Below are 57036 nucleotides of genomic sequence, written 5' to 3'. Positions count from 1 at the left end.
ATCAGGATGCGGACCGATCAGGTGAAAAGCGCCCTCCTTCGACATCCCGTAGGGCCAATACGACTTGTCCCGACCGGTCTCTTCCTGCTTGGTTGGAAACACCACCTGCAGGCCGATAATCTCGTCACGCACGTTGCACATAGGCACCAGAAACGCACCCGTGCGCGGCGCATACCGAACACCGAAACCGACGATCTGCTTACGATCCAGATAGTCGCTTCGGCCCTTCTCCGGCATACGCTTGAAAATGCCCGCCGCTCGCTTCGCCGCACGACGTGCAGCACTCGCCGATATCTCGGCGGCGCGGCGTTTGGCTTCCTCCTGCCGAGCGCGCATGACCTCACGCTCTTCCGGCGACGTCCGCCCGGCCTTGACCTTGATCTTCTGCGACTCACCCGAACGCCAGTCACCGAACGCGCCGAAAATAAGCGTCTCGCCCTTCTCGGTGTGATGCTCATGGGCGATGTACCAGCCATTTTTTTCCTTGCCCTTGTCCTGTGCCGTCTTGCACCGGGTCAGCTTACCAAACACCAGTGGCAGCGCAGGCTCAAGGCCGTAATCCGCGAATTGCCCCAACACTTCATCGAGCATGGTGTGCCCCCTTCAGCTCGGCGAGAGACAGACAACCCACGCACTGCGTGCAGCCGGGCTGCGCCAAACGACGTGCCTCAGGGATCGGGTCATCGCACGTTTCGCAGAACAGAAACGAATGCGCCACCAAGCCAGGCTTGGTGGCGTTGCGTGCAGCGAGCGCTTGATCGATGCGTTCTTGCACCAGGTCATTAGCAAAGTCAGCGATATCAGCCACGATCAACACCCCGCGTCGTCTGGTTGACATACGTGGCGCGGTTGAACAACCCCAACAGCCCCTGAATCCCACGAAACACCTGCAGGCGAATCGCGGCCAGTTCCTCATCAGTAACGACACCGTCACCGATGCTCTTGGCCCAGATGTCTGCCAGATCCGCCACCTTGCGGAAGTATTCCGCGATGCCGGTAGTCAACGTCTCGGGCATGTCATTGGTATACGCCTCGGCCAGCTCCTGCCAGATCGTGTCACCGACCAACGCATGTACTGCATCCAGAATGCGGCGATCCTTGGTCAGCTCCAGAATCTCGCCGAACTCTTGAATGTTCACCGTGTGGCTGGGGTGGGTTGGGGAAAGCTTATGCTGCAGCGTGGTCGCATTCCGGCCGGTGGTGGCGGCGATGGCGGCGGCACCACCGGGGTAGTCCCGTGCGGCATGGTAAAGCGCAAGATCAAGCGGCAGGACTTCCCGCTGCGCCCGGTCTAGAGAGCTCAGAATGATACGGCTCATGGCATTAATCCTTGAATGTTGCCAGTGCCGCACGACAGGGAGTGGTGATACATTTGTCGTGTGGCTTGATAGGCCCAAACGCCGGCGAGGTTGCTAAGACCAACACCGGCACCGTGCCGAGGCGAACAATCCGTTGTTCACCCCCGGCGCAACAGCTGCCAGCTCTGTGGTGGAAATGGCAGCAACACCAAGGCTTCCGAGCCTTGGAAAACGCGAAAGGTGTGGGCGGTTTTGCATTTGGTTTGCCCGCCAACCCCAATCGCGGCCCGACAGCGCTGTGGTGGTGCGTGTCGGGAGGAACTGGGCGACCCTTGGGTCGCCTTTTTTCTAAGCTACTTTCTTGAAATCCATCTCTGGCGGAAAAACATCATCAAGCGAGCATTTAATTCCGAGTTGATTCAAAGCAGCCGTAATTGCACGAGACTCTGCAAGTCCGGCTACACGGCGTCCGGACTCATAATTACTAACCCGTGTCTGCGTCCAGCCCAGAATCGAAACCAAATCACGCTGCTTGATACCCGCCTTCTCTCGATGGTCAGCAATCCTGTTCATAAAGATCTCCTGTAACTGAAGCGCAGAATAAACACGTATCGTGATTTTTACAACACGCAAAGTGCGATAAATTTATTTCAATGCGTGGTAAAAAAGACAAATGAACACACTCGGCTCACGCATCAAATCACTCAGAAAAGCCCAAGGTCTGAGCCAGAAGGATCTGGCACTTGCCTGTGGCTGGGAATCACAGTCTCGTATCGGTAACTATGAGAAGGATCAACGCCAGCCCAACCTTCAGGATCTAGGGAAAATTGCTGCTGCCCTGAAAACGCCACTGGCAGAACTGGTCAAAGATGTCGAGGGACCATTACCTCATTTATCTGGTGATGCGCATGGAAACATTTTCGACATCAGATACCCCCCTCGGCTCAAGAGCAGCCTGAGCGAAGGATTAACATCAGCAGGACGAGCGAAAACAGGGAGTGTTCCGGTGATTGGAACCGCACAGCTAGGCAATGAAGGATATTTTGAGGCGCTTGATTTTCCTCCAGGCCACGGTGATGGTTACTTGAGCATCCACAGCGATGACCCTGATGCCTATGGACTAAAGGTTACCGGCGACAGCATGCTTCCCAGGATAAAAAATGGTGAGTACGTGCTGATCGAACCCAACAAGAGCTACTTCAGCGGCGATGAGGTAGTGGTCAGAACCGCAGAAGGCCGAACGATGATCAAGGAATTCATTTACCTGAGAGATGGGATGTACCGCTTGGACAGCGTAAATGCTGAACATCCGCCAATCCATATCGCCGCGAGCGACGTGATTGAGATTCACTTAGTCGGCGGCATCCTAAAGTCATCACGTTTTTTGCACGCAACGTGACAAAATAATCACATATCGTGTTGACTTAAAAAACACACTGCGTGATATTTGTCTCACTCTTTCACCACAGAGCGAGGCAAACCATGCAAACCTGCGCAACCCTCCACGTCCATCCGGCGTGCGTCAGCAATAAAAAGATGATCGAGCAGCTGCAGTCAGCCACCGGCTACCTGGTCATCATTCATAAAAGCAAACCCAGGCTGATTGCCAAATCCCAGCCCCTCCCTTTCGATCCGAATGACGGAGGGCACGCGGCATGACCAAGTACAAGATCGACAACCGCACCCTGCAGTTGCTCAACGCCCAGGTCAACCTGACCGAGACCTTCAACCATGTCCTGCGAACAGCACCTAAGCGTGAATGCCTGGCATTCCGACTCAAGGCTGAACGCGGCACAGTGAAAAGCACTTTTGTCGTCGAGCTGGGCTGCGAACGCCACACGCTGACCTTGCAGAATGACAAGAAGATGCACCTCAAGCTGGCCGACTTCATTGAGGAGGTCGCCAACGGACCGCTTGACCCGAGCAGTACCAGCGACCTAACTCATCTCCCGCACGCCAGCCGGGAGTACGGTCGGTTTGAGGTGCAAGACAAGCAGCGAGTGTTTGAACTTGTGCGTAACGGCGGAGTGTTGAGCCTCGACATGGGGCTCGATCTCCCCCTGCACGTTGCCATTCATCGCACCAATACGCGACGAGGTGTGACCGTCATCCTAAGTGTTGGCAACAAAAGGCCGAATACCCGCTGCTTCACCGTGGGCGGCACCGATATCGAAATCTACGGCAATGTCACTGAGTCCATTATCCATCTGGCGGCAGCCGCGACACCTGCCGCACATGCGGCATGAGGTGGATAACATGGAACGCACACTCGCCCAAACTGCCGCTCATCTCGGCCTGACCCGACCAAAGCTCATCGCCCTCATGCGGGAGAGAGACCTGCTTAAGGGAAACCTGCCGGCCTACCCCAACCGCGACAAAGAGTATCTGCGGGTCAAGGACAGTACCTGGTACGACGAGAAGTACGGACTGCAATACAGCCAGTCGACCCGTGTCCAGCAGGCCGGCATCCACTGGCTGGCTGAACAACTCGACATCGACCTACCCTCCATCCCGGCAGACCGCCGTGACGTGGCCTAGGGAATACGCCCGACAGATTATCGCCATGCGGACTCGAGAGGAGCGCAATGCCGCGCTCCTTGAAGTGCCCGAGCATCTGCGGGAGCTGACGAAACGGCACTGCCTGAACGCCTGGAACCATCCGGCAAGAAAACAACGCAAGGAGGCCACACAAAGCAATGAGTAACGCAGCCCAAGCCCTACTACGGCTACGTCCTGCCCCTGAGTCCACCACCATCGAGCTGCTTTACCGCACCTTCGGTGACGTGTTGATTCCGCTGGAGACGGTGCGCGAGAAATATTTCCGCAACCTCAACGAGCAAAAGTTCGTGTCGGAAATCAACAGCGGCCGGATCCAGCTTCCGATCACCACGCTGGATTCAAGCCGGAAAGCGCCCAAATACGCACACATTCGGCATGTCGCATCACTCATCGACATTCGAGCCTACCAAGCCGACGAAGACATGCATTCTCAGCAGGATGAGCCAACCGAGTAACCCACCACCAAATGGACTGCCACCACCAGTCCGCAACTGAACCAGGAGCAAACCAAATGACTGCAATTCAGATCTGCGCACTCATAGTCCTGATCACCCTGGCCGGGCTACTGGTCTGGGCCGGCTACTTCATGGGCCACAGCGACGGAGTGTCCGCCGGCATGGAAGAAAGCGACGACATCCAGCGCGCCGAAAGCGCCAAGACCATTCGCGAGTTAAGGGCTTCGCTCGACTTCATCAGGGCCGACCACGCCCACCTAGCCCAATTCAGCAAACACCTTCAGCAAGCGCTTGCACTCGGCGAACCTGAACGCCAAACGCTGCTCGACATCGCAGACAAGCTCCGGATCGCCGCCGAGACATTCGCCGCCTTCCGCACGAGCAAAAAACTCGAACGCGAGACCAGATTCCTGCGCGACCAAGCGCTGGCCATGACAGACCTTCTTCAGGTTGCAAAGGAGGGAGAGGCGGCATGAACGGCACACTCTCCTACTTCGGACCGACTCATTATCGGATCTCAGAGCAAGGCGGCGAGCAATCTCGCGTACGAGCACGATTATCGACCGCGTTGCTCTGCGACAGCACGCGCGTCGACACCCAAGAAATAAAAAGTCTCTGCTGCGCAGCAGCAGGCATTAGTGCTTTTCCTCAAGCCGTTACCGAGGCACTTCCCCCCCAAGAAAAGCTGCGCCGGGCAGCGACACCTAATGCAACGCTGACCGCTCAGCAACTCTCGCCCGCGCAGCTTGTTGAGGGGTATACGCCCGCTGATGACGATGCCGACTCATCGCTTCCGACCTATCACTTGGACAAGATTCCAGAAGACAAGATGGCCGAATTGGTTGGTACCACCCGCCGGGCGTTACAAGGTAAGCGCGCCAGAGGCGTTATCCCAAAAGGTGTTTGGAACACCATCGACAGCCGCATTTACTACAGCATCAGGAGATACGAGGCATGGCTAGAAAGCCAATGGGATTGCCCACCGGAGTTGAATTTGCTGGACAGTCCGTCCGCATTCGCTTCACCTGGAACGGGCAACGCCGTTGCGAAACCCTCCCCTATCCCCAAACGCCGAAGGGGATTAAGGCTGCCGCCGACTTACGCGCTAACGTAACCAGCCTGATCAGGCACGGCGTGCTGGATGATCAGCGCTATGCCGAACTGTTCCCCAACTCCACCTATGCCAACTACTCGGCGACTCCCCGTTTCGGGGAGTACGCCCAGGAGTGGCTCAACAGTCGCGAGATCGTGGCCGGGACACGCAAGAACTACCTCGGCTCCCTCAATCTGTATTGGATGCCATATCTGGCGATGCTGCCTATCGACAGCATCACATCGGTGATGCTGCGCAAGGTGGTAGCCAATACCGAATGGCCGACACCGGGCGTGAAGCGTGCGGCGATCCAGCGTCTGACCACGGTGTTCGGTACCGCGGTAAAAGACGGTCTGATCAACCGTAACCCCGTGGAGTCCATTGAGCTGCCGGTGAAGGCCAAGAAACCCATCGATCCCTTCACCGTGGATGAGGCCAACCAGATTATCGATCACCTATATAAGACGCTGACCCATTCGATGCGGATCTACGCGGCGTACTTCGAGTTCGCGTTTTACACCGGCATGCGCCCCAGCGAAATCGCGGCACTGCGCTGGGAAGAGGTCGACAAGGAAAAGCGACTGGTCAACGTGTGTCGGATCGTCGCGGATTACAAGATCGAGGAGCGCACAAAAACCCGGAACGTACGCCAGGTCATGCTCAACAGCCGAGCGCTGCACGCCCTTGAACAAGCCGAGCTGGAGGCGCAACAACGCGCTTTGCAGAGCCGCCGCAAACGCGCCGAATCGCCCTATGTATTCCCGCCAACCAAGAACTTCGAGTTCATTCAACAATCGAGTGTGACCGACAAACACTTCCAGGCTGCACTGACCGAATTGGGGATTCGCGCCCGCCGGCAATACAACTGCCGACATACTTACGCTACCATGTGCCTCATGGCGGGTATGAACCCTGCGTTTATTGCCACTCAGCTCGGTCATAGCGTTCAGATGTTGCTATCGACCTACGCCCGATGGATCAACTCCAGCACCGACTGGGGTGAACTCGGAAAGCTCGAAAACAGCTTGATTGGTACAAAATTGGTACAGACAGAAACAGTACCCCTCTGAAACCCTTATGGAATCAGCCTCTGTGACACTGGAACAGAACTACACCGCGATTCTCGGCCAACTGGGCGAGGACGTGTCCCGCGAGGGCCTGCTCGACACGCCAAAGCGTGCCGCCAAAGCCATGCAGTACCTCTGCCGCGGTTATGAACAGACGCTCGAAGAGGTCACCAATGGTGCCCTGTTCAGCTCCGACAACAGCGAAATGGTGCTGGTCAAGGACATCGAGCTGTACTCGTTGTGCGAACACCACCTGCTGCCGTTCATCGGTAAGGCGCACGTTGCGTACATCCCGAGCGGCAAAGTGCTGGGCCTGTCGAAGGTCGCGCGGATCGTCGACATGTACGCCCGCCGCCTGCAGATCCAGGAAAACCTCAGCCGGCAGATCGCCGATGCGGTGATGCAAGTCACCGGTGCGCTGGGCGTGGCCGTGGTGATCGAGGCCAAGCACATGTGCATGATGATGCGCGGTGTCGAGAAACAGAATTCGTCGATGATCACTTCGGTGATGCTCGGTGAGTTCCGCGAAAACGCGGCGACTCGCAGCGAGTTCCTCAGCCTGATCAAGTAATCGGCTGCAGAAAAAAACCGGCGTTGATCGCCGGTTTTTTTTCGTCCGCGAAAAATCGGGTAAGCTGCGCGCCCTTCTCTCTTTGCACCGTGAGGCTTTCAACGTGTTCGTAAAAGCGCTTCGTGTCGGCCTTGGCCAACTGATCATCTTCATTGACTTCATCACCCGCCCGGGCAAGAAACAACGCCCCGCCGAAGTACAGGCGCAAGTCAACGCCGCCGCCAAAGGCCTGACCCTGTATCAGTTCCACGCCTGCCCGTTCTGCGTGAAAACCCGTCGTACGCTGCGTCGCCTGAATGTGCCGGTCGCACTGATGGACGCGAAGAACAATGAACAGGATCGCCAGACCCTGCTGGACCAGGGCGGCAAGATCAAGGTGCCGTGCCTGCGCATTGAAGAGAATGGGCAGACCACGTGGATGTATGAGTCCAAGGTGATCATTGATTATCTGGATAAGCGGTTTGCGGCGGTCTGATGATTATGTGGTGGGTTGATTGACGCCTTCGCGAGCAAGCCCGCTCCCACAGGTTTTGTGAACGCCACAGCCCATTGTGGGAGCGGGCTTGCTCGCGAAGAGGCCCTCCCAGCCAACGCAAATCCCAGACAAAAATAAACCGGCCCTAGAGCCGGTTTATTCGTTTTTCAGGCCGCTTGATCTATCTGCGCCTGCCTCAATACCGTCGCCAATCGTTTAAGCCCTTCATCCAGTCGCGCCGGATCGATGTGACTGAAATTCAAACGCAGGTGCCCGAGGTTTTTATCCGGTTCGGGAAAGAACGGCTCGCCCGGCATGAACGCCACGTCACCGGCCAGCGCTTCGTTGAGCAAGGTTCGCGTATCCAGCGGTTGCTTGAGCGTCAGCCAGAAAAACAACCCGCCCTGCGGCATGTTCCAGTTCGCCAGATCGGAAAAGTGCGTTTCCAGCGCTGACTGGAAAGCATCGCGGCGCTGCCGGTAGAAACCGCGCAGTTCGCTCAGGTGCTGCTGATATTTTTCCGTGCCGATCCATTGCAGTGCCTGCCACTGGCCGATGCGGTTAGTGTGCAGATCTGCCGATTGCTTGAGTTTGAGCAAATGCGGGAACAGGTCCGGGCTGGCGATCAGGTAGCCGACGCGCAAACCCGGCAGCAAGGTTTTCGACACGGTGCCGGTGTAGATCCAGCTGGCTTTCTGCAAACGCCCGGCAATCGGTTTGGCGCTGCCGCCATCGAACGTCAATTCGCGGTACGGCTCGTCTTCGATCAGGGTCACGCCGAATTCATCGAGCAATGCGGCGACGGCGGCGCGCTTGGCTTCGCTGTAGCGCACGGCGGAGGGGTTCTGGAACGTCGGGATCAGGTAGATGAACGCCGGGCGATGTTGCTCAAGTCGACTGCGCAGTTGGGCCAGATTCGGGCCATCGGCCTCTTGCGGCACGGTCAGGCAATCGGCGCCGAACAGCTGGAAGATCTGCAACGCAGCCAGGTAGGTCGGCGCTTCCAGCAGGATTTCGGTGCCTTTGTCGATGTACAACTTGGCTGCCAGATCCAGGGTCTGCTGGGAACCGCTGACCACCAGCACCTGACTCGCCGTGCACTCCAGCCCCAACGCTCGCGCCTGCGCCGCCAGCGCTTCACGCAGCGCCGGCTCGCCTTCGCTCATGCCGTACTGACCCAGCGCCAGCGGCATCTCGGACCATTCGACTTTCGGCAGCATGGCTTCGGCGGGAAGGCCACCGGCGAACGACATCACCTCCGGGCGCTGGGCGGCGGCGAGGATTTCACGGATCAGAGAACTTTTAAGGCGCGAAACACGTTCGGGCGTCGGAGGCAGACAAGCGTAAGCGGCTGCTGGAGCTGACTGCTGAAGGTGAGAAGTTTGAGCAGGCGTTGCGGCGTGAGCAGGTGAAGTTGCTCGAGCGGGTGTTTGCCGAGGCTGGGGAGGCGGCGGTGAATGGGTGGTTGGCGGTGAATATGGCGCTTGGGAGCACTCAGTCACATCTCGATTGACTGGGCTGGCCTCTTCGGGAGCAAGCCCCCTCCCACAGTGGAACGCATTTCAAATGTTGGAGCGAGCTTGCTCGCGAAGGGGCACGCAAGGGCGATATATCCCTATCGCCTGACCTTTCGTAAACAAAACAAAAAACAATATTTGCTTTATTTGTACACAAAAGCATAATCCACTGCGTGCGAGTTCCTGACCGCATGGTCAACAAATTCGCGTATGCCTCAAAGGGCTGCTGCCACCCCTCATGGGTCCGGCCCTGGAAATAACAATAAAACTCTTGAGGAGTACTCGCTGTGGAAAGCCGCAAATCCGAAGCATCGACGCTGGAACTCTCGCCGCCCTTACGCACAGGCGTGCTGGAGCGCATCTTCAAACTCAGCTTGCATGGCACCACGGTGAAGACCGAGCTGATTGCCGGTCTGACAACCTTCATCACCATGGCTTACATCATCTTCGTCAACCCGAACATCATGGCCGATGCCGGGATCGATCACGGTGCAGCCTTCGTCGCCACCTGCATCGCCGCCGCGCTCGGCTGCCTGCTGATGGGCCTGTACGCCAACTGGCCGGTGGGCCTGGCACCGGGCATGGGCCTCAACGCCTTCTTCACTTACACCGTGGTCGGCACCATGGGCTACAACTGGGAAACCGCGCTTGGTGCGGTGTTCGTTTCCGGTGTGTTGTTCATGATTCTGACCTTCTCGCGGATTCGCGAATGGCTGCTCAACAGCATCCCGGTCAGCCTGCGCTTTGCGATGGGCGCTGGCGTCGGCCTGTTCCTCGGGCTGATTGGTCTGAAAACCGCCGGTATCGTCGTCGACAGCCCGGCTACCCTGATCAAACTCGGCTCCCTGCGTGAACCCGGCCCGCTGCTGGCGGCGATCTGCTTCCTGATGATCGCGATCCTCAGCTACCACAAAGTCTTCGGCGCGATCCTCATCAGCATCATCACCGTGACCCTGGCCGGTTGGGGCCTGGGCATCGTGCACTACGAAGGGATCATGTCGACCCCGCCAAGCCTGGCACCGACCTTCATGGCAATGAACGTCGCGGGCGTGTTCAACGTCAGCATGATCAGCGTGGTCCTGGCTTTCCTCTTCGTGCACATGTTCGACACCGCCGGCACCCTGATGGGTGTGGCCCAGCGCGCCAATCTGGTCAACGCAGACGGACGTATCGAAAACCTTTCCCGAGCGATGAAAGCCGACAGCGCCTCCAGCGTCTTCGGTGCGGTGGTCGGCGTTCCGCCCGTCACCAGCTATGTGGAAAGTGCCGCAGGTGTAGCGGCTGGTGGTCGGACTGGTCTTACCGCAGTCACCGTGGGTGTGCTATTTATAGCGGCGATGTTTTTCGCACCGCTGGCCGGGATGATTCCGGCTTACGCCACTGCTGGTGCGCTGATTTATGTCGCGATGCTGATGATGGGCGGCATGGCCCACATCGAATGGGATGAAGCTACTGACGCCATTCCGGCAATCGTCACAGCGATCATGATGCCGCTGACCTTCTCGGTCGCCGACGGCATTGCGCTGGGCTTCATCACCTACGTGGCGTTGAAGGCCGGTACCGGCAAGTACAAGGAAATTTCCGTCAGCCTGTGGGTGCTCTGCGCGATCTTTATCGCCAAGTTCATCTTCTTGTAAGCGTCACGCGGTTCAAGCGTCAAACCAGCCTCACCCTCGCGGGTGGGGCTTTTGCACATTCTTGAGTACAACAAAAAAAGGAGCAAAGTGATGAGTCTGGAAACCTGGCTGCTGTTCAGCGGCGCTGCACTGGTGGTGATCCTGATTCCGGGGCCGCTGTCATTGCTGATGATCAGCAACAGTCTGAACTACGGCTTGCGCCGCTCTTACCCGGCATTTCTCGGCGGCGTGATCGCTTCGATCTGCCTGCTCAGTGCGTCGGCGCTGGGGCTGGGCGCCCTGCTGCTGGCCTCGGAACAACTGTTCAGCGCCCTGAAAATCGTCGGCGCGCTGTACCTGTTCTACCTCGCCTGGCAGAGCTGGCAGCAATCGCGTCAGCCAGCGGTAGGCGCCGAAGTACCGCAAGCCGCGCCGGTGCCGCGTTTCCGCACACTGTTCGGCCGCGCGTTTGTCTTGGGCGCGAGCAATCCGAAGGACATTCTGTTTTTCGCCGCGTTTCTGCCGCAGTTCCTTAGCGCGGAGCAGCCTTTCCTGCCGCAGTTGCTGATCATGATTGCAACCTGGACGGTGCTCGACCTGTGCTGCAAGCTGGCTTACGGGTTGGGCGCGCATGGTGCGGCGCGTTATCTGCGCAGCGGCAAGGGGCAGAGCTGGTTCAACCGGGTGAGTGCCGGATTGTTCAGTGGTGCCGGTGCTGCATCGCTGTTGAGCCGCTGACAGCAAAAGCTTCGCGAGCAAGCCCGCTCCCACATTTGGAATGCATTCCCTTGTGGGAGCGGGCTTGCTCGCGAAGGCGTCAGACCAGACAGCACTTTCCTCCAAGCGAAAAAAAGCCCGCAGTGTGAGCGGGCGAAAGACCAAAGAAGCTATATGCGCAGTCGCTTCCCGGTGGGGGCAGCTGCTTGGGGGTCAGCTGCCCCGATAGGTGGAATAGCTGTAAGGCGAGATCAGCAGGGGTACGTGGTAATGATCCTGCTCGGCGGAGATGCCGAAACGCAGCACCACCACGTCGAGGAACGCCGGCTCCGGCAGTTGCACGCCACGGGCGCGGTAGTAATCGCCGGCGTGGAACTGCACCTGATAGACCCCGGTGCGGTAGTCATCGCCTTGCAGCAGCGGCGCATCGACCCGGCCATCGCTGTTGGTTATCGCACTGGCGACCAATTCCAGGTGCGAACCTTCAACGCGGTACAGCTCGACCTTGATCGAGCTGCCCGGGCAACCGTGTGCAGCGTCCAAAACGTGTGTTGTCAAACGTCCCATTGATTCTGCGCGCCTGGCCGCAAAGAGCAGTCAGACTTCGCGCCTCCCGAAGTCAGGTAAAAAGGAGACCGCACCGATTCGGAGCACGAAAAGTTGCGGCGAGCGACTGATTAAGACACTTTTCAAAAAAATTGTACACAATAAAAACGACATTTTTCGCATCACCCCCGCCATTCGGGTGTTTACCCTTGATATGCCCCCCAAGTGCCTGGCTATTGAACCTGCGATCCATTAGCTGACTGATCAGGCAGGTTTCTTGCAGGTTTACGCCATTAGCAGCAAAAGATGACAGTCGGTGAAAAATGCGAAAATTCAGGCTTACAAATTGCGAATAAAGTTGTATACAATCAGCCCATCGCTGTGACGCCAGCCTGTGCAGGCCGTTACACAAACCTGTCAACGAATAAGAAGGAAGACTGCAGTGAGCGCTGACTACCCACGCGACCTGATCGGTTACGGCAGTAACCCTCCTCACCCACACTGGCCGGGCAACGCGCGCATCGCCCTGTCCTTCGTGCTCAATTACGAAGAAGGCGGCGAGCGCAACATTCTGCACGGCGACAAAGAATCCGAAGCCTTCCTCTCGGAAATGGTCGCTGCCCAGCCGCTACAAGGCGCGCGCAATATGAGCATGGAATCGCTTTACGAGTATGGCAGCCGCGCCGGCGTCTGGCGGATCCTCAAGCTGTTCAAGGAATTCGACATTCCCCTGACCATCTTCGCCGTGGCCATGGCTGCCCAGCGCCACCCGGACGTGATCCGCGCGATGGTTGAAGCCGGTCACGAGATCTGCAGCCACGGCTACCGCTGGATCGACTACCAGTACATGGACGAGGCGCAGGAGCGCGAGCACATGCTCGAAGCGATCCGCATCCTCACCGAACTCACCGGCGAACGCCCACTGGGCTGGTACACCGGCCGCACCGGCCCGAATACCCGGCGCCTGGTGATGGAAGAAGGCGGTTTCCTCTACGACTGCGACACCTACGACGACGACCTGCCCTACTGGGAACCGAACAACCCGACCGGCAAACCGCACCTGGTGATCCCGTACACCCTCGACACCAACGACATGCGCTTCACCCAGGTGCAGGGTTTCAACAAGGGCGACGATTTCTTCGAATACCTCAAAGACGCGTTCGACGTACTGTACGCCGAGGGCGCCGAAGCGCCGAAGATGCTTTCGATCGGTCTGCACTGCCGGTTGATCGGCCGTCCGGCGCGTCTGGCCTCGCTCAAGCGCTTCATCGAATACGCCAAAAGTCATGAACAGGTGTGGTTCAGCCGTCGCGTCGACATCGCGCGTCACTGGCACGAAACCCACCCGTACCAAGGGGCCGCCCAATGAGCCGCTTTCAAACCCTGCAACCGTCGAGCCTGAGCCGCGACGCTTTCGTCAAAGCCTTCGCCGACATCTACGAACATTCGCCATGGGTAGCCGAAAAGGCCTACGACCTGGGAGCGGACGCCTCGATCGACGAGATCGAAACCCTGCACCAGCGCATGAGCGACATCCTGTTGAGCGCCGATCACACCAGTCAACTGGCACTGATCAACGCTCACCCGGACCTGGCCGGCAAAGCTGCCGTCCAGGGCCAACTGACCGAAGCCAGCACCAATGAACAGGCGGGCGCCGGTATTCACCAATGCACGGCCGAAGAGTTTCAGCGCTTCACCGAGCTGAACGACGCCTACAAGGCCAAGTTCAAGTTTCCCTTCATCATGGCGGTAAAAGGCAGCAACCGGCATCAGATCCTCGCGGCGTTCGAAACGCGCATTCACAACTCGGTCGACACCGAATTCAAATGCGCGCTGGCGGAGATCAACAAGATCGCCCTGTTCCGTTTACTGACTCTCTAGCGAAGCCTGGCCCGAGTGCATCAAACGCGGAGAGCACCCAGGGCCTTGCAAGCATCCCCAGCCAACTTATTAAAGGCAGACAAGAAGAATGAAAGCTTACGCCGTACCTTTCGAGAAGTTCGTCAACCTGGCCGATGCCCGTCTGGGCACCAAAATCATCTCGGTCACCGATGACTGGTTCGCAGACGCCAATCGTCTGTTTCAGCCGACCCCGGCCGTGTGGAAGGAGGGGGTGTTCGACGACAACGGCAAGTGGATGGACGGCTGGGAATCGCGTCGCAAGCGCTTTGAAGGCTACGACAGCGCGGTGATCCGCCTGGGCGTACCGGGTTCGATCAAAGGCGTGGACATCGACACCTCATTCTTCACCGGCAACTTCCCGCCATCGGCCTCGCTGGAAGCGTGCTTCCTGGCCTCGGGCGAGCCGGACGAAAACACCCAGTGGACTGAAGTGCTGTCGGCCGTCGAGCTGCAAGGCAACAGCCACCACTACCACGAAATCAGCAATGACCAAGCGTTCAGCCACTTGCGCTTCAACATCTACCCGGACGGCGGTGTCGCCCGTCTGCGCGTGTACGGCATTCCGTTCCGCGACTGGTCCGCTGTTGGCGACAACGAACAGGTTGACCTGGCAGCAGCCCTCAACGGTGGCCGCGCCCTCGCCTGCTCCGACGAACACTTCGGTCGCATGAGCAACATTCTCAACCCGGGCCGTGGCATCAACATGGGCGACGGCTGGGAAACCGCACGTCGTCGCACCCCGGGCAATGACTGGGTGATCGTCGCGCTGGGCCATCCGGGCGAGATCGAAAAAATCATCGTCGACACCCTGCACTTCAAGGGCAACTACCCGGACACCTGCTCGATCCAGGGCGCGTTCGTCAAGGGCGGCACCGACAGCCAGATCGAAACCCAGTCGCTGTTCTGGCGTGAACTGCTGCCGAGCCAGAAGCTGGAAATGCACGCCGAACACACCTTCGTCGAGCAGATCAAGGCACTGGGCCCGATCACCCACATCCGTCTGAACGTGTTCCCGGATGGTGGTGTGAGCCGCCTGCGCGTTCTCGGCAAGGTAGCGAAGTAAGCGGCGCGACCATTCGCGAGCAAGCTCGCTCCCACATTGATCGCAATTCCTGTGGGAGCGAGCTTGCTCGCGAAAGCGTCAGATCAAACAACACAGAATTCGGATAAGAAGAACAGCATGCGCACACTACAGATTGAACCGCTGACCAAAGAAGCCTTCGCCCCCTTCGGTGACGTGATCGAAACCGACGGCAGCGACCACTTCATGATCAACAACGGTTCGACCATGCGCTTCCACAAACTGGCGACGGTCGAAACCGCTACGCCTGAGGACAACGCGATCATCAGCATCTTCCGCGCCGACGCGCAGGACATGCCGCTGACCGTGAGCATGCTGGAACGCCATCCGCTGGGCAGCCAGGCTTTCATTCCGCTGCTCGGCAACCCCTTTCTGATCGTGGTCGCGCCACTTGGCGATGTACCTGTATCAGGCTTGGTCCGCGCCTTCGTCACCAACGGCAGGCAGGGCATCAATTACCATCGCGGCGTCTGGCACCACCCGGTGCTGACGATCGAAAAGCGGGATGACTTCCTGGTGGTTGATCGCAGTGGCACAGGCAATAACTGCGATGAGCATTTTTTCAAAGAGGATGAGCGTTTGATCCTCGCCCCCCACCAATAAGAGAAGGTCTGATCACCCGACAACAAGGGTGACAGGCGAGAGGTAAAGACTGTGGAAGCACATCTGTTGGAATGGCTGAACCTGAGCGTGCGCTGGGTTCACATGATCACTGGCGTGGCCTGGATCGGCGCGTCGTTCTACTTCGTCTGGCTGGAGAACAACCTCAACCGCGTCAACCCGAAAACCGGTCTGGCCGGTGATCTGTGGGCGATCCACGGCGGCGGTATCTATCACCTGGAAAAATACAAACTGGCTCCGCCGTCGATGCCGGAGAACCTGCACTGGTTCAAATGGGAAGCCTACTTCACCTGGATGTCGGGGATCGCGCTGCTGTGCGTGGTGTTCTACTCCAACCCCGTGCTCTACCTCGTGGCACCCGGCAGCGGCCTGACCGGCCCTGAAGGCGTGGCCATCGGCATCGGTTCGCTGATCGCCGGCTGGTTCATCTACGACTTCCTCTGCGATTCGGCCCTTGGCAAGAAACCCGCCCTGCTCGGCTTCATCCTGTTCGTGCTGATCATTGGCGCGGCGTATGGCTTCAGCAAGGTGTTCAGCGGTCGCGGTGCATACCTGCACGTCGGCGCGATCATCGGCACCATCATGGTCGGCAACGTGTTCCGCATCATCATGCCGGCACAGCGTGCACTGGTCGCAGCGATCGCCGAGAACCGTACACCGGACCCGGCGCTGCCGGCCAAAGGCCTGCTGCGGTCGCGTCACAACAACTACTTCACCCTGCCGGTGCTGTTCATCATGATCAGCAACCACTTCCCGAGCACCTACGGCAGCCAGTACAACTGGTTGATTCTGGCCGGGATCGCGGTGTTGGCGGTGTTGGTGCGTCACTACTTCAACACCCGTCACGACAGCCACAAGTTTGCCTGGACCCTGCCCGTGGCAGCGGTGGGCATGATCACCCTGGCGTACGTCACCGGCCCTGCGCCGATGCCGACCGCACCGGACGTGGCCAAGGCACCCGCGAAAATCGAGTACCAACCGCTGCCGGAAACGGCACTGGGCGGTGGCGCGAAACCGGCTGAAACGGCGGCACCTGCAGCGCCAGCAGCCCCTGCAGCAGCACCGGCGCAAGCGTCCAACGCAGGCCCTGCGTTCGACAAGGTGCACAACGTGATCCAGGAACGCTGCGCGGTCTGCCATTCGGCCAAACCGACCAGCCCGTTGTTCAGCGCGGCGCCCGCCGGTGTGATGTTCGACACCCCCGAGCAGATCCGCCAGAACGCGGCGCGGATCCAGGCGCAAGCCATCACCACGCAGATCATGCCACTGGGCAACATCACGCAGATGACCCAGCAGGAACGTGACCTGATCGGTGCATGGATCGCCCAGGGAGCCCAGACCAACTGAGCCAGACAAAAGCCTGTGTAAAAGCAGGCTTTTGTGGTGATGGGATTTACTTGTGCTTGAGGATCTACCTGTGGTGAGGGGATTTATCCCCGATCGGCGGCGCAGCCGTCGCAATACCTGTAATTGCCATCTGCCTGATGTATTGCGATTGCAGGTTTTTGGGGCTACTTCGTAGCCCATCGGGGATAAATCCCCTCGCCACAATAAATCTCCTCATAACAAATGGTTTCCTCACCACAACAAGCTTTTTGCCACATATATGAATGATGCAAAAGGACAGCTGTGAGCCACCCGGCAGCTGTTCAATCACAAGAATAAAAAAGATCCGAGGTGTTGCATGTCCGAGCTGTCCAAAGCGCGCATCCCCGACGCACCCGCCATTCAGCGTTTGCCCCTTTTGCAACTGATCCTGGTCGGTTTGCAACATGTTCTGCTGATGTACGGCGGTGCCATCGCGGTGCCGTTGATCATCGGACAGGCCGCTGGCCTGAGTCGTGAAGAAATTGCCTTCCTGATCAACGCCGACCTGCTGGTCGCCGGTATCGCCACCATCGTCCAGTCGCTCGGCATCGGCCCGATGGGCATCCGCATGCCGGTGATGATGGGCGCCAGTTTCGCCGCCGTCGGCAGCATGGTCGCCATGGCCGGCATGCCCGGTATCGGTCTGCAAGGGATCTTCGGTGCAACCATCGCCGCCGGGTTCTTCGGCATGCTCATCGCGCCGTTCATGTCCAAGGTCGTGCGTTTCTTCCCGCCGCTAGTGACCGGCACAGTCATCACCTCGATCGGTTTGTCGCTGTTCCCCGTGGCCGTGAACTGGGCCGGTGGCGGTGCCGCCGCGGCGCAATTCGGCTCACCGATTTATCTGGCCATCGCCGCTCTGGTACTGGCGACCATTCTGCTGATCCACCGCTTCATGCGCGGCTTCTGGGTCAATATTTCCGTGCTGATCGGCATGTGCCTGGGCTACGTGCTCTGCGGCGCCATCGGCATGGTCGACCTGAGCGGCATGGCCAACGCGCCGTGGGTTCAGTTCGTCACCCCGCTGCACTTCGGCATGCCGAAATTCGAACTGGCGCCGATCCTGTCGATGTGTCTGGTGGTGGTGATCATTTTCGTCGAGTCCACCGGGATGTTCCTTGCGCTGGGCAAGATCACCGGTCAGGAAGTCTGCCCGCGGATGCTGCGTCGCGGCCTGCTGTGCGATGCCGGCGCCTCGTTCGTTGCCGGGTTCTTCAACACCTTCACCCACTCCTCGTTCGCGCAGAACATCGGTCTGGTGCAGATGACCGGCGTGCGCTGCCGCTCGGTGACCATCGTCGCCGGTGGTCTGCTGATCGTGCTCAGCCTGCTGCCGAAAGCCGCATTCCTGGTGGCGTCGATTCCGCCGGCGGTGTTGGGCGGTGCGGCGATCGCGATGTTCGGCATGGTTGCTGCCACCGGGATCAAGATCCTGCAAGAAGCCGACATCGGTGACCGGCGTAATCAACTGCTGGTGGCGGTGAGCATCGGCATGGGCCTGATCCCGGTGGTGCGTCCGGAGTTCTTCGCGCATCTGCCGCTGTGGATGAGCCCGATCACCCACAGTGGCATCGCCATGGCCACGCTCAGCGCGCTGACGTTGAATCTGCTGTTCAACATCCTCGGCGGCGCCGAACGCGCAGCGATCAACGACTGCCACGCACATCAGCATTAACAGCAACCGATTTAACCCTGTAGGAGTGAGCCTGCTCGCGATAGCGGTATGACATTCAACACTTGAGTTGACTGAAAGAACGCCATCGCGAGCAGGCTCACTCCTACAAAGGGAAACAGCTCTGCGCCTTAAAAATAAAAACAAGAGGGAGCAACCGATGATTCGCACGCAAACCAGCGTTCTGTTGAGTGGCGGCCTGCTGGCCGCGAGTCAGGCCATGGCCGGCGATTTACTGCTGTGGCAGACCAACAGCCTGAGCTACCTGTACGGCAAGAACTTCGCGATCAACCCGTCGATCCAGCAGACGGTGACGTTCGAGCACGCCGACAAGTGGAAGTACGGCGACAACTTCCTGTTCGTCGACAAGATCTTCTACAACGGTCAGGAAGACCGCAACAAAGGCCCGCACACCTTCTACGGCGAATTCACCCCGCGCTTCTCGTTCGGCAAGATCTTCGACCAGAAAATCGAGTTTGGCCCGATCAAGGACGTCCTGCTGGCGATGACCTACGAGTACGGCGAAGGCGATAGCGAGGCCTACCTGATCGGCCCCGGCTTCGACCTCAAGGTGCCCGGCTTCAACTACGTGACCCTGAACATCTTCCGTCGCCACACCGAAGGCCCGCGCCCCGGCGACGGCGTCTGGCAGATCACCCCGGGCTGGTCGTACAGCGTGCCGCTGGGCAATTCCGACCTGTTGATCGACGGCTATCTGGACTGGGTCGTCGACAACGACCAGAACTCGCGCGGCACCTACCACGCCAACCTGCACATCAATCCGCAGATCAAATACGACCTCGGCAAAGCCCTCGGCTGGAGCCACAAGCAGCTGTATGTCGGCACCGAATACAGCTACTGGAAGAACAAATACGGCGTCGAAAGCAGCCACAACCTCGACACCAACCAGAACACCGCCAGCCTGCTGGTGAAGGTGCACTTCTGAGATGGCCCGCAACCGTGCCCCATACCTGTCGTCGGTGCTCTGTTGCGGGGCACTTGAGAGCTGGCCGAGGAGTCAGTATTCTCCGCGGCCTCTTGAATTCGGTCTAAAAAAAAGCCCGGATTTAATTCCTGACCGACAAGCCAACTTATCCCGGCCCCGGTCAGTACCGAGGCATCCCGAAAACACGCGCAATCGACTGTTTTTCAGCAGCCGAACGGGCGTTTTTTTGCTTTTCGAAAGCGTTGGCCCAGCTCTTGCTATCACCAGCGAAGCTGACCGATCGGATGACTTTTGCAGCGACGAAAAAAGGCGCCACACCAGAGCGCCGATCTTAAAAAAATAAACGTGGAACACCTACTTTGGGAGCAACCGAATGAAACGTATGTGCACCAGCCTGATGCTCGCGGGATCGATGCTGGCCGGCGGCGAGGCCATGGCCGACGGCCTGCTGCAATGGCAGAACAACAGCCTGACCTACCTCTACGGCAAAGACTTCAAGGTCAACCCGGCGATCCAGCAGACCGTCACCTTCGAGCACGCCGATGCCTGGAAGTACGGGGACAACTTCCTGTTCGTCGACAAGATCTTCTACAACGGCAAGCCGGATGGCGGCGTCGGCAACAACACTTACTATGGCGAATTCAGCCCACGACTGTCGCTGGGCAAGATCCTCGACCAGAAGATCGAATTCGGTCCAGTCAAGGATGTGCTGCTGGCGATGACTTACGAGTTCGGTGAAGGCGACGTCGAGTCGTACCTGATCGGCCCGGGTTTTGACCTGGCGATTCCAGGCTTCGACTACTTCCAGCTGAACTTCTACCAGCGCCACACCGAAGGCTCGCGCGCCGGTGACAACGTCTGGCAGATCACCCCGGTCTGGTCCTACACCATTCCGGTTGGCGACTCGAACATCCTGATCGACGGTTTCATGGACTGGGTGGTCGACAACGACGTCAACAGCAAAGGCGAATACCACGCCAACCTGCACTTCAACCCACAGGTCAAATACGACCTGGGCAAGGCGCTGAATTTCGGCGAGAAGCAGCTGTACGTCGGTGTTGAATACGACTACTGGAAAGACAAGTACGGGATCGACGACACCCGTGCGTTCACCACCAATCAGAACGTGACCAGCTTCCTGGTGAAGTTCCACTTCTGATCCTGGTATCAGTGGCGTCTGCAAGGACGCCTTCGCGAGCAAGCCCGCTCCCACACTGGTTTTGTGACCAACACAGAACCAATGTGGGAGCGAGCTTGCTCGCGAATGGCTTCAGCACAAATATCAGGTGGGCGCGACCGCCTCGGTGATCCCCAGAAACCGGCACAACTCCTCACGCTTGGCCAACGCATCGCGCCGTCCCAGGTCGATCAGCTCGCTGCAATACCCCGCCTCGAACAACAGATAACTCAGCACCCCTGCCCCACTGGTCTTGGTCGCCCCCGGGCCGCGCAAGAACAGACGCAATGCCGCCGGCAACTCCTGCCGATGCCGCGCCGCGATCTCGTCGATCGGCTGACTCGGCGCAATCACCAGCACTTCCACTGGCGCCACGCCCAACTCACGAGTCGGCACGCCCTCGGGCATCAGGTGGCTGAACTGGTTCAGACGCTGCAGCAACTCGATGTCGCTCTCCAGACTGTCAATGAACGTGCTGTTGAGCATGTGCCCGCCGATCTGCGCCAGCGTTGGCTGCTGACCGGTGTAGGCGCGCTCCAGCGGCTGCTGCGGATCAAACCCGCGCGGGTTGCCGCTGACGCCCACCACCAGCACCCGACTCGCGCCCAGGTGCAGCGCCGGGCTGATCGGTGCCGACTGGCGTACCGCGCCGTCGCCGAAATATTCCTCACCGATTTTCACCGGGGCAAACAGCAACGGGATCGCCGAACTGGCGAGCAGATGGTCCACCGACAATTGCGCCGGCACGCCGATCCGCCGATGGCGCAACCACGCATCGATCGTGCCGCCGCCCTGATAGAAGGTCACCGCCTGCCCCGATTCGTAGCCGAACGCGGTCACCGCCACCGCATGCAATTGCTTGCGCGCGATGGATTCGGCGATACCGGGCATGTGCAGTTTTTCATTGAGCAGCTCGCGCAGCGGCGAACTGTTGAGCAGCGCCACCGGCAGTTGGCGACCGATGCCGAGCAGGCTGTGACTGACAAAGCGGCTGGCCTGACGGATCACCCCCGGCCAGTCACTGCGCAACACCCGATGACTGCGAAAGCCCTGCCAGAACAGTGTGAGGCGTTCGATGGCGGCGCGAAAATCGGTGGCACCACTGGCGAGGCTGACCGCGTTGATCGCCCCGGCCGAAGTGCCGACGATCACCGGAAACGGATTGTCCGCGCCCAGCGGCAGCAATTCGGCAATCGCCGCCAGTACCCCCACCTGATACGCCGCCCGAGCCCCGCCGCCGGAAAGAATCAAACCTGTGACCGGTTCCGCAGGGCTCATCGCAACGCTCCATGGTGCTTGAAAGGGTGAGTGAATCAGCCGCGTCGTTTGGGGTAAAGCTTCGGCTCGCCCGGTGGACGGCTCTTGAAGCGGCGGTGCGCCCACAAGTATTGCTCAGGGCAGGCGCGCAGCGCACTTTCCACCCACTGGTTGATGCGGATGCAGTCGGCCTCTTCGGTTTCACCCGGGAAGTCTTCCAGCGGAGGATGGATCACCAACCGGTAACCGCTGCCGTCGGCCAGACGCTCCTGAGTGAACGGCACCACCAGCGCCTTGCCCAGACGGGCAAACTTGGTGGTCGCAGTCACCGTCGCCGCCTGAATGCCGAACAGCGGCACGAAGATGCTTTGCTTGGCGCCGTAGTCCTGATCCGGTGCGTACCAGATCGCCCGGCCCGAACGCAGCAACTTGAGCATGCCACGCACGTCGTCACGCTCCACCGCCAGCGAATCGAGATTGTGCCGCTCACGGCCCCGACGCTGGACGAAGTCGAACAACGGGTTCTTGTGCTCGCGGTACATGCCATCGATGGTGTGCTGCTGGCCGAGCAGCGCGGCGCCGATTTCCAGGGTGGTGAAGTGCGCGGCCATGAGGATCACGCCCTTGCCTTCGCGCTGGGCCTTTTGCAGATGCTCCAGGCCTTCGACGTGGGCCAGTTTGGCCAGACGCTCACGGGACCACCACCAACTCATCGCCATTTCAAAAAAAGCGATGCCGGTGGAGGCGAAGTTTTCCTTGAGCAAGCGTTTACGCTCGGCGGCGGATTTTTCCGGGAAGCACAGCTCGAGATTGCGCTTGGCGATACGCCGCCGGTCGCCGGCCACGCGATACATCAATGCGCCCAGCACACGACCGATCGTCAGTAAAACCGCATACGGCAACTGCACGACCAGCCACAACAGCCCCAGACCGCACCAGAGCGGCCAGAAGCGGGGAGAAAGAAAGGCTCTTCGAAAACGCGGGCGATCCATTAAAGCTTCCGTAAATTCAGTGGCCGCGCATTCTACATCGTTCGACCCGGCTTGCGGCTCGCGGGCGTTCTCGTTATAAGTCTCGGCACTTTTAGTGACAAGCCGTTGTATGCCGATATGAGCCAAAACGAATCGCCAGACCGAGATCCCGTGTTCCAGTTGAAGGGCAGCATGCTGGCCATCACGGTGCTGGAACTGTCCCGCAACGACCTCGACAGCCTTGATCGGCAACTGGCCGCCAAAGTCGCCCAGGCGCCGAATTTCTTCAGCAATGCACCGTTGGTCCTGGCGCTGGACAAACTGCCGCCCGGCGAAGGCGCGGTCGATCTGCCCGGCCTGATGCGCGTATGCCGCCAGCATGGTCTGCGCACCCTGGCGATCCGCGCCAGCCGTATCGAAGACATCGCTGCCGCCATCGCCATCGACATCCCGGTGCTGCCGCCGTCCGGCGCCCGTGAACGACCGCTGGAAGCCCCGGAACCGGAAGTCAAAAAGAAGCCGGAAAAGCCGCCGGAGCCGACCGTCAAACCGACCCGTGTGATCACCACGCCAGTACGTGGTGGCCAACAGATATATGCCCAGGGTGGCGATTTGGTCGTGGTTTCTTCGGTCAGTCCGGGGGCGGAACTTCTGGCCGATGGCAACATCCATGTATACGGCCCGATGCGCGGTCGCGCACTGGCCGGCGTCAAAGGCGACACCAAGGCCCGGATATTCTGTCAGCAATTGAGCGCTGAACTGATCTCCATCGCCGGGCATTACAAGGTTTCCGAAGATTTGCGCCGCGATCCACTGTGGGGCTCCGGCGTCCAGGTCAGCCTGTCGGCCGACGTGTTGAACATCATTCGGCTTTAACGGATACTGCCGCATTTTCCAAGCATCTCTAAAACGTAGCGAAAACGGCTCAAACGAAGTAGGAAAAAGGAACAAGCAGCGTTTGCCCCCGGCAATTGCGACTTGCGCCGAATTCCAGCCAAGGCTGTCCGACTGCAGTAGTTTTCAAGAGATGTTTTTCAGGGGCTAAAAAGTCCTTCTTCCTTAGGGGTGAAACACCTTGGCCAAGATTCTCGTGGTTACATCCGGCAAGGGTGGTGTGGGTAAGACCACCACCAGCGCCGCTATCGGTACCGGCCTCGCTCTGCGCGGCCATAAAACAGTGATCGTCGACTTCGACGTGGGCCTGCGTAACCTCGACCTGATCATGGGTTGCGAGCGTCGCGTGGTGTACGACTTCGTCAACGTGGTCAACGGCGAAGCCAACCTGCAGCAGGCCCTGATCAAAGACAAGCGCCTGGAAAATCTCTACGTGCTGGCCGCCAGCCAGACCCGCGACAAAGACGCGCTGACCCAGGAAGGCGTGGAAAAAGTCCTGATGCAGTTGAAGGAAGACTTCGACTTCGTGGTCTGCGACTCCCCGGCGGGCATCGAGAAAGGTGCGCACCTGGCCATGTATTTCGCCGACGAAGCGATCATCGTGACCAACCCGGAAGTGTCCTCGGTACGTGACTCCGACCGCATGCTCGGCCTGCTGGCCAGCAAATCGCGTCGCGCCGAAAAAGGCGAAGACCCGATCAAGGAACACCTCCTGCTGACCCGTTACAACCCGCAGCGCGTCAGCGATGGCGAGATGCTGGGCGTCGAAGACGTGAAGGAAATCCTGGCCGTGACCCTGCTGGGCGTTATCCCTGAGTCGCAGGCGGTCCTGAAGGCTTCCAACTCGGGCGTTCCAGTGATTCTCGACGACCAGAGCGATGCCGGTCAGGCGTACAGCGATGCCGTTGATCGTCTGCTGGGCAAAGAAAAAGAACATCGTTTCCTCGATGTTACGAAGAAGGGATTCTTCGAGCGCCTGTTTGGAGGTAGGTAATGAACCTTTTTGACTTCTTTCGTGCCAACAAAAAGCCAAGTACCGCCTCGGTAGCGAAAGAGCGTCTACAGATCATCGTGGCGCATGAGCGCGGCCAGCGCAGCACGCCGGATTACCTGCCAGCCTTGCAGAAGGAACTGGTCGACGTGATCCGCAAGTACGTCAACATCGGCAACGACGACGTACATGTTGCACTGGAAAGCCAGGGCAGTTGCTCGATTCTGGAACTCAACATCACCCTGCCAGATCGCTGAGTCGATCCGGCAGGAACGACGGCGGCTCAGGGCCATTCCCATCGCGGAATGGCCCTGAGCCGCCGTTGGCATTTGTTACGAGGCTGTTTTAATGCCGTTGTCCAACATCCGCATCATTCATCAGGACGCCGCCGTACTGGTGGTCGACAAACCGACGTTGCTGCTCTCGGTGCCCGGTCGCGCCGACGACAACAAGGACTGCCTGATCACCCGCCTGCAGGAAAACGGCTACCCGGAAGCGCGCATCGTCCATCGCCTGGACTGGGAAACCTCCGGCATCATTCTGCTGGCCCGTGACGCGGATACTCACCGCGAACTGTCGCGGCAGTTTCACGATCGTGAAACAGAGAAAGCCTACACTGCGCTCTGCTGGGGTCAGCCGGAGCTGGACAGTGGCAGCATCGACCTGCCGCTGCGCTACGATCCGCCGACCAAACCGCGGCACGTGGTCGACCACGAATTCGGCAAGCATGCGCTGACCTTCTGGCGCGTACTGGAACGTTGCGGCGACTGGTGCCGCGTCGAACTGACGCCGATCACCGGTCGCTCGCACCAGTTGCGTGTGCACATGCTGTCCATCGGTCACCCGCTGCTGGGCGACGGGCTGTACGCCCATGAGCAGGCCTTGGCGGCCTGGCCGCGTCTGTGCCTGCACGCCAGCATGCTGAGCTTCACCCACCCGCAAACCGGCGAGCGGTTGCGCTTCGAATGCCCGGCACCGTTTTAAGCGCTGCCTGAGTGGCGGCGCTGTTTTCTTTTGGACAAGGATTCTGTTTTCGGATGAGTTGTATTGATTCCCTGGTAACCCCCCTCACGAAAGTTCGTCATCAACTGCTTTACCTGATTTACGGCAATCAGGATGTGTACCGGCGCGAAGCCAAGTTCAGCATCCTGACCGCGCTGTCCCAGGCTAAAAACGGCGAGCGACCGGCGATCCGCATTCTCACTGATCGCCCCGACGACTATGCGGGCTGGCCGGTCGACACGGTGTTGCTGGATGAAGCGACTCTGACCCGCTGGCAAGGCACCCACGGCTATCACCACCGCCGCAAGGCCTGCGCCATCGCCGCGGGCATGCAGTGGGCGGAAAAAACCCTGTTCGTCGACACCGACACCCTGTTCACCCGCCACCCGAGCCAACTGTTCAAATTCATCGAGCCGAACCGCTCGGTGATGGATCGCTTCGAGTACGACTGGAAAGATGTGCACCAGCGTCCCGACTATCAAAAACTCGGTCGCGACCTGCGCAGCCACGGCGTGACGCCGGATAACGGTTTCAAGCTCTACAACAGCGGCTTGTGCGGCGTGACCGACAGCGACTCAGCGCTGTTCGAAGAGTCGATCCGCCTGATTGATGAGTGGACACTCGGCGGCTTCGAAATCCACACCATCGAACAGATCGCCCTGTCGTATGCCATGCGCGAGCGTCAGGTGGTGGAAGCGCGCAAACACGTCTACCACTACTTCGCGGAAAAACGTTTCTTCCACGCGATGCAGACGTACTTCTTCTCCCAGCACGGCGAGCAGTTCAGCCAGCGCCTGGTGGATCTGTGCAGCGATGTGCCACGGGTCAAACCGTTCCCCTCGGCCTGGCGCCGATTGAAAATCAAATGGAAGCTGCGCCACCAGAAAGGTGCCCTGCGCAAGGTCGGTCGTGATCTGCTGTACGGCAGCGCCGCGCCGGAAGATCCGTACTACAGCGTTTGCCGACACGAATGGTGGGAATGCGCCTCGCGGGAAATTCTGCGTTGGGACGAGAGCCAGCAGAAAAAACTGCTGAGCCAGAAGTCCTGGCCGCAACAGCTGCCGCGTCCGGATAAACCGGAAGATGAAAAAGTCATCATGAACTATTTGAAAAAACGCGTAGCCGCCCGCTGATCCACATTACTCCCTGTGGGAGCGGGCTTGCTCGCGAAAGCGGTGTGTCATCCAAAAATCTGCATCTGACCCACCGCTTTCGCGAGCAAGCCCGCTCCCACCCCGATCCTGCCCGGATTCAATTCCCCGGCCGATGCGTTAAACTCCCGCCCATTGCTGTCTGGAGCTTCTTATGCGCGAAGAGTTGAACCAAGGCCTGATCGACTTCCTCAAGGCCTCCCCTACCCCGTTCCACGCCACCGCCAGCCTCGTTCAGCGTCTGGAGGCCGCCGGTTACGTGCGCCTCGACGAGCGCGAGCCATGGAACACCGAGGCCAACGGCCGCTATTACGTCACCCGCAACGACTCCTCGATTGTCGCGATCAAAATGGGCCGCAACTCGCCGCTGCACGACGGTATCCGTCTGGTCGGCGCCCACACCGACAGCCCGTGCCTGCGGGTCAAGCCGCAACCGGAACTGCAACGCCAGGGCTTCTGGCAACTGGGCGTTGAAGTCTACGGTGGCGCGCTGCTGGCGCCGTGGTTCGACCGCGACCTGTCGCTGGCCGGCCGCGTGACCTTCCGCCGCGACGGCAAGGTCGAAAGCCAACTGATCGACTTCAAGGCGCCGATCGCGATCATTCCCAACCTGGCGATTCACCTGAACCGTGAAGCCAATCAGGGCTGGGCGATCAACGCGCAGACCGAGCTGCCGCCGATCCTCGCGCAATTCGCCGGCGACGAACGCGTCGACTTCCGCGCCGTGCTGACTGATCAACTGGCCCGCGAACATGGCCTGAACGCCGACGTGGTGCTGGATTACGAGCTGAGCTTCTACGACACCCAGAGCGCGGCGGTCATCGGCCTGCATGGCGACTTCATCGCCGGTGCGCGCCTCGACAACCTGCTGTCGTGCTACGCCGGCCTGCAAGCCCTGCTCAGCGCCGACACCGAAGAAACCTGCGTGCTGGTGTGCAACGACCACGAAGAAGTCGGCTCCTGCTCGGCGTGCGGCGCCGATGGCCCGATGCTCGAACAGACCCTGCGCCGTCTGCTGCCGGAAGGTGACGAGTTCGTCCGCACCATCCAGAAATCGTTACTGGTCTCAGCCGACAATGCCCACGGCGTGCACCCGAACTACGCCGAGAAGCACGACGCCAACCACGGTCCGAAACTCAACGCCGGCCCGGTGATCAAGGTCAACAGCAACCAGCGCTACGCCACCAACAGCGAAACCGCCGGGTTCTTCCGCCACCTGTGCATGGCCGAAGAAGTACCGGTGCAGAGCTTCGTGGTGCGCAGCGACATGGGCTGCGGCTCGACCATCGGCCCGATCACCGCCAGCCACCTGGGCGTGCGCACCGTCGACATCGGCCTGCCGACCTTCGCCATGCACTCGATCCGCGAACTGTGCGGCAGCCACGACCTGGCGCACCTGGTCAAAGTGCTGAGCGCGTTCTACGCCAGCCGCGAGTTGCCTTAAAAGCTGAAAAGCTTCGCGAGCAAGCCCGCTCCCACATTGGAATGCATTTCAACCTGTGGGAGCGGGCTTGCTCGCGAAAGCGCTCGTGCAGACAACAAAGATTCATCGTAGAACCGAATCATTCCTGATACACATCACTCCTCGCTGCAGAAAGCGACCTAGACTTAAATCATTCCCTTCGACAAGGCAGTCACCATGATTTCGATGTCCTCCTTCCACGCCATGCTCATTCCGATACTGTCCGGGATGATCCTGCTGGCGATCGGTTTCAACTTCCGCGACAAGAACGCCGGTGTGTTTGCCATGTGGGTCGGCATGCTGATGATCCTGGCGACCGTGGTCTACAAGATCCTCGCCAAACTCAACGAATAAATCCGCGCCCGGCTCGCATTGATTCTGGCTGCCTCGTACACTCGCTCAATTCGCCCCTTTGCGAGGTTGACCGCCTAGTGTTCGCTCGTCTGTTTGCTCTGCCCTGCCTGTTCCTTGTCTGCCTGATGACGCTGCTGCCGCTGGCCCCTGCCCAGGCGGTCGGGTTGCCGGGCCTGCTCAACACCACCAAGACGCAACCGGAGGCGCAAGAGCCGCTGGGCCAGTCGCTGGATGAAGTCATCAAGTCGCTGGAAAACGACAAGCAACGCGCGCAATTGCTGAGCGATCTGAAAAAGCTGCGCGACGCCACCAAGAAAGCCCAGGCCTCACCGGAAGAAGGTGTGCTGGGCCTGATCGGCGGCACCCTGGCCAGTTTCGAGAAACAGTTCTCCGGTGACGACAGCCCGCTGACCCGCTGGTCCGACGAGTTCGATCTGGCCAGGGACGAACTCGACAACCTGATGTTGCCGGCCAGCGAATGGCTGCCGATCATCTTCGGCTTCGCGGTGATCCTGATGGTCTGGAGCCTGCTCGCCGCCGCGCTGATCTGGCTCGGTCACCGGGTGCGCATGCGCTTCGGCCTGACCGAAGAACTGCCGCAACACCCCAAGGCCCTCGACATGCTGCGCTTCGCCCTGCGCAAGCTCGGACCGTGGTTGATTGCGTTGGTCATCACCGTTTACATGAGCTACGCGCTGCCGTCGTCATTGGGTAAAAGCCTGGCGATGGTGCTGGCTTATGCGCTGGTGGTCGGCACCTGTTTCTCGGCGATCTGCGTGATCGCCTTCTCGCTGCTCGACGGCCCGCACCGGCACCGGGCGCTGTACATCCTGCGGCATCAGGCCTTCCGTCCGTTGTGGCTGATCGGCAGCTTCGCCGCATTCGGTGAAGCGCTGAGTGACCCGCGCCTGGTCGAAGGCCTCGGCGTGCACCTGGCGCACACCACCGCGACCATCACCAACGTGCTCGCGGCGCTGTTCACCGGGTTGTTCATCCTGCGTTTCCGCCGGCCGATCGCGCACCTGATCCGCAACCAGCCGTTGTCCCGCCGCCTGACCCGCCGCGCCCTCAGCGACACCATCGATATCCTCGGCACCTTCTGGTACGTGCCGGCGCTGGTGCTGGTCGGCATCTCGCTGTTCGCCACCTTCGTCTCCGCCGGCGACACCAGCACCGCCCTGCGTCAGTCGCTGATCTGCACGGTGCTGCTGGTGATGTGCATGGTGATCAACGGCCTCGTGCGCCGTCATTCACTCAAACCGCAACGCGGGCCGAAGCGCCATGCGTTGTACTCGGAGCGCCTGAAAAGCTTCTTCTACACCCTCGCCCACCTGCTGGTGTGGCTGATCTTCATCGAGCTCGGCCTGCGCGTGTGGGGCAAGTCGCTGATCGGCTTTGCCGAGGGCGAAGGGCATGACGTCAGCGTCAAACTGTTCAGCCTGATCGGCACGCTGATTTTCTCCTGGCTGATCTGGATCCTCGCCGACACCGCCGTGCACCACGCCCTCACCCGCTCGCGCAAAGGCCTGGCGAATGCCCGCGCGCAGACGATGATGCCGCTGATCCGCAACGTGTTGTTCGTGGCGATTTTCATCATCGCGCTGATCGTCGCCCTGGCGAACATGGGCATGAACGTCACGCCACTGCTGGCCGGTGCCGGTGTGATCGGTCTGGCCATCGGTTTCGGTGCGCAGTCGCTGGTGGCGGACCTGATCACCGGCCTGTTCATCATCATCGAAGACTCGTTGGCCATTGATGACTACGTCGACGTCGGCGGCCACCTCGGCACCGTCGAAGGCCTGACCATCCGCACCGTGCGCCTGCGCGATATCGACGGCATCGTCCACACCATTCCGTTCAGCGAAATCAAAAGCATCAAGAACTACTCGCGGGAATTCGGCTACGCGATCTTCCGCGTGGCGGTGCCGTACAACATGGAAATCGACGACGCGATCAAACTGATGCGCGAAGTCGGCCAGAAAATGCGTACCGACCCACTGCAACGGCGGAACATCTGGTCGCCGCTGGAGATCCAGGGCGTGGAAAGTTTCGAATCCGGCAGCGCGATCCTGCGCGCGCGGTTCAAGACTGCACCGATCAAACAATGGGAAGTTTCCCGAGCGTTCAACCTGTCGCTCAAACGCCATCTGGACGAAGCCGGACTCGATCTGGCGACGCCACGCATGAGCGTGCAGGTCATCACTGCCGGCGGTGGCCAGCCGAAGGAATAGCACTTCGCGCACACACTCGGGTCACAGGCAGGGAAGCCAGAAAAACAATAACCATGGAGACACCCGATGCAGCTGACACGTATCGCCCAGTCCGTTCTGCTCACTCTGCTGGCCGGCACCGCCAGCGCCGCCACCCTGGACAGCACCCGCGAACAGATCGCCACGCAAGCCAAGGCACTTGAACCGCAACTGCTGGAAACCCGCCGCGACATCCACGCGCACCCGGAACTGGGCAACACCGAGAAACGCACCGCGGAACTGGTCGCCAGACAACTGAAGGCCATGGGTCTGGAAGTCAAAACCAACGTCGCCCGCACCGGCGTGGTTGCGATCCTCAAAGGCGCGCTGCCCGGCCCGACCGTGGCCTTGCGCGCCGACATGGACGCGCTGCCGGTCAAGGAAGTCGCCGACCTGCCCTTCGCCTCGAAAGCCAAAGGCACTTATCTGGACAAAGAAGTCGACGTGATGCACGCCTGCGGCCACGACGCCCACACTGCGATCCTGCTGAGCACGGCGAAAATTCTCACTGGCCTGCGCGACACCCTGCCCGGCACCGTGGTGTTCTACTTCCAGCCCGCCGAAGAAGGCCCGAGCGACTTCATCCCCGACGGCAAAAACACCTGGGGCGCGAAAATGATGGTGCAAGAAGGCGTGATGAAATCCCCCAAACCCGACGCCGTCTTCGGCCTCCACGTCTGGGCCGGCGTCCCCGCCGGCCAGATCGCCTACCGCCCCGGCGCCACTCTGGCCAGCTCCGACGACCTGCGCATCAAAATCCTCGGCAAACAGACCCACGCCGGCCGCCCGTGGGACGGCATCGACCCGATCACCGTCGGCGCACAAACCATCGTCGGCCTGCAAACCGTGGTCAGCCGCCGCACCGACATTTCGTCCTACCCGTCCGTGGTCAGCATCGGCACCATCAACGGCGGCACCCGCTACAACATCATTCCCGAGTCCGTGGACATGAGCGGCACCATCCGCTCCTACGACTACGGCATCCGCCAGAAACTCCACGCCGACGTACGCCAGACCATCGAAAAAATCGCCGAAAGCGGCGGCGCGAAAGCCGACGTTACCATCATCGAAAAATACGACCCCACGATCAACAACCCGGCACTGACGGAAAAAATGCTGCCGACGTTGAAGTGGGCAGCCAAGGATGACGTGGTCAATGCGCCGCTGGTGGGCGGCGCGGAAGACTTCTCGTTCTTCGCCAAGGAAGTGCCGGGGCTGTTTGTTTTTTTAGGGGTGACGCCACGGGATCAGGACATGAGCAAGGCCGCGCCGAATCACAATCCGGGATTCTTTGTGGATGAGTCGGCGCTGGTGGTTGGGGTGAGGACGATGGCGTCGCTGGCGACGGATTATTTGTATAGGAATGCTGAGGCGGCCAGATAGAGATGGGGTGATTGTGGGGCCGCCTTCGCGAGCAAGCCCGCTCCCACAGTGGGATTGGGTGTATTCAGTGGGAGATTGGTCGGCTGTCAGGCCGCCATCGCTGGCAGGCCAGCTCCCACACTGGATTGGGTGTATTCAGTGAGAGATTGGTCGGCTGTCAGGCCGCCTTCGCTGGCAAGCCAGCTCCCACAGTGGATTGGGTGTATTCAGTGGGAGATTGGTCGGCTGTCAGGCCGCTATCGCTGACAAGCCAGCTCCGACAGTGGGATTGGGTGCAGGCAGTTGGAGATTGGTCGGCTGTCAGGCCGCCTTCGCGAGCAGGCTCACTCCTACAGAAAAGCAAAAGCCGACCGCACGCTTTTCACCACTCAACAGGATGAGCGCAAGCTCGGCTGCAGCTCTTGATCTTGCCGTGCCGGCCCCATCGGCAGGCTGAGTGGAGGGGTTTATCCGGGGGTGGGAGCGCAGCGACCGTTTGGCGAAGCCAAATGCATCGAGAGGAGGTGCAGCGAAGCAAACCGGAGGCGATGCGCCCGGATGAACCCCGTAACGAAGGAACCCGAGCCTAAGCGAGGGCCGTACGCCGGGGCCAAGCGTTTTGGTTACTTTTGGGCGTCTGCAAAAGTGACTCGCTGTAAGAGCGAAACCGTCAGCGGCAGCACCCGAAGAAACGGATATTCACACAGAACCCAACAGCCTGGTCGGCCCAGAGGCCGCCAAGGCCAAAAGCTCAAACAACATCTACACCAACGTGAATCGCATCATGCCGCCAAAACTCCAGATCACAATCAATCAACCGCTCATGCTGATCATAATTGACCCGAGCAATCCGTAACCCCGGACTCCCGACAGAAACCCGCAAAGCCGCCGCCGCATCCACCGACAACGACGTCGGCACAATCTCGAACCGCACCCGCCCATAGTGCAAATCGTAATGCCGCGCATACAACTCGGTCATCGACTGATTCAAATCAAATCCCAGAATCCCCGGAAAATACTGCGGATTCAGATAGTGCTCCACATACAAAACCAGCCGCCCGTCAATCCGCCGCGACCGGCAAATCTGAATCACGCTCGACAAAGCAGGCAACTGCAACAACGCACACACCGCCACCGATGCCGGCTGCAACCGCGCCGAAATCACCTCGGTCGACGGCACCCGCCCCTGCGCACTGACCATCGCGTGAAAATGACTGCGCTGCATCAGGTTGTACGCCAGACGTGGCGGCGAAACGAACCAGCCACGGCGCTCCTCGCGATAGATCTGCCCCTGCGCCTCCAGTTGCAACAAGGCCTCACGCACAGTAATGCGCGTGGTGCCGAACAACTCACTGAGCTTGCGCTCGGCCGGCAACTTGCTCCCGGGCGCGAGCAGGCCGTGATCAAGTTGCTCCTGCAGCACCTGACCAATCGCTGTCACCGCTTTTGTTGCCTCATCGCGCATCAACGTTACCTATCTGGACTAGACCAGCACTGTTTCGGGGCAAAAACCGTACGGCCTGCAAGCCGTTTCCTTGTATTGCAAGCCTAGGCAGTGCAGATGACCGAGAGATGACAAACCCGCCCGACGGTCGCCCTCATGACTTGCAATACATCGGCCAAGTGCCTTGTCCGCCGGGGCTTTGACCTTGGTCTACGCTTACCGGGCAAGCGCCGAATCCGGGCCAATAAAAGGCCTGCCGGGCGACCGCCGACATCAAAGTGTCATCCAGCCCCCTTAAATTGGCTCAGGTATTGCTGACCTAGACCAACACAAACCGCAATCGCAGCGTTGAACACGACCAAGGAGCTTCGGAATGAAACAGCTTTTCCTGGCAACACTGTTAGGCTCGACCATTGCAATGTGCACCTCCGCCATCGCGGCGGGTATCGACCTGAAAACCCTCGAAGCCGCTGCGAAAGCGGAAGGCGCCGTCAACAGCGTCGGCATGCCCGATGACTGGGCCAACTGGAAAGGCACCTGGGAAGACCTGGCCAAGACCTATGGCCTGAAACACATCGACACCGACATGAGCTCGGCCCAGGAAATCGCCAAGTTCGCCGCCGAAAAAGACAACGCCACTGCCGACATCGGCGACGTCGGCGCCGCCTTCGGCCCGATCGCGGTCAAGCAGGGCGTGGTGCAACCGTACAAACCAAGCACCTGGGATCAAGTCCCGGACTGGGCCAAGGACAAGGACGGCAACTGGGCACTGGCCTACACCGGCACCATCGCCTTCATCGTCAACAAGAAGCTGCTGCACGGTTCCGAAGTCCCGACCAAATGGGCCGACCTCAAGGGCGGCAAATACAAGGTTTCCATCGGTGACGTGAGCACCGCCGCGCAAGCCGCCAACGGCGTACTGGCCGCTGCCCTGGCCAACGGTGGCGACGAGAAGAACATCCAGCCGGCCCTGCTGCTGTTTGCAGACATCGCCAAGCAAGGTCGCCTGTCGATGGCCAACCCGACCATCGCCACCATGGAAAAAGGCGAAATCGAAGTCGGCGTGGTCTGGGACTTCAACGGCCTGAGCTACAAGGCCAAGATGGCCAACCCGGATGACTACGTGGTGCTGATCCCGTCGGATGGCTCGGTGATTTCCGGCTACACCACCATCATCAACAAGTACGCGAAAAACCCGAACGCCGCCAAGCTGACCCGCGAATACATCTTCAGCGACGCCGGCCAGACCAACCTCGCTCGCGGCAATGCTCGTCCGATCCGTGCCGAGCACCTGCAACTGCCGGAAGACGTGAAGGCCAAGCTGCTGCCGAACGAGCAGTACAAGAAGGTCACGCCGATCAAGGACGCCGACGCCTGGGAAAAAACCTCCAAGGCCCTGCCGCAGAAGTGGAACGAAGAAGTCATCGTAGAGATGAAGTAATCCTGTAAATCCCCACTGCTGGATCCATTGGAGATCCAAATGTGGGAGCGGGCTTGCTCGCGAATGCGGTGGATCAGTCAAGCATCTATTGACTGACACTCCGCCTTCGCGAGCAAGCCCGCTCCCACAGGGGATCCAGATTGAATCTGAAATTTCCTGTTTTCGCGGAGTTTTTGCCCCTATGAAGCACAACGTCATCCTTGTCGTGCTCGACGGTCTCAATTACGAGGTCGCGCGGCACGCCATGGGGCATCTGCAGGCTTACGTTGGCGCAGGACGCGCCGCGCTCTATCAGTTGGAGTGCGAGTTGCCGGCCCTGTCCCGACCGCTTTACGAATGCATCCTTACCGGCGTGCCGCCGATCGACAGCGGCATCGTCCACAACAACGTTGCGCGCCTGTCCAACCAGCGCAGCATCTATCACTACGCCCGCGACGCCGGCCTGAAAACCGCCGCAGCGGCCTATCACTGGGTCAGCGAGCTGTACAACCGCTCACCGTTCCTAGCGACCCGCGACCGTCATACCGACGATCCAGCGTTACCGATCCAGCACGGGCATTTCTACTGGAACGATCACTACCCGGATTCGCACCTGTTCGCCGACGCGGAACACCTGCGCCTGCGCCATGCGCCGAACTTCCTGCTGATCCACCCGATGAACATCGACGACGCCGGCCACAAGCACGGCCTCGATTCCGCGCAATACCGCAACAGCGCGCGCTCGGCGGACATCATCCTCGCCGACTACCTGCAAGGCTGGCTCGACGCGGATTATCAGGTGCTGGTGACTGCCGATCACGGCATGAACAACGACCGCTCGCACAACGGCTTGCTACCGGAAGAGCGCCAGGTGCCGCTGTTTATCCTCGGCAACGCCTTCAGCCTGAATGCTGACGCCGCGCCGAAGCAGACCGAGATCTGCGGCACCGTCTGCGAACTGCTCGGCGTCCCTCACGACAAACCTGTGTGCCGGGAACTGCTCAAATGAATGCCATGACTCGCGGCAAATGGCTGGCGGCCCTGTGTCTAGTGCCGTTCGCGCTGTTCTATATCGTGTTCGAAATCGCCCCGCTGGTCTGGGTGATGATCAACAGCCTGCAATCGGAGGAGTTCGGCTGGGGCTTCGCGAATTTCAGCAAGATCTTCAGTTCGAAGTTCTATCTGCAGGCGATCCAGTACAGCCTGGAGATCAGTTTCTGGTCGAGCGTATTCGGCATCATCATCGCCGTGCTCGGTGCGTATTCGTTGCGCCGGGTCGACTCGAAACTGCGCAACTTCGTGAATGCCTTCGCCAACATGACCAGCAACTTCGCGGGGGTGCCGCTGGCCTTTGCGTTCATCATCCTGCTCGGGTTCAATGGCAGCATCACCATCATGCTCAAGCAGGCCGGGATCATTCAGGACTTCAACCTGTACTCGAAAACCGGTCTGATCATCCTCTACACCTACTTCCAGATTCCCCTCGGCGTGCTGCTGCTGTACCCGGCGTTCGACGCCTTGCGTGAAGACTGGCGCGAATCCGCCGCGCTGCTCGGCGCCAACGGCTGGCAGTTCTGGCGCCACATCGGCCTGCCGGTGTTGACCCCGGCCCTGCTCGGCACCTTCGTGATCCTGCTGGCCAACGCCCTCGGCGCCTACGCCACGGTGTACGCCTTGACCACCGGCAACTTCAACGTGCTGCCGATCCGCATCGCGGCAATGGTTTCCGGGGATATTTCCCTCGATCCGAATCTCGCCAGTGCCCTGGCCGTGGTGCTGGTGGCGTTGATGACCATCGTCACCGTTGTGCATCAACTGCTGTTGAAGAGGAGCTACCATGTCTCGCGCTGAATCCGGCCCGGCCGGCGTCTACCACCGCGTCGTGGTTTATCTGCTGTTCGCGATTCTGCTGCTGCCGCTGGTGGGCACGCTGATCTACTCGATTGCCAGCAGTTGGTCGGCGACCATCCTGCCCAGCGGTTTCACCTTCAAGTGGTACCTCCAGTTGTGGAGCGATCCGCGCTTCCTGCACGCCTTCGGCCAGTCGCTGCTGGTGTGCGTCGGTGCGCTGGTGCTGTCAGTGGTGCTGATCCTGCCGCTGCTGTTCGTGGTGCATTACCACTTCCCGAAACTCGATGCGCTGATGAACATCCTGATCCTGCTGCCCTTCGCGGTGCCGCCGGTGGTGTCGTCGGTGGGTCTGTTGCAACTGTACGGTTCCGGGCCGCTGGCGATGGTCGGCACACCGTGGATTCTGATCGGTTGCTACTTCACCGTGGCGCTACCGTTCATGTACCGGGCGATCACCAACAACCTGCAGGCGATCAACCTGCGCGACCTGATGGACGCCGCGCAACTGCTCGGCGCCAGCACCTTTCAGGCGGCATTTCTGGTGGTGCTGCCAAACCTGCGCAAGGGCCTGATGGTCGCGTTGCTGCTGTCGTTCTCGTTCCTGTTCGGTGAGTTCGTGTTCGCCAACATCCTCGTCGGCACGCGCTACGAAACCCTGCAGGTGTACCTGAACAACATGCGCAACAGCAGCGGCCACTTCACCAGTGCGCTGGTGATCTCGTACTTCTTTTTCGTGCTGGTCCTGACCTGGATCGCCAACATCTTGAACAAGGACAAAAGCGAATGAGCTATGTCAGCGTCCAACACCTGCAGAAAAACTACGCGGGCACGACCGTGTTCAGCGACATCAACTGCGAGATCAACAAGGGTGAATTCGTCACCCTCCTCGGCCCATCGGGTTGCGGCAAGTCCACGCTGCTGCGCTGCATAGCCGGGCTGACGCCGGTGGATGGCGGCAAGATCCTGCTTGATGGCGTCGACATCGTGCCGCTGAGTCCGCAGAAACGCGGGATCGGCATGGTCTTCCAGAGCTACGCGCTGTTCCCCAACATGACCGTCGAACAGAACGTCGCCTTCGGCCTGCGCATGCAAAAAGTCAACTCGGACGACAGCCACAAGCGTGTCGCCGAGGTGCTGAAACTGGTTGAGCTCAACGACTTCGCCAGCCGCTATCCGCATCAGCTCTCCGGCGGCCAGTGTCAACGCGTGGCCCTCGCCCGCTCGCTGGTGACCCGTCCACGCCTGTTACTGCTTGATGAACCGCTGTCGGCGCTGGATGCGCGTATCCGCAAACACCTGCGCGAGCAGATCCGGCAGATCCAGCGCGAACTCGGCCTGACCACGATTTTCGTCACCCACGATCAGGAAGAAGCGCTGACCATGTCCGACCGGATTTTCCTGATGAACCAAGGGAAGATCGTGCAGAGCGGCGATGCCGAAACCCTCTACACCGCACCAGTGGACATATTCGCCGCAGGCTTCATCGGCAACTACAACTTGCTTGACGCCGACAGCGCCTCGAAGCTGTTGCAACGGCCGATCAACCACCGCATCGCGATTCGCCCGGAAGCCATCGAACTGAGCCTCAATGGCGAACTCGATGCACAGATCCGCAGCCACAGCCTGCTCGGTAACGTGATCCGCTATCGAGTCGAGGCGCGTGGCGTGGAACTGGTGGTGGACGTGCTCAACCGCTCGGCGGCGGATCTGCATCCCGACGGTCAGCGTCTGGCGCTTTCCATCGATCCGACGGCCCTGTGTGAGGTAGCCTGATGACTTTGCTGACGTTGAAGAGAGAACTGCACTGATGGCCCTGGCAATTTTTGATCTGGACGAAACCCTGATCCACGGCGACTGCGCCACCCTCTGGAGCGAGCAGATGGGGCGCCTGGGCTGGGTCGATCCCGAGTCGTTCATGCGCAAGAACAACGAGCTGATGGACGCCTACAGCCATGGCAAATTGCGCATGGAAGAGTACATGGAATTCAGCCTCGAACCGATGATCGGGCGCACCCCGGAAGAGGTCGAACACCTGGTCGGCCCATGGGTGGAAGACTTCATCGAACCGATCATCTTCAGCGACGCGACCAAAACCATCGCCGCCCACCGCAAGGCCGGCGACCGGATTCTGGTGATCTCGGCTTCCGGCACGCACCTGGTCAAACCGATCGCCGAGCGCCTGGGCATCGACGAAATTCTCGGCATCGAACTGGACGTTGCGCACGGCGTTTACACTGGCCAGACCGTCGGCACGCTGACCTACCGCGAAGGCAAGATCACCCGCCTGCTGGAATGGCTGGATGCCGAGGAAGAGAATCTGGAAGGCGCGAGTTTCTACTCCGACTCACGCAACGATTTGCCATTACTGCTGAAGGTGGACTTCCCGCATGTGGTGAATCCGGATCCGGTGCTGCTGGACCATGCCGAAAAAGCAGGCTGGCCGATCCATCTCTGGAAATAAACATAGATCCAACTGTGGGAGCGGGCTTGCTCGCGAAGGCGGAGTGTCAGTCGATAAATTCTTGTCTGATTCACCGCCTTCGCGAGCAAGCCCGCTCCCACAGGTTTTTCGGTGTTTTCAGGTCAGGCTTTCGTCGACCACCAGCACCAGTTTGCCGGCAACTTTGTTGCTCGCCAGCTCGGCAAACGCCGCTTCGGCGTCTTTCACCGGGAAGGCTTTTGCCAGTTGCGGACTCAACCGCCCTTCGGCAAACAGCGGCCACACATGCTGGCTCAAATCGCTGAACAGGTCGGCCTTGAACTGATCGTCGCGACTGCGCAACGTCGAACCGAGCAACTGCACGCGCTTGGCCAGTATCTGTGCCAGGTCCAGTTTCGCCTCACGTCCGCCCATCAGGCCGATCAGTACCCAGCGTCCGTCCAGCGCCGTCAGCTTGAGGTTCAGCGCCGCATAGTTGCCGCCGACCGGATCAAGGATCACGTCAAACGGCCCGAAGTCGCGCAGGCTTTCCAGATCATCGGTGCGCACCACGCCGCCCTGGGCTCCCAGCGCCTCACAGTAGGCCAATCGCTCAGCCGACCCGACGCTGACCCAACAGGGATTGCCGAACGCCTTGCATAGCTGAATGGCGGCTGAACCAATTCCACTGGCCCCGGCGTGCAGGAGAACCTTCTCGCCGGGTTTCAGCGCCGCCAGTTGAAACACGTTGAGCCAGACCGTTGCATAAACCTCGGGTAATGCCGCGGCCTCGATCAACGAAACGCCCTCGGGCACCGGCAGCACGTGCCGTCCGTCGACCACCACCTCCTCGGCCATTCCGCCCCCGGCCAGCAAGGCGCAGACCCGGTCGCCGACCTGCCAGGACGAGCCGGCGCCGACTTCGCTGATCACCCCGGAACACTCCAGACCGAGCACCTGACTGGCGCCCGGCGGCGGTGGATAAAGCCCGGCTTTCTGTAATAAATCGGCGCGATTGAGGCCCGCAGCCGCCACGCGAATGCGCACTTGTCCTACATCACATGCCGGACTCGGCTCTTCAAGCCATGCCACTTGACCTTCAACGCCTTGCAATGCCTTCACAGTGCCTCCATAGTGAGTCTGGACTGAGCCCGAAGCTGTAGCGCCGGGCTTTTTGCATTATGCGACCGGCTCTCGTAGAACCGGCGACTTCAAAGACGGCCTAATATGCGTTATCAATTGTCCCCGCGTCGAATCAGCATGAAGCATTTGCTCCCCAGCACCGCCCTCGCTCTTTTCATCGGTATCGGCTTGTTGCCGGTGTCGGGCACTACATTCGCAGCCAACAGCTGGGACAAGTTGCAGCCGGATCGCGACGAAGTGATCGCCAGCCTCAACGTCGTCGAGTTGCTCAAGCGTCACCACTACAGCAAGCCGCCGCTCGACGATGCGCGCTCGGTGATCATCTACGACAGCTACATCAAGCTGCTGGACCCGTCGCGCAGCTACTTCATGGCCAGCGACATCGCCGAATTCGACAAGTGGAAGACCCAGTTCGACGACTTCCTCAAGAGCGGCGACCTCAACGCCGGGTTCACCATCTACAAGCGCTATCTGGACCGCGTCAAGGCGCGCCTGGACTTCGCCATTGCGGAGCTGAACAAGGGCGTCGACAAGATGGACTTCACCACCAAGGAAACCTTGCTGATCGATCGCAAGGACGCCCCTTGGCTCAAATCCACCGCTGAACTCGACGACCTGTGGCGCAAACGCGTCAAGGACGAAGTGTTGCGGCAGAAGATCGCCGGCAAGGATTCCAAGCAGATCCAGGAAACCCTGACCAAGCGCTACAAGAACCAGTTGGCGCGTCTGGACCAGACTCGCGCGGAAGACATCTTCCAGGCGTACATCAACACCTTCGCCATGTCCTACGACCCGCACACCAACTATCTGTCGCCGGATAACGCGGAGAACTTCGACATCAACATGAGCCTGTCCCTCGAGGGCATCGGCGCCGTGTTGCAGAGCGACAACGATCAAGTGAAAGTCGTGCGCCTGGTGCCGGCAGGCCCGGCCGACAAGACCAAGCAGGTTGCACCGGCCGACAAGATCATCGGCGTTGCCCAAGGCAACAAAGAGATGGTCGACGTGGTGGGCTGGCGCCTGGACGAGGTGGTCAAGCTGATCCGCGGCCCGAAAGGCACCGTGGTGCGCCTGGAAGTGATTCCGGCCAGCAATGCGCCGAACGACCAGACCAGCAAGATCGTGCCGATCACCCGTGAAGCGGTGAAGCTTGAAGACCAGGCGGTGAAAAAATCCGTGCTGAACCTGAAACAGGACGGCAAGGACTACAAGCTCGGCATCATCGAGATCCCGGCCTTCTACCTCGACTTCAAGGCGTTCCGTGCCGGCGATCCGGACTACAAGAGCACCACCCGTGACGTCAAGAAACTGCTGACCGAACTGCAGAAAGAGAAAGTCGACGGCGTGGTCATCGACCTGCGCAACAACGGCGGCGGCTCCCTGCAGGAAGCCACCGAGCTGACCAGCCTGTTCATCGACAAGGGCCCGACCGTCCTCGTGCGTAACGCCGATGGCCGCGTCGATGTACTGGAAGATGAAAACCCGGGCGCGTTCTACAAAGGCCCGATGGCACTGTTGGTCAACCGCCTGTCCGCCTCGGCTTCGGAGATTTTCGCCGGCGCCATGCAGGACTACCATCGCGCATTGATCATCGGTGGCCAGACCTTCGGCAAAGGCACCGTGCAGACCATTCAGCCGCTGAACCATGGCGAACTGAAACTGACCCTGGCCAAGTTTTACCGGGTTTCCGGGCAGAGCACCCAGCATCAGGGCGTACTGCCGGACATCGACTACCCGTCGATCATCGACACCAAGGAAATCGGCGAAAGTGCCCTGCCGGAAGCCATGCCGTGGGACACCATCAAGGCAGCGATCAAGCCGGCCTCCGATCCGTTCAAGCCGTACCTGGCGCAGCTCAAGTCCGAGCATGACGCACGCAGCGCCAAAGATGCCGAGTTCGTGTTCATCCGTGACAAGCTGGCCCTGGCGCAGAAGCTGATGGAAGAAAAAACCGTCAGCCTCAACGAAGCCGACCGCCGTGCCCAGCATGCGGACATCGATGCCAAGCAACTGGCCATGGAAAACATCCGTCGCAAAGCCAAAGGCGAAGAACCGCTCAAAGAGCTGAAGAAAGAAGATGAAGACGCGCTGGCTGCGGCTGAGCCGGACAAGGTCAAACCAGAAGACGACGCCTACCTGAGCGAAACCGGGCGCGTGCTGCTGGATTACCTGAAGCTGAGCAATCAGGTGGCCAAGAAGTAAGATGATGGCAATTTAGTGGTGACGCTCCCCGGAGCGTCATCAAACAGTCATCATTCTGTCGTGAAATAAAGGACTGGGAGCGCCTCTTCAAGCAAGAGCGCTCCCAGTCCTTTTTTTATCGCCAGAGATTGCCATGACCACGACCGAACAGCTGAGTGCCTTGAGCTCGATCCTGACTCAAAGCGGTTTGCACAGCCTGTTCCAGCCGATCATCTGTCTCTCCGAGCGTCGCATTCTCGGCTACGAAGCCCTCACTCGCGGCCCGTCCAACAGCCCTCTGCATTCGCCTATCGCGCTGTTCGCGGTGGCGCGTCAAGCCGGCCGCTTGAGCGAACTGGAAATTGCCTGCCGCCAGTCTGCCTGCCGTCGTTTCAACGAGCAGCAACTGCCGGGCAAGCTGTTCCTCAACGTTTCACCGGAATCCCTGCTTGAAGCCGCGCACCAACCGGGGCGGACCCTGCAACTGCTGCAGGACTTCGGCATTCCACCCAGCCAAGTAGTGATCGAACTCACCGAACAGACGCCAATCGACGATTTCCAGTTGCTGCAAACTGCCCTGCATCACTATCGGGCGATGGGCTTTTCCATCGCACTGGATGACTTGGGTGCCGGCTATTCGAGCTTGCGTCTATGGTCGGAGTTGCGCCCGGATTACGTGAAGATCGACCGCCACTTCATCGACGGCATCCATCAGGATGCGTTGAAACGCGAGTTCGTCGGCTCGATCCTGCAAATCGCCAAGGCGTCACGGGCACAGGTGATTGCCGAGGGGATCGAGTTGCCAGAGGAACTGGCGGTGCTGACCGAGATGGGCGTCGATCTGGTGCAGGGTTACCTGCTCGCTCGCCCGCAGGAGCATCCACCCCGCGATGCCCGGGCCCTGATGCCGAAACACGACAGCAGCACCGTGGCGTTGAACGACGAAGGCAGCGACCTCAGCGCCCTGCTCAACGAGCAACCGGCGGTGCATCGTGACACACCGACCGCCACGGTGCTGGAAGCCTTCCGCCGCCAGGCCAATCTGAACTCACTGGCGGTGCTCGACGAACAGGGCCAGCCGTGCGGCATCGTCCATCGCCATTCGTTGTCCGACGCCTTGCTCAAGCCGTTTGCCACCGACCTGTTCGCCCGCAAGCCAATCAGCCGCCTGATGAACGACGACTTCCTCGCTGTGGAAATGAGCCAGTCGCTGCAACAGGTCAGCCGCCTGATCACCAGCCGCGCCCGGCAGCGCATCGAAGAAGATTTCATCATCACCCTCAACGGCGGTTATCTGGGCCTTGGCCGGGTGATCGACGTGCTCAAACTGATCACCGAACTGAAAATCCAGCAGGCGCGCTACGCCAACCCGCTGACCCTGCTACCCGGCAACGTGCCGATCCAGCAATGCCTGACCCGCCTGCTGCAACAGGGCCGCGAATCGATCATCTGCTACGTCGACATCGACAGCTTCAAACCCTTCAACGACATCTACGGCTACGGCCGTGGCGACGAAGTCCTGCTGTGCCTGGCGCAATGTCTGAACGAACGCGTCGACCCGTCCCGCGACTTCGTCGGCCACATCGGCGGCGACGACTTCCTGCTGGTACTCGGCCCGGAAGACTGGCGCAAACGCCTCAACCAACTGCTCGACGACTTCCAGAGCCAATGCCGACGCTTCTATCGCCCTGAGCATCTTGAAGCCGGCTGCTTCATCGCGCCGAATCGCCAGGGTGTGCGGCAGGAGTTTCCGTTGCTCTCGTTATCGATCGGCGTAGTCCACTTGCAACCCGAGGCCTGCGCAGAACTGGATGCCAGCCAACTCGCGGAAATGGCTTCGCAGGCTAAGCATCATGCGAAGAATGTTCCGGGGTATAGCGTGCATGTGATTGATAGCATTGCTGCTGCCGACCTTCAACTGCCGCAACTGATTGGCCAACGCTGACTCCCCATACGACGAAAATCCCTGTGGGAGCGGGCTTGCTCGCGAAGGGGTCAGTCCATACAGCTCATAACTAACCCCGAGCCAATTTAACAAAGCCTCCGCGCACATTTTCAAAAACATCACCACGTAGTTTTATCTTCGCCTGCAGCCCTTGAGAGATCTTCTTTCCAAACTTCCTGTGCTATTTGATAGACACTCTGGAAAAAACTGCGCGGTTCTTCTAACGAATACCATTCCTCCCGTGGCCAGCTATTCGCTTCGCATTCATCGATTTCAAAGGGACTTTGAAAATCATAATCCGAATTTTTTAGCGCTCCCTCTAGAAACTCAAATAATACATATTTATGTCTATACGAGAGATATGGCAACTCCAAACAATATTTTCTGACAAGAGCTTCCCTATCAACGCGATCATCCGGATTATAAACACCAAGCTCTACGCCTCGCGTTTCCTCACGATCATAAACATCGAACACTCCAATAAACCAAGTCAGGCTCGGTTCAAAAGGCTCGTTCAAAAACGGATCCTTCAACATTACCTGCCCTCCGCCGGGAAGCCCGTGAATGGTTTCTGCGTATTTATCTGATCAAATTTAACTTCAAACCAATTCAAGTCCTCATTAAGGGTCGGATTTTGCTGGTCTCGTCTATTCGGTCTATATCCACGACCTGCACCGGGCAACTCCAACTTAACTATTGGAATATTATTATGGTCTCTGCCTGTGTGCATTATTAAGCCATTTCTGTCCCTCGTCATCGCTTTATTCAACGCCCCCAAATGCATTCGCCAGTTATGGAACTGAGAGCTAAGATTTCCTCTGGCACCTCTTGGGACTATACCTGTATGAGGATCTGCTCCATTGATGCCACGTTGCTTAAGTGCTGGATCGGAAATTTCCGAACTATGTTTTTTCACAGTGTGCATGCCATAAAGATTTTCATATTCATATACCCGACGCTTCGCGTTCTCCTCAGCCACCTCATCAAGCCTCGCCCGCCGCTCCTGCGCTGTCATCTTTGGCAACGGAGGAGATCCCTCTTCAACAACTACGCGGCCAGCCTCGTACCGCATCGGGCGACGTGGATTAGTTGGCGGACAACTGCAACTCAACCCCAACGGATCCACCCATCCCGTCGGATTCGGCACATACCGATACTGATTCAACCCACCCGCCAACTTGATGGGATCCGGCGTCAAATACCGCCCCAACCTCGGGTCGTAATACCGGTGCCGGTTGTAATGCAGCCCACTCTCCGCATCGAAATACTGCCCTTGAAACCGCAGCGGCTGGTCCAGGTAGTCCTCGCCCGCGAGGGTGATCGCCGACACCTTGCCGTAGGCGTCGTACTGCGCCGACCAGACGATTTCGCCGCTGTAGTCGGTGAGTTCCTGCGGGGTGCCGAGGTGGTCGAGTTGGTAGTAGAACGGGCAGGCCTTTTTCGGACCTTTGCCGTCGAGCAGCGCCAGTGGGCGGAAGGTGCCGGGTTCGTAGACGTAGCTGCGGTGGTGGTTAGGGCCGCTTTCGGCGACGAGGTGGTCGCCTTGCCAGAAGAACTCGGTGGTCTGGCCGTCGACGGTTTTGCGAATGCGCCGGCCGAAGGCGTCGTATTGGTAGGTCGCGGTTTGGCCGTCGGCGCGGGTCAGGCCGATCAGGCGGTGCTGGCAGTCGTAGCGGTACTCGGTGACGAGTTGCTGGTCGCGGCCACGGCGTTCGCGGATCAGGTTGCCGAAGGCGTCGTAGTCGTAATGGCGGTCGCCCTGCATCAGCAGGCGATTACCCTTGATCCGGGTCGGGCCGGGACGATCCTGCATCAGCAGGTTGCCGGCCGGGTCGTGGGCGAAGGATTCCGGCAGTTCGTCGCGCGAGTGACGGACGCGGATCAAGCGGTCGAGGGCGTCATAGCCATAGGTGCGCTGGCCGTGGCGGCTGTCGGCAATGTGCTCGAGGTTGCCGTTGGCGCTGTAGGCATAATCCCGGCGATACAGCGAGTCGTGCTGATGACCTACAGCGTGGGCGAGTAAACGTCCCTGATCGTCGTAGGCATAATCGCTGCGCAGCAGGCCTTGCTGGCGTTGTTGTTCGCGACCGGACTGGTAGACGTGACTGGTCAGCCGCGTGCCATTGAGGTCGATGGCGGTCAGCGCGCCGCCCTTGGCGTAGTGGTAATCGAGCTTGCTGTTGTCCGGCAGACGCTGGCGCTTGAGCTGGCCGCAGGCGTCGTAGACATAACGCAGGGTGCCCCAGCCCTGATGCTCGGTGATCAGCCGGTCCTGCCGGTCATATTCAAAGGCCAGTGGATGCTTTTGACCGTCATCGACCCCGGTCAAACGGCCCAGTCGGTCATAGGTGTAAGCCACCTCAACTCCGTCGGGCAGGGTTTTCAGCAGCAAGCGCCCGGCCGCATCACGCGCGTAGACGGTGACCAGCGTCGAGCCGTCATCGCCGAACTCGGTCTTTTCCAGCAGGTGCCCGTTGCGGTCGTAGGCGTAAGCGGTGCGCCGACCATCGAAGCCGGTTTCCTGTCGGATCAATCCGGTGGGCGTGTAGTCCAGGCGGTACTTTTCCCCGGACTCGTTCTCGATTTCCGTCAGCAGCAGTTGCGCATGGTCGTAGCGGTACTGCACCCGCGTGCCGTCGGGGTTGATCTTGCGCGAGACCAGATGCAGGTCGTCGTCATACTCGTAGCGGGTGATGCGCCCGAGTTCGTCGCGCTCGGCAGTGACTTGGCCGTAAGCGCCATAGCTGTAGGCGCGAGTGGCGCCTGTAGGAAATGTCGTTTGAACCAGTCGGCCAACAGCGTCCCACTGCTGGCGGGTGATCGCGCCGTGTTCGTCGCAAGTGGTCGTCCGTCGCCCCAGCGCGTCGTAGGAAAAGCGCCGTACTCCACCGTCAGGCAGGGTTTCCTCGATCAGTTGGCCGAGGTCGTTCCACGACAACTTGTGCCGGCTGGTGTCCGGATAGCGGATCGACAGCAACTGCCCGCGCGTGTCGTAGTAGTAATGGGTGACCTGGCCGTCAGGATCGACCGCCTCGGTGACATCGCCCTCGGCGTTGCGCCGAAACGTCCACACCGCCTCGCCGCGAGAACGGCTGTGCAGGAAACCGTTGCGGTACTCGTAGGACGTTGGCTCATCGTCCGGCGGAAGCAGCGCGATCAGCCGTCCGACGTCGTCGTAACGGTATTCGGTGACCGCGCCCAGCGGATCCTGCTCGGCGATCAGCCGGCCCTGATCGTCATAAGCCTTGAGGTGCTCACCGCCATCGGCCGCGACCTTGCGCACCAGCCGTGCGCTGTCATCGTGGACGTAAGTTTCTTCGCTGCCATCGACGTAGTGCACCGCGACGCTGCCGTCATCGGCCCAGACGTAACGGGTGTCCATCTGCGCGAACGACGCCCAGTGGCGCACGCAACGCGCCGCCTTGCCCGAGCGTTCCCATTCCCAGAAGAAACTCGCGCCGCCGGTCAGTTGCCGCTGCAGGATGACGTGCTGATCGTCGTAGTCGTAACGCTCGCTGTCACCGACCGCATTGGTCGCGGCCAACAACCGCTGACGGGCGTCGTAGCAATAACTGACCAGCGTTTGCTCGGTGCGCCAGCCATCCGCCTCAAGCACCTGGTAATCAACCGCGACCAGATGCGCCCGGTCGTAGCGCAAAAGCAGCGACCGACCCGCGCCATTGTCCAAGCGGAAAACCCGCTGTTGATGATCGCGATGCACCGTCAGCCGATTGCCATACGCATCACTGACCGCCACCAGCCGCCCGGCACGAAAGTGATAAAACCGCGCTGTATCCCCGGCCAGCGCGAGGATCAGTTCCTCTGGCTCATCGCCGAGAAAAATCGCCGCCCGCGACAGGCTGTTGTGAATCGCCGGGCGCTCAACGCTGGGCAACGGAAACCGCGTGCGGCGGTTCTCGTGATCGACCCAGACCACCGCCTCGCCATCAAACTCCAGCCGATGCGCCAGCGAATGACTCCAGCCAAACCCCAGCCCGACATCAACCTCCACCGCGCTGGTGCGGTACAACCGGGTGAACTCGAACGGCAGCAAACCATCGAGCGTGCCGTCGGTCAGGGTCAGCAGTTCTTCGCCGGTGACCATCGACACCGGACAGCCGTTGGTGCAGGTCAGCGGCGCGCAGTCGGCGCTGTCGCCGTTGGGGTTTTTCGCTTGATCGGGAGCGTTATCGTGGTGCTCGTTTTTCTTCAGGGCGGCATTGCGCTTCGCATCCCAGCGCAATTGCATGCGCCCCTTTTTCACGCCGGCGGCAATACCCCGCGCGGCAACGGTTTTGTACTGGTCGACGTAATGGATGAACGTGTTGACGATGCCGAAAATCGCCTTGACCAGGCGCTTTACAACCGACAGCAACTGGGCCGCGCGATCCGCCAGGCGTAGCGTGAGATAAGCGATCCCGGCGCCAGCCCCGACGAATGTCAACACAACGCCGATCAGCACATCGATCAGCACCTGCACGATCATCATCGACGCCGTTTCAGCGGTTTTGCCGGCGATCTGGCTGGGCGGCAGCATCTCCAGCCAGAGACTCGCACTGCGCAGCAGCAAACACAGCGCAGCTTCATCGCTGACCAGCAACTGCAGCTTTTGCATGACATCTGGAGCTGATTCTGCGAGATGAATCAGATCGGCCGCGCCGCTTCCCAGCCGCTCGGCAAATGCGCCTGGATCCTTGAGAATCTCCGACAGCATGCCGATGCTGTCCCACACCCCCTCGATCGCCGCCCAGCTCCCGGCGAGCATGCCATTGCCCGCCGCCATCGCCACCGACTGCGACCACTGCGGCTTGAACCCCTGCCACTCGCTGCGCAACCAGCCATCCAGCTCGCCGGTCAAGCCGTCGTAGGACTGGAACAGCGCCTTGATCTGCTCCGGGGTAACGTCGCTGTGCACCTGCACGCGATAGAACTTGCCTGGCGTACCGGTGAATGTTCCCCGGCCTTGCGCATCAAGTGCGACGGGGGAGGTTTGGCCATCATCCACCGCGACCACATCCACCACGATGTCGCCCAGCGGAATGTCGTACACCGACTCGAATTTGCTCTCGATCGCCAGCACCCCGCTTTTCGGGCACTGCACGACGCCGGTGGCAAACTCACTGTCGCCCGTGCTGACCGCGGTGAGGCGACCACCGAAGCGGATAACCCGCTCCATGCCCATCAGCGACGGCAGGTCCGCCGCGTGGCTGACCTGGTCGGCCGCTTTGCTGAACCAATGCTCAAGCTGCTGGCGATAGAGGCTGAGGGTGTCGGGGAAACTGTCGAGTTCCTGCTCGATACGGCTGACGGCTTCCATCAGCGCACGCGACGATGCGGGGTGGAATGAAAAACCGGGTCAAACATGAGCGTTCCCTCGCGCAAAAATTAGGCGCGGGGACTTTGCGGGGGATCAATCAGGAAAGAAGTCAGGCGAGTAGGTGTTTGCTGTAGGACTAATCCGCAAAAGGCTGATTACTACAAAACGTATAGCGATAAACGCAAACGTGGCGTGAGGTTTCCCTCACGCCACGTTTATCGAGCGATACAAAATGATTTACCGGGTTTAATCCCGAGCGCTCAATTCTTTGAGTTTGAGCTCGGCCAACGGGTGACCGGCCTTGGCGGCCAACGTCCACCAGCGCGCCGCTTCGGCCGGATCCGGCGCTTTGCTCGGCGTACCGGCCAAGCTGATCACGCCGACCTGATAAGCCGCTTTGCGATCACCGGCAAGCGCCGCCAGACGCAACAGCCGCACACCCTCTTCGCGGGCACCCAGGCCAACCCCGCGAAACGTCAGAATGTGCCCATAAAAGCTCTGCGCGCCGACATCGCCAAGATTGGCCATGCGCGCAAACTGCCCTTCGAGCCAGCGCCAGCCTCTGGGCTGGCGCACAAACCATGACCAGTGAAACAGCCTGCGGGCCAACCAGTAACTGGCCGACGCCTTGAGTCGTAAGAACACTCAGGCCTCCGCCGATTCCGGGTACTCGTATTCGAAAACTCTGACCACTTCCGACGCATGCCAGGAGGCAGCCGCGACGCCATCGGAGGGCCCGGAAAATCGTCCAAGACGCTCGACACATTCAAAGAAACCGGTACGTGGCAAGCGGCTGGCCCCCTGACTGATTACCAGCGAACTGCGCAATGGCTGTTCGGCCTTGGCGTCCAGTGCGGCCAGATGCTCAAGTGCCGCGGTCAGCGTCTGCATCGCCGGCGTCGGCAGTTGCAAACGTTCGAGCAAGGCTCGATAGGTCAACAGATGGCGCTGCCTGCGCGCCTGATCCAGCTCCCCGAGCAATCCGTCCCAATGTTGACGACTGATGCGTACGCTCACGATTCATCCCTCCAACCCGGCACCGTCAGTTCCCAGGCCAGGCTGCGACGAATTGCGGCGTCAGGTTGACGCTCGCCGCTTTCGATCATGGCCAGATAAGACGGGCTGATGCCTACCGTGCGGGCCAGCGCCTCAATGGCGATGCCCTTCCCTTCGCGCAAACTGCGTAGTTGATCCAGACCTGGAAGAATCGGGTCTGGCGTTGCGGCGGCCGGCGCTGGCGCCCGCTGCGGCGGTGTTTCGTTGATGCCTGCTGCTTTCAGTAGAGCCTGATACTGGACCCATGGCAGAACCGCATACTCGGGTTCGCCATCGCGTGCAATTATCTGAATATCCATGACTACCCCGTAGGACAACAACACTTAGCGAGTCGGCACTTTTCCCTAGAAGTGTAATCCTAACAGCGGCCAAGGTCGCGGGGGGTATCTATCTGTCTGCAGGCGAAGTGAATCAGGGCTTTTTCGGGCCCTGAAGCTGAAGTTGCTCGGGGGTATCAGGCAGGCGCTCGACCACCGCGAGTTTTTCCGGCTGCTGGCGGTTGCGCCAGAGCCGAAAAGCATTGAGCTCATCGTCGAGGGTTTTCATCAGCCAGGCCAGAACGGCGATGTCATCGAGCATACCGAACACCGGAATGAAATCCGGAATCGCATCCACCGGGCTGAGGAAGTACATCAGGCCCGCCACCACCGAGACGATGGCTTTCGGGCTGATCGCTCGGTATTCGCCACGCCAGTATGCAAGACACAGTGCCTGGAGCAAACGCAGATCTTCCTTGAGTTTGCCAAGGCGATTGCCTTGCGCGGCACCTTTGCTCGCCACCGCGAACAACAGGGTCGGCAGACGCCCACGCGCCAGCAATCGACCGGCGAGGGGCAGAAATCGGGCGAAATTCCACGGCGCTTTCATCTATTTCTCCCGTTGAAATGTTATCCACACAAATTGTGGATAACCTTGTGAACAGAGCTGCATTTCAGCGCTGAAAGCCCCGTTTTATAAGGGCCGCGCTCAGATCGGGCGTTTTTTACTCACATAAAAAACCCCAATATTTCATTGACTTGGCGGCTCAGGGCGTCTAGCGCTGGCAGCCTCAATCTCTAGGACTGCGGTAAGCGCCATCCGTTCGCTCTGTTTACCGCCAGCATCGTCCAGATGCAACAACGCCCCGCATAAGCGAGGCGTTGTCTTCGAAGCTACAGCCGATTACTTGGCGGCGGCGTCTTCTTTGGCTGGATCCTTGATGGCCAGCAGTTCCAGGTCGAAGACCAGAACCGAGTTGGCCGGGATTGCCGGGCTTGGCGATTGCGCGCCGTAAGCCAGATCGCTAGGGATGTACAGTTTGTACTTCTCGCCAACGTGCATCAGTTGCAGACCTTCAACCCAACCCGGGATCACACCGCTGACCGGCAGATCGATCGGGCTGCCACGTTCAACAGAGCTGTCGAACACGGTGCCGTTGGTCAGCTTGCCGGTGTAGTGAACGGTCACTACGTCGGTAGGCTTGGGCTGTGGGCCGTCGGCTTTCTTGACCACTTCGTACTGCAGACCGGAAGCGGTGGTGGTGACACCAGGCTTCTTGCCGTTTTCTTCGAGGAATTTCTTGCCGGCGGCTGCCGACTCTTCGCTCATCTTGGCCATGCGCTCTTCAGCACGCTTTTGCAGCGCGGCGAAGGCTTCGACCAGTTCTTCGTCTTTCAGCTTCTGTTCTTTCTTGCCGACGGCATCTTCGATGCCCTGGGCTACCGCTTTGGAGTCCAGATCATCCATGCCTTCCTGAGCAAGGCTCTTGCCCATGTTCAGGCCGATACCGTAGGAAGCTTTTTGCGCCGGGGTTTTCAGCTCTACGCTGGTCTGCGAATCACAACCCGCGAGGACCAGGCTAACCAGGGCTACCGCCGCCGCCAACCGATGCTGTTTCATGCTATTTCCTTGTTCATGCGCCGAAAGGGCAATCGAGTAAAGCCGCGAGCTTATCAGGCCGCCACGACCAATGGCTACCGGCATGAGAGCAGGAAATGTCCGATAAGTTCAGGGATTAAAACGCATTCGGGCCAAGGGACGATGAAGCTTCTGTCATCTGAAGCTGACAAGGGCTGATGAGACTTCCTACGACAGTTGGCGTAATGGCCACTTGCCGCACCTGCAACAGCTGAGGCATAACAAGGCAACAACTCGACAAGGATGTTTATCTTGCGCCTCTTATACCGTGTGCTGGCACTGATCATTGTGCTGCTGTGCCTGGCTCTGGCAGTGATTCTGTACTACGTCGCCAACCCGAAACTGCCCTTCTATACCCCCGCCCAACAGGTGCATTACCTGCAGCAGTGGAGCGAGGAGGAACGCCAGACCTACTACTTCACGCCGCAGGGCACACAGGTCAAAGGCCTGCGCTATGAATGGTTCGAGGCGCTGGAACTGCCCTTCTCTCAGCAGCGTTTCGCGTCCCCGGAATACCTCGCACGCTTCGGTTTTCTGGTTGATCCACAGCAGAAAGCCACGTCGAACAACCCCGGCAATCTGCCGGTCGGCTTCGCCCGCCACGCGAATCCCGGTGGCAGCGAGCAATATCTCGATATCACCTGCGCTGCTTGCCACACTGGCGAATTGCGCTTCAAAGGCCAGGCCGTGCGAATTGACGGTGGTTCGGCGCAGCATGTCTTGCCTTCCAGCGTTCCTACATTGCGCGGTGGCAGTTTCGGACAAGCCTTGGTCGCGAGTCTGGCCTCGACTTACTACAACCCATGGAAATTCGAGCGTTTCGCCAAAAATGTTCTGGGCGATGACTACGAGACACGCCACGAGCAACTGCGCAAAGACTTCAAGCAATCGCTGAACACCTTCCTCAAAGTCGCCTGGAACGACACTCACCGAGGCCTCTACCCCACCGAAGAAGGCCCGGGCCGCACCGACGCATTCGGCCGCATCGCCAACGCCACCTTCGGCGACGCGATCTCCCCCGCTAACTACCGCGAGGCCAACGCACCGGTGGACTACCCGCAACTGTGGGACATGTGGACGTTCGACTGGGTGCAATGGAACGGCTCGGCGCAGCAACCGATGGCGCGCAATATCGGTGAGGCGCTGGGGGTCGGCGCCACGCTGAATTTCTTCGACAACAACGGCCAGCCGCTGCAGGGCGATGCGCGTTATGCCTCGAGTGTGCGCGTGCGTGATCTGCACAAAATCGAAGAAACCCTGCAACACCTGCAACCACCCGCCTGGCCGGAAGATGTCTTGGGTGCGGTGGACAAACCACTGGCCGCCAAGGGCCGCGCGCTGTTTGAGGAGAACTGCGCCGGTTGCCATGTGCCACGCAAGACTCAGGAGGGCGAACGCTGGGTGCAGCATTTGCACCTGCTGCCGGTGGAGGTAATCGGTACCGATCCGAATGCGGCGACCAACATAGCCAACCACCGTTTCGACCTGACGCCGCTGCAATGGGACCTGAAGGAGTTGGAGCAGATGGATGTGAAGTTGCATCCGACGCCCACCGAACCACTGGATTTGAGCCAGCTCTCGGTGGCCAAGGGCCTGGCCTACGTCACCGCGTTCGTCGAGAACCGCGCCTATCGCGAGGCCGGCGTCACCCCGCAGGAAAAACCCCAACTCGACGGCTTCGGACTGCCGATCGGCGTACGCGAAAAGGTCGCCTACAAGGCCAGGCCGTTGGCCGGTATCTGGGCCACCGCGCCGTTTCTGCACAACGGTTCAGTACCGAGCCTTTATCAACTGCTGTCACCGCAGGATGAGCGCGCCACGACGTTCTATAAAGGTTCGTTCGAATACGACCCGCGCCATCTGGGGTATCGCACCGAAGCCTTTACCAATGGTTTCCTGTTCGACACGCGGATTAGCGGCAACCACAACAGCGGTCATGAATTCCGCGCCGGCGAGCGCGGCAGTGGGGTCATCGGCCGACTGCTGCAACCAGAGGAGCGCTGGGCCTTGCTGGAATACCTGAAAGTACTGGGCGGACCACTGGAGGCGCAATTGCCATGAGGATCGACCCGTATAAAAGACCGTCGATGTTCGCCCGCGTCTGGATGTGGCTGGGGCGCCTGCTGGGCAAAGCCCTACTGACATTGCTGATTATCGGCCTGCTGGGCTGGGCCATCGCGAGCGCATGGTTCGTCTGGCAACACAGAGGCCCGGTGTCAGCGCAGGAACAGGTTCCCGCCGGTGAAGCGGCGATGACCCAGGACGTGATCCAGACCGCCGTACGCATCGTCGATCAACACCGTGAAGGCACCCGTTATCTGCGCGACGCGCATGCCAAGGCCCATGGTTGCGTGAAAGCCGAAGTGACGGTGCTGCCGGAACTGACACCAGCGCTGCGCCAAGGTGTTTTCACCGAACCAGGCAAAACCTGGCAGGCGATGATTCGCCTGTCCAATGGCAACGCCTACCCGCAGTTCGACAGCATCCGCGATGCCCGGGGCATGGCAATCAAACTGCTCGATGTGCCCGGCAAACCATTGCTCGGCGACCGTCAGCAACGCCGCGAGCAAAACTTCGTGATGTTCAGCCACCCGAATTTCTTTGTCAGCGATGTCGCCGAGTATCGTCAGAATGTGGCGGCTCAGGCTGACGGCAAAAAGATGATGGCGTTCTTTCCTGGCTGGGATCCGCGCAACTGGCAGATCCGCCACCTGTTCATCGCCTTGGCGACCCTGGCGCCGCCACCGAACAGCCCGACGGCGACCACGTACTTTTCGGTATCGCCCTACAAATTCGGGGAGGCAAATGTGAAGTTTCGAGTCGCGCCGGATCCGGACAATTGCCCGGCGTATGCCCTGCCCCCACAAAACCACGACCTGCCGAATTTCCTGCGCAGCGCCTTGAACCAGCAACTGTCGACGGATCGGGTGCCAGCGTGTTTTGTGCTGCAGATTCAGCGCCAGGACGCGAACAAGTACATGCCAATCGAGGACACCAGCATCGAGTGGCGCGAGCAGGATTCACCGTTCGAAAGTGTGGCGCGAATCACCCTGCCTGCGCAGGACTTTGACACGCCGGCATTGAATCTGGCGTGCGACAACCTGTCGTTCAATCCGTGGTTTGGTATCGAGGCGCACCGACCGATTGGCGGGATCAACCGCTTGCGCAAAGCGGTGTATGAGGCGGTGAGCGATTATCGGCACAGTCGCAATGCCGAACAGTGAGAAGACGAGGAGATGATTTGTGGTGAGGGGATTTATCCCCGATGGGATGCGAAGCAGCCCCAGCTTGAAGACTTTCGGCCTGCTGCGCAGGCCATCGGGGATAAATCCCCTCGCCACACAGGCATTGCAGAAATTCGCAAATCGCAGACAGCAAAAAGCCCGCACTAGGCGGGCTTTCTGTGGTGACCTGGCGTTCAGTGGGTCCAGGTGACCGAATATGGCGCAGCGGACGGGACTCGAACCCGCGACCCCCGGCGTGACAGGCCGGTATTCTAACCGACTGAACTACCGCTGCGCGAAACGCTTGAAACGAATGGTGGGTGATGACGGGATCGAACCGCCGACATTCTGCTTGTAAGGCAGACGCTCTCCCAGCTGAGCTAATCACCCTTCGCTTCGTTACGGGGAGCATTATGCCACAAGTTTTCGTAATGTGTTGATTTAATTGAAGTTTTTTTTCAAAAAAATCTGAAAACCGGTGAAACGACACAAACCCGATGGAACAAGGTACAAACTTGAGACAGAAAAAAACCCGCTTCAGCGGGTTTTTCCGTGGTGACCTGGCGTTCAGTGGTCCAGGTTACCGAATATGGCGCAGCGGACGGGACTCGAACCCGCGACCCCCGGCGTGACAGGCCGGTATTCTAACCGACTGAACTACCGCTGCGCTAAACACTTGAAACGAATGGTGGGTGATGACGGGATCGAACCGCCGACATTCTGCTTGTAAGGCAGACGCTCTCCCAGCTGAGCTAATCACCCTTCG

At 59.7% G+C, this 57036-nt stretch carries 56 protein-coding genes, 4 tRNA genes and 1 pseudogene (1 of these 61 only partly in view); 40 read left to right on the top strand and 21 right to left on the bottom strand.

The window, feature by feature from the left end; all coding sequences use genetic code 11:
• The 4 genes from J1G18_RS17695 to J1G18_RS17680 all read right to left on the bottom strand — a co-directional run.
• Positions 1-591 carry the beginning of a VapE domain-containing protein gene (locus J1G18_RS17695; protein ID WP_223008162.1) on the bottom strand. Its footprint begins 1629 nt before the window's first position, so 591 of the gene's 2220 nt are visible here — the first part of the coding sequence; its start codon is at positions 589-591; its stop codon lies beyond the left edge, outside the window.
• Positions 581-808, bottom strand: a complete 228-nt coding sequence (locus J1G18_RS17690) for a TraR/DksA family transcriptional regulator (RefSeq protein WP_223008161.1) — start codon at positions 806-808, stop codon at positions 581-583. Before J1G18_RS17690 ends, J1G18_RS17695 begins: the two co-directional genes overlap by 11 nt.
• A complete protein-coding gene (locus tag J1G18_RS17685) occupies positions 801-1319 on the bottom strand; it encodes a phage regulatory CII family protein (protein WP_223008160.1) in 519 nt (172 codons plus the stop codon). The genes J1G18_RS17690 and J1G18_RS17685 overlap by 8 nt, the downstream gene beginning before the upstream one ends.
• Positions 1320-1646: 327 nt before the next feature.
• Positions 1647-1871: a helix-turn-helix transcriptional regulator gene (locus tag J1G18_RS17680; protein ID WP_223008159.1), complete on the bottom strand. Its 225-nt coding sequence runs from the start codon at positions 1869-1871 to the stop codon at positions 1647-1649.
• A 100-nt stretch (positions 1872-1971) separates the two neighbouring features.
• On the opposite strand from J1G18_RS17680, the gene J1G18_RS17675 reads away from it, so the two are divergent.
• The 10 genes from J1G18_RS17675 (at position 1972) to J1G18_RS17635 (ending at position 7518) form a co-directional block, all read left to right on the top strand.
• Positions 1972-2697 (top strand): XRE family transcriptional regulator, encoded by a 726-nt coding sequence (locus J1G18_RS17675; protein WP_223008158.1) that lies wholly within the window; start codon positions 1972-1974, stop codon positions 2695-2697.
• An 83-nt stretch (positions 2698-2780) separates the two neighbouring features.
• Positions 2781-2957: a hypothetical protein gene (locus tag J1G18_RS17670; RefSeq protein ID WP_223008157.1), complete on the top strand. Its 177-nt coding sequence runs from the start codon at positions 2781-2783 to the stop codon at positions 2955-2957.
• Positions 2954-3544 (top strand): hypothetical protein, encoded by a 591-nt coding sequence (locus tag J1G18_RS17665; RefSeq protein WP_223008156.1) that lies wholly within the window; start codon positions 2954-2956, stop codon positions 3542-3544. The genes J1G18_RS17670 and J1G18_RS17665 overlap by 4 nt, the downstream gene beginning before the upstream one ends.
• A 10-nt stretch (positions 3545-3554) precedes the next feature.
• Entirely contained in the window at positions 3555-3836 is a 282-nt protein-coding gene (locus J1G18_RS17660) for a phage antirepressor KilAC domain-containing protein (RefSeq protein ID WP_223008155.1), read from the top strand.
• A gap of 158 nt (positions 3837-3994) precedes the next feature.
• The gene (locus J1G18_RS17655; protein ID WP_223008154.1) at positions 3995-4312 is read left to right on the top strand and encodes a pyocin activator PrtN family protein; all 318 of its coding nucleotides are present in this window, start codon (positions 3995-3997) and stop codon (positions 4310-4312) included.
• A 56-nt stretch (positions 4313-4368) separates the two neighbouring features.
• Positions 4369-4788: a hypothetical protein gene (locus tag J1G18_RS17650; protein WP_223008153.1), complete on the top strand. Its 420-nt coding sequence runs from the start codon at positions 4369-4371 to the stop codon at positions 4786-4788.
• Entirely contained in the window at positions 4785-5426 is a 642-nt protein-coding gene (locus tag J1G18_RS28265; protein WP_316851784.1) for a hypothetical protein, read from the top strand. Before J1G18_RS17650 ends, J1G18_RS28265 begins: the two co-directional genes overlap by 4 nt.
• Positions 5327-6475: a tyrosine-type recombinase/integrase gene (locus J1G18_RS17645; RefSeq protein ID WP_316851786.1), complete on the top strand. Its 1149-nt coding sequence runs from the start codon at positions 5327-5329 to the stop codon at positions 6473-6475. Before J1G18_RS28265 ends, J1G18_RS17645 begins: the two co-directional genes overlap by 100 nt.
• Positions 6476-6497: 22 nt before the next feature.
• Positions 6498-7043 (top strand): GTP cyclohydrolase I FolE, encoded by a 546-nt coding sequence (folE, locus tag J1G18_RS17640; protein WP_019826593.1) that lies wholly within the window; start codon positions 6498-6500, stop codon positions 7041-7043.
• A gap of 103 nt (positions 7044-7146) precedes the next feature.
• A complete protein-coding gene (locus tag J1G18_RS17635) occupies positions 7147-7518 on the top strand; it encodes a glutathione S-transferase N-terminal domain-containing protein (RefSeq protein WP_223008151.1) in 372 nt (123 codons plus the stop codon).
• 167 nt (positions 7519-7685) lie between these two features.
• Here J1G18_RS17635 and J1G18_RS17630 read toward each other — a convergent pair whose 3' ends face one another.
• Positions 7686-8855, bottom strand: coding sequence for a PLP-dependent aminotransferase family protein (locus J1G18_RS17630; RefSeq protein ID WP_223008209.1), 1170 nt, complete (start codon positions 8853-8855; stop codon positions 7686-7688).
• Between J1G18_RS17630 and J1G18_RS28055 the strand changes: the two are divergent.
• The 3 genes and pseudogenes from J1G18_RS28055 to J1G18_RS17620 form a co-directional block, all read left to right on the top strand.
• Positions 8843-9031, top strand: a pseudogene (locus J1G18_RS28055) (MarR family transcriptional regulator); the annotation flags it as partial. The gene J1G18_RS17630 and the pseudogene J1G18_RS28055 overlap by 13 nt on opposite strands.
• 291 nt (positions 9032-9322) lie before the next feature.
• Entirely contained in the window at positions 9323-10672 is a 1350-nt protein-coding gene (locus J1G18_RS17625; RefSeq protein ID WP_027613339.1) for an NCS2 family permease, read from the top strand.
• 90 nt (positions 10673-10762) lie between these two features.
• Positions 10763-11389 carry a LysE family translocator gene (locus J1G18_RS17620; RefSeq protein WP_223008150.1) on the top strand — a complete coding sequence of 209 codons (627 nt, stop codon included), beginning with the start codon at positions 10763-10765 and terminating at the stop codon, positions 11387-11389.
• A 192-nt stretch (positions 11390-11581) separates the two neighbouring features.
• Here J1G18_RS17620 and uraH read toward each other — a convergent pair whose 3' ends face one another.
• The gene (gene uraH / locus J1G18_RS17615; protein ID WP_003223171.1) at positions 11582-11935 is read right to left on the bottom strand and encodes a hydroxyisourate hydrolase; all 354 of its coding nucleotides are present in this window, start codon (positions 11933-11935) and stop codon (positions 11582-11584) included.
• A 421-nt stretch (positions 11936-12356) separates the two neighbouring features.
• On the opposite strand from uraH, the gene puuE reads away from it, so the two are divergent.
• From puuE to J1G18_RS17575, 8 genes are all read left to right on the top strand, one after another.
• Complete coding sequence (gene puuE, locus J1G18_RS17610) at positions 12357-13283, top strand: allantoinase PuuE (RefSeq protein WP_096797017.1); 927 nt, start codon at positions 12357-12359, stop codon at positions 13281-13283.
• Positions 13280-13795, top strand: coding sequence for a 2-oxo-4-hydroxy-4-carboxy-5-ureidoimidazoline decarboxylase (gene uraD / locus J1G18_RS17605; RefSeq protein ID WP_135295277.1), 516 nt, complete (start codon positions 13280-13282; stop codon positions 13793-13795). The genes puuE and uraD overlap by 4 nt, the downstream gene beginning before the upstream one ends.
• Before the next feature lie 88 nt (positions 13796-13883).
• On the top strand, positions 13884-14879 hold the full coding sequence (gene alc / locus J1G18_RS17600; RefSeq protein ID WP_003223166.1) for an allantoicase: 996 nt from the start codon (positions 13884-13886) through the stop codon (positions 14877-14879).
• A 117-nt stretch (positions 14880-14996) separates the two neighbouring features.
• Complete coding sequence (locus J1G18_RS17595; protein ID WP_041068829.1) at positions 14997-15500, top strand: ureidoglycolate lyase; 504 nt, start codon at positions 14997-14999, stop codon at positions 15498-15500.
• Between the two features lie 51 nt (positions 15501-15551).
• Entirely contained in the window at positions 15552-16865 is a 1314-nt protein-coding gene (locus tag J1G18_RS17590) for a urate hydroxylase PuuD (RefSeq protein ID WP_134785817.1), read from the top strand.
• A gap of 337 nt (positions 16866-17202) precedes the next feature.
• A complete protein-coding gene (locus J1G18_RS17585) occupies positions 17203-18561 on the top strand; it encodes a nucleobase:cation symporter-2 family protein (RefSeq protein ID WP_047292943.1) in 1359 nt (452 codons plus the stop codon).
• Between the two features lie 157 nt (positions 18562-18718).
• Entirely contained in the window at positions 18719-19504 is a 786-nt protein-coding gene (locus tag J1G18_RS17580; protein WP_098967918.1) for an outer membrane protein OmpK, read from the top strand.
• Positions 19505-19877: 373 nt separating this feature from the next.
• Positions 19878-20663 carry an outer membrane protein OmpK gene (locus J1G18_RS17575; RefSeq protein ID WP_027613346.1) on the top strand — a complete coding sequence of 262 codons (786 nt, stop codon included), beginning with the start codon at positions 19878-19880 and terminating at the stop codon, positions 20661-20663.
• 123 nt (positions 20664-20786) lie between these two features.
• Here the strand turns inward: J1G18_RS17575 and J1G18_RS17570 are convergent, their stop codons facing one another.
• Together J1G18_RS17570 and J1G18_RS17565 are read right to left on the bottom strand one after the other, a co-directional pair.
• Positions 20787-21959 carry a patatin-like phospholipase family protein gene (locus tag J1G18_RS17570; protein WP_097087551.1) on the bottom strand — a complete coding sequence of 391 codons (1173 nt, stop codon included), beginning with the start codon at positions 21957-21959 and terminating at the stop codon, positions 20787-20789.
• 35 nt (positions 21960-21994) lie between these two features.
• Positions 21995-22930: a lipid A biosynthesis lauroyl acyltransferase gene (locus J1G18_RS17565; RefSeq protein ID WP_108588886.1), complete on the bottom strand. Its 936-nt coding sequence runs from the start codon at positions 22928-22930 to the stop codon at positions 21995-21997.
• A gap of 117 nt (positions 22931-23047) precedes the next feature.
• Here J1G18_RS17565 and minC point away from each other — a divergent pair, with 117 nt between their 5' ends.
• From minC to J1G18_RS17520, 9 genes are all read left to right on the top strand, one after another.
• The gene (minC, locus tag J1G18_RS17560) at positions 23048-23785 is read left to right on the top strand and encodes a septum site-determining protein MinC (RefSeq protein ID WP_027613349.1); all 738 of its coding nucleotides are present in this window, start codon (positions 23048-23050) and stop codon (positions 23783-23785) included.
• 199 nt (positions 23786-23984) lie between these two features.
• Entirely contained in the window at positions 23985-24797 is an 813-nt protein-coding gene (minD, locus tag J1G18_RS17555; RefSeq protein ID WP_098967914.1) for a septum site-determining protein MinD, read from the top strand.
• Positions 24797-25051, top strand: a complete 255-nt coding sequence (gene minE, locus J1G18_RS17550) for a cell division topological specificity factor MinE (protein ID WP_003223146.1) — start codon at positions 24797-24799, stop codon at positions 25049-25051. The genes minD and minE overlap by 1 nt, the downstream gene beginning before the upstream one ends.
• Positions 25052-25142: 91 nt before the next feature.
• On the top strand, positions 25143-25778 hold the full coding sequence (locus tag J1G18_RS17545) for an RluA family pseudouridine synthase (protein ID WP_027613350.1): 636 nt from the start codon (positions 25143-25145) through the stop codon (positions 25776-25778).
• 53 nt (positions 25779-25831) lie between these two features.
• Positions 25832-26929, top strand: a complete 1098-nt coding sequence (locus J1G18_RS17540; RefSeq protein WP_210559048.1) for a hypothetical protein — start codon at positions 25832-25834, stop codon at positions 26927-26929.
• A 172-nt stretch (positions 26930-27101) separates the two neighbouring features.
• The gene (locus tag J1G18_RS17535; protein WP_223008149.1) at positions 27102-28391 is read left to right on the top strand and encodes a M18 family aminopeptidase; all 1290 of its coding nucleotides are present in this window, start codon (positions 27102-27104) and stop codon (positions 28389-28391) included.
• A gap of 195 nt (positions 28392-28586) precedes the next feature.
• Positions 28587-28763 carry a hypothetical protein gene (locus J1G18_RS17530; RefSeq protein WP_007965354.1) on the top strand — a complete coding sequence of 59 codons (177 nt, stop codon included), beginning with the start codon at positions 28587-28589 and terminating at the stop codon, positions 28761-28763.
• A gap of 77 nt (positions 28764-28840) precedes the next feature.
• Positions 28841-30994: a mechanosensitive ion channel family protein gene (locus tag J1G18_RS17525; protein ID WP_098967912.1), complete on the top strand. Its 2154-nt coding sequence runs from the start codon at positions 28841-28843 to the stop codon at positions 30992-30994.
• 66 nt (positions 30995-31060) lie between these two features.
• Positions 31061-32395: an amidohydrolase gene (locus J1G18_RS17520; protein ID WP_223008148.1), complete on the top strand. Its 1335-nt coding sequence runs from the start codon at positions 31061-31063 to the stop codon at positions 32393-32395.
• 730 nt (positions 32396-33125) lie between these two features.
• Here J1G18_RS17520 and J1G18_RS17515 read toward each other — a convergent pair.
• Positions 33126-33839, bottom strand: coding sequence for a UTRA domain-containing protein (locus J1G18_RS17515; RefSeq protein WP_025113378.1), 714 nt, complete (start codon positions 33837-33839; stop codon positions 33126-33128).
• Positions 33840-34191: 352 nt separating this feature from the next.
• Between J1G18_RS17515 and J1G18_RS17510 the strand changes: the two genes are divergently transcribed.
• The 6 genes from J1G18_RS17510 (at position 34192) to J1G18_RS17485 (ending at position 39550) form a co-directional block, all read left to right on the top strand.
• On the top strand, positions 34192-35259 hold the full coding sequence (locus tag J1G18_RS17510; protein WP_223008147.1) for an ABC transporter substrate-binding protein: 1068 nt from the start codon (positions 34192-34194) through the stop codon (positions 35257-35259).
• 181 nt (positions 35260-35440) lie between these two features.
• Entirely contained in the window at positions 35441-36247 is an 807-nt protein-coding gene (locus J1G18_RS17505; RefSeq protein ID WP_223008146.1) for an alkaline phosphatase family protein, read from the top strand.
• Positions 36244-37089 carry an ABC transporter permease gene (locus tag J1G18_RS17500; RefSeq protein ID WP_410477714.1) on the top strand — a complete coding sequence of 282 codons (846 nt, stop codon included), beginning with the start codon at positions 36244-36246 and terminating at the stop codon, positions 37087-37089. The genes J1G18_RS17505 and J1G18_RS17500 overlap by 4 nt, the downstream gene beginning before the upstream one ends.
• Positions 37076-37876 (top strand): ABC transporter permease, encoded by an 801-nt coding sequence (locus J1G18_RS17495; RefSeq protein ID WP_007965346.1) that lies wholly within the window; start codon positions 37076-37078, stop codon positions 37874-37876. Before J1G18_RS17500 ends, J1G18_RS17495 begins: the two co-directional genes overlap by 14 nt.
• Entirely contained in the window at positions 37873-38862 is a 990-nt protein-coding gene (locus J1G18_RS17490; RefSeq protein ID WP_027613359.1) for an ABC transporter ATP-binding protein, read from the top strand. The genes J1G18_RS17495 and J1G18_RS17490 overlap by 4 nt, the downstream gene beginning before the upstream one ends.
• Positions 38863-38896: 34 nt before the next feature.
• Positions 38897-39550, top strand: coding sequence for an HAD family hydrolase (locus J1G18_RS17485; protein WP_223008145.1), 654 nt, complete (start codon positions 38897-38899; stop codon positions 39548-39550).
• Between the two features lie 117 nt (positions 39551-39667).
• Here J1G18_RS17485 and J1G18_RS17480 read toward each other — a convergent pair whose 3' ends face one another.
• Complete coding sequence (locus J1G18_RS17480; protein ID WP_135295269.1) at positions 39668-40630, bottom strand: zinc-binding dehydrogenase; 963 nt, start codon at positions 40628-40630, stop codon at positions 39668-39670.
• Positions 40631-40768: 138 nt separating this feature from the next.
• On the opposite strand from J1G18_RS17480, the gene J1G18_RS17475 reads away from it, so the two are divergent.
• Both J1G18_RS17475 and J1G18_RS17470 read left to right on the top strand, forming a co-directional pair.
• Positions 40769-42853 (top strand): carboxy terminal-processing peptidase, encoded by a 2085-nt coding sequence (locus tag J1G18_RS17475; protein WP_167734107.1) that lies wholly within the window; start codon positions 40769-40771, stop codon positions 42851-42853.
• 133 nt (positions 42854-42986) lie between these two features.
• Positions 42987-44777: a bifunctional diguanylate cyclase/phosphodiesterase gene (locus tag J1G18_RS17470; protein ID WP_223008144.1), complete on the top strand. Its 1791-nt coding sequence runs from the start codon at positions 42987-42989 to the stop codon at positions 44775-44777.
• 119 nt (positions 44778-44896) lie between these two features.
• On the opposite strand, the gene J1G18_RS17465 is transcribed toward J1G18_RS17470, so the two are convergent.
• The 7 genes from J1G18_RS17465 to J1G18_RS17435 form a co-directional block, all read right to left on the bottom strand.
• Positions 44897-45313 carry a hypothetical protein gene (locus tag J1G18_RS17465; RefSeq protein ID WP_223008143.1) on the bottom strand — a complete coding sequence of 139 codons (417 nt, stop codon included), beginning with the start codon at positions 45311-45313 and terminating at the stop codon, positions 44897-44899.
• Entirely contained in the window at positions 45313-50094 is a 4782-nt protein-coding gene (locus J1G18_RS17460) for an RHS repeat-associated core domain-containing protein (RefSeq protein WP_223008142.1), read from the bottom strand. The genes J1G18_RS17465 and J1G18_RS17460 overlap by 1 nt, the downstream gene beginning before the upstream one ends.
• 246 nt (positions 50095-50340) lie before the next feature.
• Positions 50341-50739 (bottom strand): sel1 repeat family protein, encoded by a 399-nt coding sequence (locus J1G18_RS17455; RefSeq protein WP_134785808.1) that lies wholly within the window; start codon positions 50737-50739, stop codon positions 50341-50343.
• Complete coding sequence (locus J1G18_RS17450) at positions 50740-51111, bottom strand: hypothetical protein (protein WP_003223109.1); 372 nt, start codon at positions 51109-51111, stop codon at positions 50740-50742. It lies immediately after the preceding gene.
• Positions 51108-51449, bottom strand: coding sequence for a helix-turn-helix domain-containing protein (locus J1G18_RS17445; protein ID WP_223008141.1), 342 nt, complete (start codon positions 51447-51449; stop codon positions 51108-51110). Before J1G18_RS17445 ends, J1G18_RS17450 begins: the two co-directional genes overlap by 4 nt.
• 112 nt (positions 51450-51561) lie before the next feature.
• Complete coding sequence (locus J1G18_RS17440; protein ID WP_027613367.1) at positions 51562-52017, bottom strand: YkvA family protein; 456 nt, start codon at positions 52015-52017, stop codon at positions 51562-51564.
• A gap of 294 nt (positions 52018-52311) precedes the next feature.
• On the bottom strand, positions 52312-53028 hold the full coding sequence (locus tag J1G18_RS17435; RefSeq protein WP_007966725.1) for an FKBP-type peptidyl-prolyl cis-trans isomerase: 717 nt from the start codon (positions 53026-53028) through the stop codon (positions 52312-52314).
• Positions 53029-53298: 270 nt separating this feature from the next.
• Here J1G18_RS17435 and J1G18_RS17430 point away from each other — a divergent pair, with 270 nt between their 5' ends.
• Positions 53299-55107, top strand: coding sequence for a di-heme-cytochrome C peroxidase (locus tag J1G18_RS17430; protein WP_223008140.1), 1809 nt, complete (start codon positions 53299-53301; stop codon positions 55105-55107).
• Positions 55104-56270, top strand: coding sequence for a catalase family protein (locus tag J1G18_RS17425; protein WP_134785806.1), 1167 nt, complete (start codon positions 55104-55106; stop codon positions 56268-56270). Before J1G18_RS17430 ends, J1G18_RS17425 begins: the two co-directional genes overlap by 4 nt.
• A gap of 218 nt (positions 56271-56488) precedes the next feature.
• Here J1G18_RS17425 and J1G18_RS17420 read toward each other — a convergent pair.
• From J1G18_RS17420 to J1G18_RS17405, 4 genes are all read right to left on the bottom strand, one after another.
• A tRNA-Asp gene (locus tag J1G18_RS17420) sits at positions 56489-56565 on the bottom strand.
• A gap of 19 nt (positions 56566-56584) precedes the next feature.
• Positions 56585-56660 (bottom strand) — tRNA-Val (locus J1G18_RS17415).
• A 200-nt stretch (positions 56661-56860) separates the two neighbouring features.
• Positions 56861-56937 (bottom strand) — tRNA-Asp (locus J1G18_RS17410).
• A 19-nt stretch (positions 56938-56956) separates the two neighbouring features.
• A tRNA-Val gene (locus J1G18_RS17405) sits at positions 56957-57032 on the bottom strand.
• Positions 57033-57036 lie beyond the last annotated feature (4 nt).

It is taken from the genome of Pseudomonas sp. MIS38 (genome assembly GCF_019891575.1).
GTDB classification, from domain to species: domain Bacteria; phylum Pseudomonadota; class Gammaproteobacteria; order Pseudomonadales; family Pseudomonadaceae; genus Aquipseudomonas; species Aquipseudomonas putida_A.
The sequence above is the reverse complement of the archived record's forward strand: the minus strand, read 5'-3'. Positions and strand labels throughout refer to the sequence as shown.

Coding starts and splice junctions, on each gene's coding strand:
- J1G18_RS17685 (WP_223008160.1), bottom strand. CDS start 1,319: ATGAGCCGTATCATTCTGAGCTCTCTAGACCGGGCGCAGCGGGAAGTC.
- J1G18_RS17680 (WP_223008159.1), bottom strand. CDS start 1,871: ATGAACAGGATTGCTGACCATCGAGAGAAGGCGGGTATCAAGCAGCGT.
- J1G18_RS17675 (WP_223008158.1), top strand. CDS start 1,972: ATGAACACACTCGGCTCACGCATCAAATCACTCAGAAAAGCCCAAGGT.
- J1G18_RS17670 (WP_223008157.1), top strand. CDS start 2,781: ATGCAAACCTGCGCAACCCTCCACGTCCATCCGGCGTGCGTCAGCAAT.
- J1G18_RS17665 (WP_223008156.1), top strand. CDS start 2,954: ATGACCAAGTACAAGATCGACAACCGCACCCTGCAGTTGCTCAACGCC.
- J1G18_RS17660 (WP_223008155.1), top strand. CDS start 3,555: ATGGAACGCACACTCGCCCAAACTGCCGCTCATCTCGGCCTGACCCGA.
- J1G18_RS17655 (WP_223008154.1), top strand. CDS start 3,995: ATGAGTAACGCAGCCCAAGCCCTACTACGGCTACGTCCTGCCCCTGAG.
- J1G18_RS17650 (WP_223008153.1), top strand. CDS start 4,369: ATGACTGCAATTCAGATCTGCGCACTCATAGTCCTGATCACCCTGGCC.
- J1G18_RS28265 (WP_316851784.1), top strand. CDS start 4,785: ATGAACGGCACACTCTCCTACTTCGGACCGACTCATTATCGGATCTCA.
- J1G18_RS17620 (WP_223008150.1), top strand. CDS start 10,763: ATGAGTCTGGAAACCTGGCTGCTGTTCAGCGGCGCTGCACTGGTGGTG.
- uraH (WP_003223171.1), bottom strand. CDS start 11,935: ATGGGACGTTTGACAACACACGTTTTGGACGCTGCACACGGTTGCCCG.
- uraD (WP_135295277.1), top strand. CDS start 13,280: ATGAGCCGCTTTCAAACCCTGCAACCGTCGAGCCTGAGCCGCGACGCT.
- alc (WP_003223166.1), top strand. CDS start 13,884: ATGAAAGCTTACGCCGTACCTTTCGAGAAGTTCGTCAACCTGGCCGAT.
- J1G18_RS17595 (WP_041068829.1), top strand. CDS start 14,997: ATGCGCACACTACAGATTGAACCGCTGACCAAAGAAGCCTTCGCCCCC.
- J1G18_RS17585 (WP_047292943.1), top strand. CDS start 17,203: ATGTCCGAGCTGTCCAAAGCGCGCATCCCCGACGCACCCGCCATTCAG.
- J1G18_RS17580 (WP_098967918.1), top strand. CDS start 18,719: ATGATTCGCACGCAAACCAGCGTTCTGTTGAGTGGCGGCCTGCTGGCC.
- J1G18_RS17575 (WP_027613346.1), top strand. CDS start 19,878: ATGAAACGTATGTGCACCAGCCTGATGCTCGCGGGATCGATGCTGGCC.
- J1G18_RS17570 (WP_097087551.1), bottom strand. CDS start 21,959: ATGAGCCCTGCGGAACCGGTCACAGGTTTGATTCTTTCCGGCGGCGGG.
- J1G18_RS17565 (WP_108588886.1), bottom strand. CDS start 22,930: ATGGATCGCCCGCGTTTTCGAAGAGCCTTTCTTTCTCCCCGCTTCTGG.
- minC (WP_027613349.1), top strand. CDS start 23,048: ATGAGCCAAAACGAATCGCCAGACCGAGATCCCGTGTTCCAGTTGAAG.
- minE (WP_003223146.1), top strand. CDS start 24,797: ATGAACCTTTTTGACTTCTTTCGTGCCAACAAAAAGCCAAGTACCGCC.
- J1G18_RS17545 (WP_027613350.1), top strand. CDS start 25,143: ATGCCGTTGTCCAACATCCGCATCATTCATCAGGACGCCGCCGTACTG.
- J1G18_RS17540 (WP_210559048.1), top strand. CDS start 25,832: ATGAGTTGTATTGATTCCCTGGTAACCCCCCTCACGAAAGTTCGTCAT.
- J1G18_RS17535 (WP_223008149.1), top strand. CDS start 27,102: ATGCGCGAAGAGTTGAACCAAGGCCTGATCGACTTCCTCAAGGCCTCC.
- J1G18_RS17530 (WP_007965354.1), top strand. CDS start 28,587: ATGATTTCGATGTCCTCCTTCCACGCCATGCTCATTCCGATACTGTCC.
- J1G18_RS17520 (WP_223008148.1), top strand. CDS start 31,061: ATGCAGCTGACACGTATCGCCCAGTCCGTTCTGCTCACTCTGCTGGCC.
- J1G18_RS17515 (WP_025113378.1), bottom strand. CDS start 33,839: ATGCGCGATGAGGCAACAAAAGCGGTGACAGCGATTGGTCAGGTGCTG.
- J1G18_RS17510 (WP_223008147.1), top strand. CDS start 34,192: ATGAAACAGCTTTTCCTGGCAACACTGTTAGGCTCGACCATTGCAATG.
- J1G18_RS17505 (WP_223008146.1), top strand. CDS start 35,441: ATGAAGCACAACGTCATCCTTGTCGTGCTCGACGGTCTCAATTACGAG.
- J1G18_RS17500 (WP_410477714.1), top strand. CDS start 36,244: ATGAATGCCATGACTCGCGGCAAATGGCTGGCGGCCCTGTGTCTAGTG.
- J1G18_RS17495 (WP_007965346.1), top strand. CDS start 37,076: ATGTCTCGCGCTGAATCCGGCCCGGCCGGCGTCTACCACCGCGTCGTG.
- J1G18_RS17490 (WP_027613359.1), top strand. CDS start 37,873: ATGAGCTATGTCAGCGTCCAACACCTGCAGAAAAACTACGCGGGCACG.
- J1G18_RS17485 (WP_223008145.1), top strand. CDS start 38,897: ATGGCCCTGGCAATTTTTGATCTGGACGAAACCCTGATCCACGGCGAC.
- J1G18_RS17475 (WP_167734107.1), top strand. CDS start 40,769: ATGAAGCATTTGCTCCCCAGCACCGCCCTCGCTCTTTTCATCGGTATC.
- J1G18_RS17470 (WP_223008144.1), top strand. CDS start 42,987: ATGACCACGACCGAACAGCTGAGTGCCTTGAGCTCGATCCTGACTCAA.
- J1G18_RS17465 (WP_223008143.1), bottom strand. CDS start 45,313: ATGTTGAAGGATCCGTTTTTGAACGAGCCTTTTGAACCGAGCCTGACT.
- J1G18_RS17460 (WP_223008142.1), bottom strand. CDS start 50,094: ATGGAAGCCGTCAGCCGTATCGAGCAGGAACTCGACAGTTTCCCCGAC.
- J1G18_RS17445 (WP_223008141.1), bottom strand. CDS start 51,449: ATGGATATTCAGATAATTGCACGCGATGGCGAACCCGAGTATGCGGTT.
- J1G18_RS17440 (WP_027613367.1), bottom strand. CDS start 52,017: ATGAAAGCGCCGTGGAATTTCGCCCGATTTCTGCCCCTCGCCGGTCGA.
- J1G18_RS17435 (WP_007966725.1), bottom strand. CDS start 53,028: ATGAAACAGCATCGGTTGGCGGCGGCGGTAGCCCTGGTTAGCCTGGTC.
- J1G18_RS17425 (WP_134785806.1), top strand. CDS start 55,104: ATGAGGATCGACCCGTATAAAAGACCGTCGATGTTCGCCCGCGTCTGG.